Below are 55,483 nucleotides of genomic sequence, written 5' to 3' on the forward strand. Positions count from 1 at the left end.
CCCAGCGCGTCCGCGGCCACCTCCAGGAACGCGCCCCGCACGTTCAGGCTCTCCTGCTGGCCCGCGAGCGGCGGCGGCTTGTCCGGCGTCGGGACGCCTGTTCCTGGACCTCGATGGATCATTTCCTCAGTCGGCCAAACCAAAGAGCCGCCAAGCCGCCCATCGGCCCTGGTTGACAGTCGATGACCAGTTCTGCGGAGCCGCCGCCGATGGCACCATCTGTGGGATGCCCCCTTCCCTTCAGGTCGGTCCGTACACCGTCATCGCGCTCGCCGACGGCGCGGGCCCCTTCTTCTCCCCGAGGTCGGAGGCGTTCCCCGGCGCCACCACCGAGCAGTGGGCGGCGGCCGACCGGCTCGATCCCGGCGCGCTCGACGCCGACGGGCGCTGGTGGCTCCAGTTCCGCGCGTTCGCGATCCGCAGCGACCAGGGCGTGACGCTGGTCGACGCGGGGATCGGTCCGGCCGACAGCCCGGCGGCCTCGTGGGCGCCCGTGCCCGGGGTGCTCCCGGCTTCGCTGGCCGCCGCGGGTATCGAACCGTCCGAAGTGGACACCGTGGTGCTCACGCACCTCCACACCGACCACGTGGGCTGGGCCGTCGTGGGCGGCGAGCAGACGCGGCCGTTCTTCCCGAACGCCGCATACCTGTTGCAGCAGGCCGAACTCGACGCGATCGAGGAGGTCAACCCGCAGCTGCGGTCCGCTGTGATCGACCCGCTCCGCAAGACCGACCAGCTACGGCTGCTCGACGGCGACACCCCGCTGCGCAGCGGCGAGCGCGTGTGCGCCACGCCCGGTCACACGCCCGGGCACCAGAGCGTACTCGTCGCGTCCGGGCGCGAACTGGTCGCCGTCACCGGTGACCTGCTCGTGCACGCGATCCAACTGCTCCACCCCGAACTCGCCTACACCCACGAGATGGACCCTGAACAGGCAAGGGCCTCAAGGGAACAGGTGCTCCTCAGCAGCGCCGCCGACACCCTCTACCTCGCGACCCCGCACCTGAGCGAACCGTTCGTCGCCCGCTGACCCGCCCGGTGGGGCCCGGGCGCTCCGCGAGCGGTTCGGCGTAGAGGGAAGGACGATCGCCTACGGCCTCGGCCTGCACCGTGACGTTTCCGCACGCAGGCGCGCTGGACAGTGCGGACCAGTCTGTGGGACGGCTGTGCCTGAACCACGGCAACGTGATCTGGGGGACGAAGGTGCTACCTCGTGCAGTACGTCATCGACGCTCGCTGAAGCGACGTGCTCCTGCCGGGGTTCCTGTCGCCGCGGCGGCGTGGACGTCGGCACACGACGTACCGGCGCCCGTCCCGTACACGATCAAGTCCGTCACCCGTCCCTGACCGGCTTCCACTGCCCGCTGGGCGGGTTCCCGATCTTCCCTCTCCCCTCCGTGAAGGAGATACATGCGCAAGCGTGCTGCCCGTGCTCTGCTCAGTTCCGTCGCCGCGGCCGCGCTGGCCGGCTTCGCCGTCCCCGGTGCCTACGCGGACGAGGCCCAGGACGACGTCCACATCAGCAACGTCCTCTTCGACGGTGGCAAGGACATCGTGGTGGATGTCTACGCCAAGACGGTCACGGTCTCAGGCACCTTCACCCACCCGTCGGGCATCCAGGACGCGGACTTCGTCCTGTGGCGTGGACCGGATGGTGCGAACCCCTACGAGACCTACGACGACCGCATCGTGTCGAACCAGTACTACTCACACGCGGACTGCGTCGCCTCCAGTGCCACCACCTCCACCTGCTCGCAGACCTTCAGCCTCGAACCGGACTGGAAGTACGGCGGCACAGCGCTCACCAACGCTCACGCCGGCACCTGGAAGGTCAGTGTGCAGGGCGTGGCCAATGACGACAGCTGGACCCACACGGCGAGCTACACGACGACTCGTCTGCAGCGGCACTCCAAACTCACCGTGAACGCGAGCCCGGAGCCGATCGCCAAGGACCGGCCCCTCACCGTCACCGGCAAGCTCAGCCGGGCCAACTGGGACACGCTCGATTACCGGGGTTACACCAACCAGCCGGTCAAGCTCCAGTTCCGCAAGGCCGGGACCACGACCTACACCACCGTCAAGACCGTGTACACCTCCAGCACCGGCATCCTGACGACCACGGTCCCCGCATCCGAAGACGGCTACTGGCGCTGGAACTTCGCCGGTACCTCCACCACCCCCGCCGTCAAGGCGACCGGCGACTTCGTGGACGTGCAGTAACCCGGGCACGCTGTGGGCCTGATCGGGAGGCCCCTCGGGGCGCCGTCACTACGATGAGTACTCCGACGGATGGGGGGATTCGTGGTGGACGCGCGTCTGGGTGAACTGGCCGCCCGGGTACGTGAGTTCGGCGACGGCGGAGATCCGCAGCGTGTGCTCGAAGACGGCGCCGCGGCTGTCGCGGCGGACCTCTTCGCCTCGGTGGGCGGGCGCCCCGAAGAGGCCGACCCCGATGTGCTGCACACCATTGCCGCGTTCTACTGGGCCCGTTCCCTGGCGCACAGGGGCGGGCCCCTCGCTGCCCGGGACCTTGAGACAGCGATCGGTGTATTCGGCCTGCTCTACCTGGTCGATCACCGACGAGTGCCGCGTGAGCTGTGGCCCCGGCTCGCCGAGGAGACCGGATACGACCCGTGGAGCGACCCGCTGGAACATGCGGCAGATCTGGTCGTCGACGCCGAGGAGACAGGTGACGCGGCTGCCCTCGACCAGGCCATCGGTCTGCTCGAGACCGTCGCCGACCGCGATGACAACGCGTACCGGGACACGGTCCACGGCCTCGCGCTCCAGCACCGCGCGGCGCTGCCCGACCGCCCCGTGGCGGAACGGAGCGCCGACGCGGATGCCGCGGTGCACCTGCTGGGCGCTGTGGCCGCTCTCCCGGAGCCGTCCGCCGTACGGCGTGCGAGCCGCGGAACATCCTTCGCCGGTGCCCTCGTACGACGCTTCGAGGTCACAGGGAAGGTCGGGGATCTCGTCCGCGCCGAAGGGGTCTACCGGGACGTTCTCGCGGATGCCCCCACGCACGCGGGTGCGGCGGCCGGCCTGGGTTCGGCTCTGGGCCGTCGCGCTGAAGCAGCGGAAGCCACAGGTGGGGGCGAGGACAGCGTCGTACCCGTGCTGCGGGAAGCGGCCAGGTGGCTGCGCCAGGCGGTCGACCTCACGGACGGCGCCCATCGCGAGGCGCACCTGGCCAACCTGAGCAGGGTCATGAGGCTTCTTCTAGAGCGGACCTCCCGCGCCAGGAGGGCCAGGGCGGTTGCGCAGTCCGACGACGCCGTTGCGGCCGAGGCCGACCGAGCGGACCTCCCGGAAGGTCCTGCGGCCCGTCCGGAGGATCCCGTGGTCCGGCACCAGGTGGAAACCCTGGCCGGTCTTGCCGCGCACCTCTCGGCGCGGGTGGTGACCGAGAGCGAGGCCCTACGCCGAGTGAAGGAGCCGTCCCTCGAACTCTCTGAGGCCGCCGTGGGCTCCGTGGTGCTCGATGCCTTGCGTTTCGTACAGGACGGCACCCCGCGCCATGCGATGCCGGCGCTGACCCTCGCTCTGGAGGCCGCCCGCTCCCGGTGGGGTGCCGGACACGGAACGCCCTGGTGGTGGGCGGCCGACGCCTACGTCGAAGCAGGACGGCTCGCGCTGACAGACATGGCCGACGGGCTGATCTTCCGCCGCGCCTGTGCCGTGGCGGACGAACAGATCGCCGTTCTGCGCGACAGCGGCCGCGCCGAGGACATCGCCGAACTCGCCGAAACACTGTTCGCCGCGGGACTGCTGCGGGTCAGCCCGTATCTGGGGAACATGTCGGGACTGTCCTTCGAGTCGGCGCATGCCCTGTGGCGTGAACGCCAAGCTCGGCACCGCTCGATCCATCCCGACGATTCCGTCGCACCGGACGCCGCTCAGATGCCCCCTCCACTGGTCGCCGCCGAGGAGGCGGTCCGGTATCTGCGCGAGGCCGCCGGCCTGTCGCGCGGGCACGAGCGGGGGCGTGTCCTCAAGGCGTTGGCCGAAGCCCTGTCCATGGTCTCCGGTCTCAAGCGCGAGTCGCGCGAGTCGCGCGGGTCTCGTGAGTCTCGTGAGTCGCCTGAGTCGCCTGAGTCGCCTGAGTCGCCTGAGTCAGGTGACGAGGAGATCCGGGCGGTCGCCCGTGAGGCGTTCGACCTGCTGGACCCGGTCCGGGACCCCCTCACCCAGCTGTACCTGCTGAGAGTCCTGTGCCTGCTGGATGAGCTCTCGCTGCCCGGTGATCTTCAGGACGTGCTGCCCGTGCCGCTTGCCGCTGTCCGAGACGGACACGGGATACGCGAGGCCGCGAGCGTCTTCGCCGAGGCGCTCGCGCTCGCGGAGCAGGCCCGCCGGCCGGACCTGGAGTTCCAGCTGATCCAGGCCGCGGACCGCGAGCTCCCGGACCTGCCCACGGACGCCTGCCGTCGCCGCCGCTGGGCCAGTGAGGTGCACTGTCTGGCGGGCAATCGGCTGGGCTGCTTCGCGGGGCCGATCCGGGTGGAGGACGCGGCGGACCGGCTCCGCGACCGCGCGGACGAAGAGGGCTGGCCCCCCGAGGAGCGTGCGGCGACCCTCATCCACCTCGCCGCACACGCCCGGGGAAACGAGGAGGAGCACCTCGGCCGCGCGCTGACCGCGCAGGCGCGGGAGCTGGCTCCGGAGCTGTGCCGCCGGTGCGGTCCCGCACTGGACTACCTCGACGGCACACTCTCGTACGACATGGGGCTGCGCATGTCGGGGACGGGACAGGAGGCCCTCGCCGCACGTCACTTCGCCGACGCACTCGCCGCCTACGCCCTGTGCGACCAGACCGATATGGCGCTGAACAGCCTCGACGCCGCGCTGCGCGGTGCGCTGGCAGCCGACGAGAGCAGCGCCGGAGCGGCCGTGGCGGCACTGATCCCCGCCGCCGTATGGCTGCGGGGCGGCACCGACGAAGTCATCGGCTGGAAGCTCCGGGACCTGTACCAGCAGCTGATCCTCAAACTGAGCGGACCCACCCTCTCCTATGGCCTGATGCTGGCGATTCACCAAGCTGCCAAGGGAATCGACTTCACGGTCAGCACCGAACGGCCCGGCCCGTTCACACCCTCCGCCAGGCTCTCGCGACTACTGGACCGCGTCCGCGCGGACGAGATGCGGCTGTCCGGACCGCTGAACGAGCCCGAACTGCCGGGCCCCGAAGAGGCCATGCTCTTCTACGTGGGCACCGGTGAGTCCGAACTCGGGAGCGACGCCGAAACGGAGCACCGCAACGCGCAGCGTGCCGCGGACCGGTGGATCAGCGAGGAACTCCTCGCCACGGGCCGCACGGACCACATACCGATGATGTTCCCCGACGAGTTGCAGGCACTCCTGAGCGAGGACACGGTGCTGCTCTCGCTGTATCTCGGCCACGCCCGCCGGGAGGGCACCGAGGCGCCGGTGACCGCTCTGTCCGGCATGGCGGTGACCCGCGAGGACATGCAGCACCACACCGTGCTCCTGACGGATTTCGAAGCCGGGCTCATCCGCTTCACGAAGGCGGAGCTCTCTCTCTCGACCCACCCGGTGGCATTCCACGTCGCCGCCCTACGCCGGGCCGTCGTCGCGGACCCGCTGCACCGGCCCGTCAGCCGTGCGGCGCAGCGGCAGCTCAGGGAGGACAGCTTCTCCCATCTGGCGGGCTTCACCGCTTCACTGGACGGCTGGCGGGCACAGGGGAAGCGGCATCTGTGCATCTGGCCCAACGGCCCACTGCATTACCTCCCTTACCACCTGCTGGAGGTCAACGGCCGTCCCCTTGCCGAGGACTGGACCGTCACTCAGGTACCGAGCCTGGGCTTCCTCCGCGCGCGGGCGCCCGGCCTCCACCGCCCGCCCGGGCGCGGCCTCATCGCCTTCGCGTCCGCGGCCGGGGGCACCGCGCAGGGCCTCCTCGCACAGGACGCCCTGGAAACACACGCGGCCCAGGTCGCCGTGGCGATGGGCGGTCACGTGGTGCTGGGCGCCGCGGCGACACCGCGGCGACTGCTCGGCGAACTCGCCGACGCACGGTACGTCCACGTGGCCGCGCACGGGGCGCACAACGAGTGGGCGTCGTGGTACCAGTGCCTGTTCCTGTCGCCGGACCCGGACAACGACGGTCGCGTTTTCGCCCACGACCTTCTCCAGGCCGACCTGCGGGGAGTCGAACTCGTGACGCTGAGTTCCTGCGAATCAGCCCTGGGCCGGTTCGACGTCAACGACAATCTGCGCGGTCTGCCCGCCGCGTTCCTGTCCGCCGGCGCCTCGGCCGTCATCGGATGCCTGTGGCCGGTCCACCCAGAGGTGGCCACGGATTTCTTCGGAACGCTCTACGAGCGCCTCGCGCACGCACCGGACCGACGGGCCGCCTTCCGCGCCGCGCAGTCGGCCGTCCGCGGCCGCCATCCGGCATTCCGGGACTGGGGCTCGTTCTGCTTCATCGGCGACTGGCGCCATTCTGATTCGAACCACGGAGCTGCCTCGTGACCCATCTGGACCTGCCCCTGACCCCGCTGCACGAGATCGACCTGGTGGAGGTGCCCCGGCTGCAGACACCTTCCCCGCAGCACCGCGTCGAAGGACGGGTCTCGCTGAGCACCGCGGTCGTCCACCCACTGACGGCGGAGGAGGCAGCCGCGGGCGAAGCGGAATGGCTCGGCTTCCTGACCGCGGAGGCGTCGCACAGCGACTATCTCCTCCTGAGCCTCACATGCGCCTTCCGCCCACCGGCGAACGGTGACCCTTTCGCCGACGCCGCCATCGGCGTTCTCCTGGAGTCCCCTGACGAGCCCGCGGACCGCCAGCCGATCGCTTGGTCGATCTCTCCCAGGAAGCGCTCGTACCCGGTGGAACGGGCAGCCACCATCGCGCTCAGCGCGAAGCTCGCCATCGTCGAGTCCACCCTCGAACTCACCCCCGGCCAGGGCCGGGAGGATCTCTTCGTCATCGGAATGGGCGAAAGGGACAGCGACCCGGAGTGGCGCATCCAGGCGACCGGCCGTCACCCTCTGATCGGCGACGAAACCTTCACAGTGATCGTCAAGGCCCCGGCCGGCGCTCCCGTTCAGGCCCACGTGACGGTGGCGGCCACCATCAAGCATCGGCGATTCGGCCTGATTCCCTACCGAGCGGACCTCCCCGCCTCGCTGCGGACCATCGACCTGCGACGCCGGACAGACCGGCAGGACCGGCAGGACCGGCAGGACCGGCGAGACCGGAACACAACTGCTGCCTTGCCCGGGAGCGGCGCCTGAAACCGCTGGGAGTCGTGACTCACCGGCCGGCCCCTCGCGCTCAGCGGTCATCGGTGGACCTGGGCATGGGCCGAGCGGCGGACTCAGGCGGTGGCGTAGTCGGACAGGGCGGGTTCCACCAGGTCGAAGGCTTGGCGGGCTTCGGTGGCGATGGCCTGGGCGATCCGGTCGTTTGGGTGCCCTGCGAGAGTGAGCTCCTGGATGCGGTGGAACAGAACACGGTGGAGGGCGCCCAGCAGTCCGGCGGCGGTCCGAACGGTGATGTCGTCGGGCTGAGCGCCGGTGGCCTCGGCAAGAGCCTGGGCGAGTTGGTGTTCGCGCTGGTCGTGCAGGCCGCGCAGGCAGGCGCTCAGGGTGGGGCTGTCGGCGATCATGCGGGCGAACTCCTGGCCGGAGAACCCGGCGACCGGGTCCTGGGCCGCGACGGCGTCGCTGAATGCCCGGCGCAGTGCGGCCAGCGCTGATTCCCCCTGCTGACGAGCGGCGACCGCGTGGGCCAGGGAGGCGGCGAACTGCTCCTGGTGGTCCAGGGCAAGTTCTTCCTTGCGGGCGAAGTAGTTCGTAACGGTCTTCTTGGCGACGCGTGCGGCGGCGGCGATCTCGGCGATGGTCGTCTGCTCGAAGCCCTGGGCGATGAACAGCCGGGTCGCGTGGTCGGAGATGAGCTGTCGGGTCTCCTGCTTCTTCGCCTCGCGCAGTCCGGTGGCGGGGGCGTTCGTCTGGGTGGCCATGGCGCAATTCTATCCTCGTCGTAATTTTACGTTGACACCCTGCTGTCTCTCGACATAAGTTTACGTCGGTAGCAAGTTTACGGCCGCAGGGCGCCGCACGCTGCGTGGCGCATCCGCAACTTCCCCCGTCCTCGCAGCAGTTGACCCCGCCCACACCGCACCCAGGGAGCCCTCGTGCAGTTCACCACCTCCACCGTCTCGTTGACCGTTGACGACGTCACCGCTTCTCAGGAGTTCTTCACCGCCCATCTCGGCTACACCGTCCGGCAGGCCGCCGACGGCTTCGCATCACTCACGCGCGACGACGCGGTCGACATCGTCCTGCTCGCTCGCGGCATCGAGGTGCTGCCGCCCGAGCAGCGTGACCAGCGCGCCGGCGGCCTCATCCTGGCCTTCACCGTCGCCTCCGGCCTGCAGGAGCAGGAGAAACGGCTGCGCGACGCCGGAGTCCAGATCACCATGCCGCTGCGTAAGGAGCCCTGGGGCGAATGCCTGTTCCAGGTCACCGATCCCAACGGAGTCATCGTCCAGTTCGTCGAGTGGGCTGCTCCCGAGCACGGCTGACACCTCCCCACCCAAAGGACAGCGCTCCCAGCCTGGGAAGCGACGACGCTCGGGCGACCGGGCTGCGCGCAGGTACCGCAGCCGATCAGGGCGAGCCGTCGATGATCAAGAGCCGCGGCTGTATGTCTCTGTCTGCCCGACGTCCCGGAAGGTAGCTTGGTGGAGAAGGCCCCTGAAGGAGGGCGATTCCATGCCGTGGTTCGTATGGCTGCTCGCCGCCGCAGCGCTGGGTGCCGCGGAGTTCTTCACCCTGACACTGTTCTTCGGACTGCTGGCCGGCGCCGCGTTGGTCGCCGCCGTGGTCGCCGGCGTGGGCATCGGCCTTCTCGGCCAGCTCGTGGCCCTCGGAGCGGCAGCGGCGGTCGGCCTGGTCATCGTCCGTCCTGTCGCGCTGCGGCATATGACACAGCAACCCCTCATGCGCGAGGGCAGTGACGCGCTGATCGGCAAGCGGGCCGAGGTCATGCAGGAGGTCACCGCGACCCGCGGCCTGATCAAACTCTCCGGCGAGGAATGGTCCGCCCGCGCCCTCGACGAGAGCCTCGTGATCCCGGTGGGAGCGCTGGTGGATGTCATGGAGATCGAGGGCGCCACGGCCATCGTCTACCCCCGCGAACTCCTCCCATGAACGGCTGAACCCGTAGCAATGGAGGCACTGTGGATCCAGTTGTCATCCTCACTCTCGTGGCGGCCCTTGTCGTCGTCTTCCTCGTGGCCTCCACTGTGCGGATCGTCCCGCAGGCGCGCCGCTACAACATCGAGCGGTTCGGCCGGTATCGCCGGACGCTGCAACCCGGCCTGAACCTGGTGCTGCCGGTGGCGGACCGGATCAACACCAAACTCGACGTGCGCGAGCAGGTCTATTCGTCCGACCCCAGGCCGGTGATCACCGAGGACAACCTCGTGGTGAACATCGACACCGTGCTCTACTACCAGATCACCGACCCGCGGGCGGCTGCCTACGAGGTCGCCGACTACCTCCAGGCGATCGATCAGCTCACCGTGACCACGCTGCGCAACGTCATCGGCAGCATGGACCTGGAGGAGACGCTCACCTCGCGCGAGGAGATCAACTCCCGGCTCCGCGCCGTCCTCGACGACGCCACCGGCAAGTGGGGCATCCGGGTCAACCGCGTCGAGATCAAGGCCATCGATCCACCGCACACCATCAAGGAGGCGATGGAGAAGCAGATGCGGGCCGAGCGTGACAAGCGCGCGGCCATCCTGCACGCCGAAGGGGAGCGGCAAGCCAAGATCCTCACCGCGGAAGGCACGAAGCAGAAGGACATCCTGGAGGCCCAGGGCACGCAACAGGCCATGATCCTGCGGGCGGACGGCGAGGCGAAGGCGGTGGAGCTCGTCTTCCAGGCCGTCCATCGCAACAACGCCGACCCCAAGGTCCTGGCCTACAAGTACCTTGAGACGCTCCCGCACTTGGCGAGCAGCGACAACAACACCTTCTGGGTGATCCCGGGGGAGCTGACCGAGGCGGTGCGGACCGTCACCCGTGCGTTCGGTGACCAGCCGACGGCAGGCCCTCCCACTGTGCAACCTGAGGAGGCAGCCACCGCCGACGCTGACGACACTTCGGACGAAAACCGGATGCCGCAGCTCGGGGCGGGCTCAACGGTTTCCCTCGACGCCGCCGCGGCCGCTGACGAGGCCGAGAAACAGGCCGCCGCCGCGGTGAGCGATGCCAAGGCGGAGGCCGAGGCCGCGAAGTCGTCCCAGGTGCCGCGCCATGAACCCGGAAGGTGATCAGCGCTGCTGGTGATCGCCGGGTGTCTCGGCCATCGGGTTCCGTTCCGTGACGCCCGTGACGCCTGGACCAGGTGGGTGTGGCGAAGGTCTTCTTCAGGCGCAGCCTGGCTCCGGCGGGCGCCTTGCCGGTGATGACCGAGTGCGCCGCCGGGTCGACGGCGTTCTCCAGCGCGATCAGGAACGCCTCACGGTTGCCCTTCGCGGCCGCGTCCGGCGGATCGCCGAGGGGCAGGCCGTCGGGACCGGTGGTGTCGGGCGCGACGCCGTTCGGGCGCAGCACCAGATTGGAGAAGGTGTGGTTGGTGATGAGCAGAAACCGCCGTAGTTGCGGTTGGGGTCGACGCCCGCGCCGAAGCCGCCGGGGCTGCTCGCGAGGGCGCACTCGTTCGCGAGCGGGGCCATGCCGTCGGCCGTACGGCAGTTCTTGCGCTTGTAGGCGTTGCCGGGCGTGGCGAGGATCGAGCCGGTGCCGCCCTCGTCGACGGGGCGCAGATCGACCAACTGCCCGTCGCTGAAGGACGTCTCGAACCCGTCGACGTTGACCACGGGTACGACGATCACCCGTGCCTTCTTCAGCAGGGAGGTGATGCGCTCGTCGCTGCCGTAGCGGCGGCGGCGGGCTTCCGCTCGCAACACTGGCCACCATGGAGCTGGGTGAGCTCGGCGGCGGGCCACGGCGACTCATCCTTGCGCCGACACTTGCCGACGTGCCGGTCAGGATGTGTTCAGGGAGCCGGTGGCACCGTCGGGTCCCATGGCATACGAGATATCCGAGACTCCACGAACCCCCGCCGCCCACGCCCCCGCCTCGGCCCCGGTCGGCCACCGTCTGCGCTGGAACAAGGTGCCCGAAGTCACCGTGTACTTCTGGGTGATCAAGGTGCTCTGCACGACGGTCGGCGAGACGGCGGCCGACATGCTGAACGAGAAGCTGGGCCTGGGCCTGACCGGTGTGTCGTTGCTGATGAGCGTGCTGCTCGCGGCGGCGCTCGTCTGGCAGTTCCGTACGACCGCCTACCGAGCCGGCGTGTACTGGCTGGCCGTGGCGTTGATCAGCGTCGTCGGCACACTGATCAGCGACAACCTCACCGACAACCTCGGTGTGCCGCTGGAGTTGAGTACGACGGTGTTCGCGCTCGTCCTCGCTGTCGTGTTCGTCGTCTGGTACCGGCGTGAGCGGACCTTGTCCATCCACAGCATCGACAGCCTCGGCCGCGAGTCGTTCTACTGGCTCGCGGTGCTGTTCACCTTCGCGCTGGGCACGGCGGCCGGTGACCTGGTCGCCGAGCGCATGGCACTCGGCTACTGGGTGTCGGCGCTCCTGTTCGCCCTCGCGATCGGCGCGGTCGCCGTGGTGCACTTCGCGCTCGGCCTCGACGCCGTGTGGAGCTTCTGGATCGCCTACGTCCTCACCCGGCCGCTCGGCGCCTCGGTGGGCGACTACCTGTCGCAGCCGACCGCGGACGGCGGCCTCGGCCTGGGCGCGGTGGTCACGAGTGTGCTGTTCCTCGCCGTCATCCTCGGCCTTGTCGTTTTCCTGACGGTGACGCGGAAGGACGTCACAGAGCCCGCCGCCGGGGACACCTCCGAGCGGGGGACGGTCATCCGGCGGGCAGGCTGATCACGAACCCCGCCCCGGGTGTGTGGCCGGAGCCGTGGGCCACCTCACCTCCGGCGGTGCGGGCCAGGCGTCGTGCGAGCGGCAGCCCCAGGCCCGCCCCGCCGTGCCCGTCGGAGGGATCGGCACGCCGCCCCGGCTGGAACAGCTGCCCGGCGAACGACGGCGGTACGCCGGGACCGTCGTCGGTGATGTCGATGCGTACGCCGTCCGGCTGCCGGCTCGCCACCACGGTGATGTGCGAGCGCGCGTACCGCAGGGCGTTGTCGAGGACAGGACTGACGATGCGTTCGAGGAGCGCGGGCGGCACGCCGGCTTCCAGACCCGGGGGCGTGACGTCGACGACGACCTTCACGTGTCCGGGGATCCCCAGACGTTCGGTGAGCGGGCGCAGCACGGACAGGACGTCGGCGGTTCCCGGTGCGGTGGAGGCGCTGCTGCCCCGGGCGTCGTCCAGCAGGGTGTCGCAGATCGTGCGCATGGTCTGGGCGGCGTCGGTGATGGCCGCGTGGGTGGCCCGGGTGTCGGCGTCCGAGCGGGGCCGGGACTGCCACCAGTCGAGTTCGGCGATGATCCGGCTGAGCGGGGTGCGCAGTTCGTGGGACAGCTCTGCGGTGAGCTGCTGCTCGTGGCGCAGTACGGCCCGGATGCGGTCCAGGAGGGCGTCCAACGACCCACCGAGGCGGGCGAGTTCGGTGGGCTGCTCGGCGGCGCCGAAGCGTGCGGTGGAGGCGACGGCGCTCCATCGGGTGGCCTGGTCGGTCATCGTGCGAACGGGACGCAGCGCTCGGCCGACCGCCAGGCGCGTCAGCAGGTAGGTGCAGGCGAGCACGACGGCGTCGAGGGTGAGGGACGCGAGGAGCAGGGTGTCCGCCGAGCTGCGGTAGGGGGACAGGTTCAGGGCGGTGACGACGGCTGCGGCGCTGCCGCCTATGGCCTGCGCACACAGTCGGACGGGGTCGCCTGGGCGCTCAAGGGTGGTGCAGTGCTGCCCGTCCCGTGCGGCGAGCCGGGCGGCGGCGCGGGTGACGGGGCCGGCGGGCGGGGCGGAGGGCGGCCGTTCGAGCAGACGGCTGCCCGCGTAGATCCACACGTTCGTGTCGAGGAGTTCGTCGTTCGAGGTCTCCCGGACTCGTACTCCGTTACGGCCGGTGTCGACGGTGGTGGCGACGGCCGCGGCCCGCGTGCGCAGTTCGTCGTCCGCCTGCCGCTGGAGGCGCTCTCGGACCACGGTGTTGAACACGACGGTGAGGATCACCATCAGGAACGCGGCGGTGGTGAGGGCAACCAGGGAGAGTCGGCCGCGCAGCGTGCGGGGGGGCCAGACGGGCGAGCGGCGGGGAGGCCGCCCGGGAGAGGAGTCCGGTCATCGGGAGAGGAGTCCGGTCATGACAGGCGGTGGCCGATTCCGCGGGCGGTGGTGACGGTCAGTTCGCTGCCGCTGTCGCGCAGCTTGCGGCGCAGCCGGGTCAGGTACTGGTCGAGGGTGTTGTCGCTGACGTGCGCGCCCTCGGGCCAGCCCGCCCTGACCAGTTCGCGGCGGCGTACGAGGGCGCCGGACGCGGCCATGAGCGCGGCCAGCAGGCGGAACTCCGTCGGCGTCAGGTCCACTTCGGCGCCACGTACGGTGAGACGGTGCCGGACGGCGTCGAGGACCAGGTCTGCGGTCGCGGCGGTCGGGCGAGGGCCGGCGCGTCTCACGGCGGCCCGCAGCCGGGCGGCCAGTTCGGCGAGGTGGAAGGGTTTGGGCAGGTAGTCGTCGCCGCCTGCGGAGAACCCGCTGAGCCGGTCGGTGATCCGGTGATGGGCGGTCAGGAAAAGGACCGGGGCCACAAATCCGTTCGCCCTCATCGCCTGGCAGACGTCCCGGCCGTCCGCGTCGGGCAGTCCGACGTCGAGTACGGCCGCGGCCAGGTCGGCGGTGGCCAGGCGCAGGGCGGTCGCCCCGTCCGGCGCGGGCACGGTGTCGAAGTCCTCCTCGCGCAGACCGCGCAGCAGGACGTCACGCAGGGCGTGATCGTCCTCGACGACCAGGATCCTGGGGCGCATGCTCGGCCACCTCCTCCGTCGTGTCTGTCCTGTCTGTCGTCCCGTCCACCGTTGTGCCGCCGGAACCGGCGATGACCTGCTCGGGCGCCCACCTGGCCACGGCGGCGAGGCACAGTCCCAGCCAGCCGATGCCGAACAGCCAGCCGCCGAGGACATCGGTGAACCAGTGCACCCCGAGGTAGACGCGGGTCAGCCCGACCAGCGCGCCCCAGCAGCAGGCGGCGAGCGCCAGCATGGCTTTGCCGCGCGGGCCGCGCACGAGCACCGCGACGACGAGCAGCCCGGCGGTGAGCGCGGCGGTGGTCGCATGGCCGGAGGGGAACGCCCAACCCGAGGCGTGCGTCGCCCACTCCGCCCGGGGCGGACGGGGCCGGGCTGCCAGCCACATCACCCCGTACCGGGCCGCCTGCCCGGTCCCGAGGAAGGCGACGCAGAGGCCGACGGCGAGCAGACGACCGCGTACGGCACGTGCGGCCACGAGGCCCGCCAGTACGGCGAGCACGTACGGCACCACACCCGTGCCGGTGGCGGTGAGCCCACGGGCCAGTGCCACCGCCACGGCCGGGCGGTGTGCCAAGGGCCAGGCGTGGAGGTCCTCGTCCGTGAACAGTGCGGCGCCGTCGCCGCCGACCACGACCAGGGCCAGGAGCCCGAACGCCGTCAGGGCGCCCAGCGCTGTGCAGCCGGCGAGGTCGGCGACGTCCCTGCGGTTCACGGCGCCACCAGCAGCGGACGCAGCCACGTCGCGGCCAGCCGTCGCGCCAGTGCGTCGGGGTGACGGCGCACCAGGGCCGTCAGCAGGAACGCGACGAGAGCCCCGACGAGGCCACCGGCCACGACGTCGTGGGGGTAGTGCGCGCCGACCCAGACCCGGGAGGCGGCCATCGCACAGGCGGCCACCGCCGCGACCGTACCGAGCCGACGGGAGACGAAGAGGAGCGCGACGGCGGCCGCGGCGGCGATGGCCGCGTGATTGCTGGGGAACGACCAGTCACCGGGCGCCGGACACGCCTCCAGCGTCACCACCCGCAGGCTCTGGCAGGGACGATCCTCGCGCACCGCCGACTTCAGCGCGTCGTTCACCGCGTACGCCACCACGACGGTCACCGGCGCGGCCAGCGCGATCAGCGCCGCACGGGCGTCGACGTGCCGAGCCCGCCACCAGCCCACGGCCATGAGGACGGCGAACAACGCGAGCCCGTACGTCGACCAGACCGACACGATGCTGTCCAGCCAGGCCGGGGAGCGGTGGGCGAGGTCCACCACGTCGGTGTAGGCGGAGCCGTCGATCACGGCTCCGTCGAAGGCGAGCATCATCCGCGTGCCTCCTTCGCCCTCGCCCGGCGGGAGCGGGAGAGCTCGGCGGCGAGCGGGAGCAGCGACAGGGCGACGATCAGCGCGACCATCGGGAGCAGGTAGTGGTCCACGTTCGGGACGGAGGAGCCGAGGGCGTAGCCGGCGAGGACCAGGCCCGTGCTCCAGACGAGTCCGCCGGCAACCTGCCACACGGTGAACGTTCGTACGGGCACCCTCAGGGCACCCGCGAGTGGATTGAGCACCGTGCGCACCACCGGGACGAAGCGGGCCAGCACGATCGCCTTCGCGTGCCCGTACCGCGCCAGCAACTCCTCCGCGCGCCGGGCTCCCTGGTGCAGGCGGGGCGAGTCGGTGCGGTCGAGCAGTGCTCCGCCCGCCTTGCGCCCGATCAGATAGCCGCACTGGGAGCCGGCCAGCGTCCCCGCGGCGGCGACGAGCAACAGCGGCGTCAGGGACAGGCGCAGGCCGCCGGGCGCTGTCCCGGTACCCAGCAGTCCGGCGGTGAAGAGGAGAGAGTCGCCGGGCAGGAAGAAGCCGATCAACAGCCCTGTCTCGGCGAACAGCACCACGCCGACACCCAGCACGCCGAAGGCGGTGAGCAGGGACGGGGCGCTCAGAAGATTCACCGCCACCTGCGATGCCGCGGGCGCGGCCGTCGTCGCGAGCCCTGCCAGCCCTGCCAGCCCTGCCAGCCCTGTCATACGCGAGCCCTCTCATACTGGACGCACGGGAGCACGTGACACGGCACGGCACGGCACGACACGGCACCCGACTGACTACAATCGTGTAGACGGTCTACTGCACTGTAGACGATGGCGGGGTGAGGATCGTTCCCATGACCGACGCGAAGGACGAACGCCGACCGGCGGGCGAGCTGGAGGCCAGTGTCATGGCCGCCCTGTGGGCCGCCGGGGGCCCACGCACACCGGGGCAGGTGCAGGCCGACCTGGCCGTGGACCTGGCCCGCACCACCGTCACGACGATCCTGACCCGCCTGCACGACAAGGGCGTCGTCGGCCGCGAGCGGCAGGGCCGCGGCTACGCGTACTTCCCCGTCGAGGACGCCCCCGGCCTCACGGCCCGCCGCATGCACAGCGAACTCGACCGGGACGTCGACCGCCAGACGGTCCTGGCCCGCTTCGTCGCCCGGCTCAGCTCCGACGACGAGCAGATCCTGCGGGAACTCCTCGAATCGGGTGAGCAATGACCGTCCTGCTGCTGGCCGTCCCGTTGCTCCTGCCCTTCGCGGTGAGGCCGCTCGCCGGTCGCACGCTCGACCGCCTCGCCCCCGCCACGGCGCTGTGGACGCTGACCTTCACCGCACTCGTGCTGGCCGGCGCGTCCGTCTGCGCGCTCGGCGCCCTGGTCCTGACCGGCCTGCTCAAGCTGCCCCTGTTCGCCGCGCTCGGTGAACTCGTCCACCCCCTGCACACGCCGCCGGACACCCTCGTCCTTCCCGCGGCCGCCGCGGCCACCGGCGTCCTCACCGTCAGTGCGTGGACGTCGCTGCGCTCGGCCCTGAGCCAGATCCGTGCCTTCCGTACGGCCCGGAGGCAGGCCGACCGCAGCGCCACCGCCGGCGACCTGTGCGTCGTCGACTCACCCCACCCGGACGCCTACGCCCTGCCGGGTCGGCCGCACCGCATCGTCGTCACCACCGGGATGCTCCGCAGCCTCGCCCCCGCCGAGCGCCAGGCCCTCTTCGCCCACGAGCGCGCCCACAACAAGGGCGACCACTACCGATTCCTGCTCGCGGCCGAGCTGGCGGCCCACTGCCACCCCGGCCTGCGCCGTGTCCGCGACGCCGTCCGGCTCGCCGCGGAACGGGCGGCCGACGAAGCCGCCGCCACCGCCGTGGGCGACCGGCAGCTCACCGCCCGTGCCATCGCCCGCGCCGCCCTCGCCTCCCACGCCTCGCCCTCCACACGCCCCGGCTTCGCCTCCGCGGCGACCACCGGCCCCGTCCCCCGGCGAGTCGCGGCCCTCCTCTCGCCTCCGTCGCAACGCCCCCGCAGGGCCTCCTGGATCGCCCTGCTCCTCGCCGCCTGCACGGCGGTCTCCGCGTCCGCCGCGGCGACCGGCGTGATCGTGTTCCATCACGATGTGGAGATCGCACAGGGCGAGGCACCGCGCTGACCGGCGTTCGGCATCACGGTTGCGGTGTGTCGTCCGGCTGGGTGTCGGCGAACTCCCACCAGGCGAGCGGCAGCCAGTCTCCGTCGACGAAGCCGTCGACGGATCCACCGGTGCCTCGTATGGTCACCCGGGTCCCCGCCGGATAACTGGTGCCGGACAGCCCTGACACCGGGACGAGCAACACGCCGAGACGTCGTGTCAAGGTTCTTGATCCTCTCCGAACCATAAGGAAACAGGACTTCGAAGTCCTTAGATGCAAATCATCTCATCATGCATCAGTCTGGAATATGAGGAAATGCACAGAAGGCCGATTGGCTGCGTGGATCGAAGCCCGTTTCCGCGATGGACACAGAGGTCTTTGATCGACACAGAGGTCTTTGCTGACTGCCGTTCCCGTACCTGATCGAGCAAGCACACTGTGTGGAGGTGCTCGACGATGAGGGCTGTCGTGTACAAGGGACCGTTCGAGGTAGCGGTCGAGCAAGTGGAAGATCCCCGGATCCAGCACCCGAACGATGTGATCGTACGGGTCACGTCGACCGCCATCTGCGGCTCCGACCTGCACATGTACGAGGGCCGCACCGCCGCCGAGCCGGGGATCGTCTTCGGTCACGAGAACCTGGGGATCGTAGAGGAGACCGGTGAAGGGGTGACGACGCTCAGCCGTGGGGACCGGGTCGTCATGCCGTTCAACGTCGCGTGCGGTTTCTGCAAGAACTGCACGGCGGGTTTCACCGGCTTCTGCGTGACCGTGAACCCGGGCTTCGCCGGCGGCGCCTACGGCTACGTGGCGATGGGTCCCTACGTGGGAGGCCAGGCGGAGTACGTACGGGTGCCCTACGCCGACTTCAACTGTCTGAGGCTCCCCCGGGGCAGCGAGAAGGAGACCGACTTCGTCCTGCTCGCCGACATCTTCCCCACCGGCTACCACGGCAACGAACTGGCCGACGTGCGCCCCGGCGAGAGCGTCGCCGTCTACGGCGGCGGTCCGGTCGGGCTGATGGCCGCCTACTCGGCGATCCTGCGGGGGGCGAGCAAGGTGTTCGTGGTCGACCGAGTCGCCGAGCGGCTGCAGAAGGCCGAGGAGATCGGCGCTGTGCCGGTCGACTTCACCGAGGGCAACCCGGTCGAGCAGATCCGGGAACAGACCGCGGGTGAAGGCACGGACAAGGGCATCGACGCCGTCGGCTACCAGGCACAGGCGCGCGGCGAGGATCGCGAGGAGCCGGCGACCGTGCTGAACTCGCTGGTCGAGACGGTCCGGCCGACGGGTGCGCTGGGTGTGCCGGGCCTGTACGTCCCGCGCGACCCGGGCGGACCGGACGAGCAGGCCAAGCAGGGCATGCTGATGGTCGCCATCGGCCGCCTCTTCGAAAAGGGGCTGCGCGTGGGCACGGGCCAGTGCAATGTCAAGCGCTACAACCGTCAACTGCGTGACCTGATCATCGAGGGCCGCGCACAGCCCAGCTTTGTCGTGTCCCACGAACTGCCCCTGGACCAGGCACCGACGGCATACGAGAAATTCGACAAGCGAGTGGAGGGCTACACCAAGGTCGTTCTCCACCCACACGCCTAAAGGCACCCTTGAGCGCCCGGCCCGTCACGGGCGGCGGGCCTGAGGGAAGAAGGTGGGCGCTCCACGGGCACGAGTGAACCCCCAGGTCTCCGTCCTGGGGGTTTCGCATGGAGCGGGTGACGAGCATCGACCTCGCGCTCTCAGCCCTCCGGACGCGCTGTGATGAGATGGCTCACAGAAAAAGTGCGGCCTCCGTAAGCAACTGTCCGCGTACATGCCATTTGTTCGTACGCTGCGGAGGCATTTCCCGCAGGGGTGCGGGAAACCACCTGTGGCCTTGCTCATGCAGGTCATACGATCGCCGTGGCGTCGCCCCGCGTGAGCACTCCGCGAGCGCGATGCCCCTCGCACTTTTCCGCCGCCCGACCAGGGGTCCATTGTGAAGATTCGCTGTGTTCTCGCGACTGCCGTCGCCGCCGCCGTGACCGCCCCGGTCGTCCTCCTCTCGGCCGCGCCCGCCTTCGCCGACGAGAAGCCGGCCGCGCAGACGCAGAACGCGCAGCCGACCATCGAGGAGCTCGAGCAGGCCGTCGCCCTCGCGCAGAAGGAGTACGACGCCGCTGTCATCGCGGTGAACGACGCCATCGAGTTCCTTGAGGAGGGCATCGAGGCGGAGACGTACCCGACCAAGGCCGCGGTCATCGAGACCAAGAAGGCCGCCGAGGCCGCCGCCAAGACCAAGACCGAGGCCGACCAGGCCGTCGTGGACGCCCAGGCCAAGCTGGACGCCGCCACCACCGACGAGGAGAAGGCCGCGGCGCAGACGGCGCTGGACGAGGCCGAGAAGGCCGCCCAGGAGGCCGCAGAGGCCAAGACGGCCGCCGACACCAAGGCCACCGAGGCGAGGACCGCCCACGACGACGCCCGCGTCGCCCAGGCCCGAAAGATCGGCCTTCTCCAGAAGGCGAGGGACGAGGCCAAGAAGAAGCTGGACGACGCGAAGAAGGCGCTGGCGGATGCCGAGGCCGAGGAGGGCGAGGAGCCGGGTGGCGAGTGCGTCCCCGAGCCCAAGCTCAGCGCCGTCGTCAGCGGCCTGCCGGACAAGGTCGTCGGCGGAACCACGGAGAACTTCACGCTGCGCGTCACCAACGGCACCGACAAGACGATGGACGAGGTGTACCCGTACGCGGCCGTCCACGCCTTCGACGACAAGGGCCTCAAGGAGCTCGACTCCTACCTCGACCTGGAGTTCTCCACGGCCGAGAACCCGAACTGGCGCGACGCCGACCTGCTGGACGGATCGTCCGTCGGCCCCCTCAAGGCGAAGACCTCGGTCGACGTCAAGCTGCGGCTGAAGGTCGACGCGGACATCCCGGCCGGGCAGGGCGCGGCCTTCGCGACGGCCGACTACGTCAACGAGGAGGGGTCGTGCGGTGGTTACCCGGACCTCGACCACTACGAGTTCCAGATCCTGGCCAAGGGCAGCGACCCGGGCGAGGTCGAGGACGCCGAGGGCAAGCCCGGCGGGACCGACAACACCACCGGACAGGGCGGCACATCCACCACTCCGGTGAATGGAACCAGCGGTAGCGGTAGCGGTAGCAGCAGCGGCTCGCTCGCCGAGACCGGTTCGAGCGACGTTCTGCCGAAGGTCGCCCTGGCGGGCGGCGCGGCGCTCGTCCTCGGTGTCGGCGCGGTGGTCGTCGCACGTCGCCGCAACGCGGGAGCAAACGCCTGACCGGCACAGTGAAACGCGACCGGGCCCGTCCCCTGTGGGGGACGGGCCCGGCCCGCCTCCCGGTCCGAGTGCTTGTGCTGCGCATGTGGCGATCGGTCGAAGCAGAGAGTCGGATTCAGGTCGTTGGCGCGGCTTCCACAGGAGGAGAGGACTCGTCATGCCCGGTCTCAGAGGTACGTCGGTGATGGCGCTGATGGGCGGAATCCTGATGTTGACAGGGTGCCAAGGCATGTCAGGCTCCCACACTGCCTCGGACGCCTCGCCTCTTTCTCCCTCTCCCTCTCCCTCCTCCTTCCCGCCTTCACCTTCGTCTTCTCCGGATGCCTCTGCCGCGGCGGACAGGCCGTCGAACGGATCTTCCGGGGGCGCCACCGTGCCCACGCCGTCGCACCCGTCTGCCGTCCCGAGCAGGGCCGACAACCCCACTCCCGTGATGACCGGCAACGCGCCCGAGGACGACCCCGGCTGCCGCAACCTGCCCGTCGGCAACGACGTGAAGGCCGCCGTGACGAGGGCGTACCAGCGCAGCTTCCCCCGCTTCGTCCACGTCCAGCCGGTGCCTGACCAGTTCTTCTACGGCCAGTGCGGCGGCGTCCGCTATGCCGCCACCCGCTTCGAGCCCACCGCCGGTGCCTCGCACGAGGAACTCGTGGGCATGCAGGACGAGGGCGGCGCCACCAAGTACTTCCGCGGCACTTCCGTGGGCGCCTGGGTCTACATCGCCAGCGACGGCTTGCCTCGTGGGCCGCACGGTTGTGGCGACGTCCCTCAGCTTCCCGAGGCCCTGGCGTCGGCCTGGGCGAACTGCTCGGTCGCGCGGTGAGCCTTTGAACGCCGGGCAGTCATCCCCACCGCCTTCGTCGGCAACACCCTCGCCGCCGACACCGGCGCCAAGCTGAAGGACCTCATGTCCGCGCCGGCCAGTCCTCCGACCGGGCGGCCTCGGACTGGATGGAGAGGGAGAAGGCCCGCGGTATCTCCGTCACCTCCGCCGTGCTGCAGTTCGCCCACCGCGACTGCGCCATCGCCTACCCCAGCGTTCCCCGACGCGCGGCTGGATCACCTCATCGCCGCACCCGAACAGGCCGTGGGGTGTCGACGGTGAGCCGGACACAGTGCTCACTCAATCTGCCGTCACGGGAGAGTAGGCGCCTGGTGCCGGGCTGCTGTGCCCCGCGGCTCGAAGTGCGGCCAGGCGGGCTGACCATGCGGTGTACCACCACCCATTTTTTGGCAAAGCCAAGGTAAATAGACTGCTAAAGTGACTGGCAGATAGCCGCACTCACGGCTCCTGCGTGCGCGGGTGGGGGCGTGTGTCGCCGGTGCCTGGGGCTGTCGGTCGCGCCTTGGCCATGGGCTCGCAGCGCCGCTTCGGCGCCCGAGTGTCCTCGGCGATCTCTTCTGTTACGAAAAGGTAGAGTCTTGTCGAACGGCATACCGAACGCTGTCGCGCAGTTCCGTTCCCCAGAGTCGGCCGCGAAGCCGGAGAGCAGCCCAGCATCCGCCGACTGTGGGCGGGACGCGTTCTTCGACAACGCGAAGTACCTGCTGATCGTCCTGGTGGCCGTGGCGCACGCCTGGGAGCTCGTCGAGAGCAGTCGGGCCACGAAGGCGCTGTACGTCCTCGTCTACACGTTCCACATGCCGGCGTTCATCGTCATCTCCGGCTACCTGTCCCGGACTTTCACCGCCCGGCCCCGTCAACTCAGGCGCCTGGTCGGCGGCATCGCGGTCCCGTACGTCGTCTTCGAGACCGCCTACTCCCTGTTCAAGCGATACGCCGACGACGCACACGATCACCCCATCAGCCTGCTCGACCCCTGGCTGCTCACCTGGTTCCTCGCAGCGCTGTTCATCTGGCGGCTCACCACACCGCTGTGGCAGCAGCTGCGCCATCCGCTCGCGGTCGCGCTGACCATCGCGGTGCTCGCCTCCGTCACCCCCGGCATCGGCGGGGACCTCAACCTCCAGCGGGTCCTGCAGTTCCTCCCGTTCTTCGTGCTCGGCCTGTGCCTGAAGCCCGAGCACTTCCGGCTCCTTGACCGCCGCGCGATCAGGCTGGCGGCGATACCCCTCTTCACCGGTGCGCTCGCCTTCGCGTACTGGGCGGCGACGCGTATGCGCACCGAGTGGTTCTTCCGCCGCTCCAGCGCACAGGAGATCGGGGAGCCCTGGTGGACCGGCGTGGTGATGACCTTCGCGCTATTCGCCTGCTCGCTGCTGCTGACGGCGGCCTTCCTGGCGTGGGTCCCGCGTCGTCGTACGTGGTTCACAGCACTCGGCGCCGGGACGATCTGCGGCTACCTGCTCCACGGATTCCTGACCAAGGGCGCCAAGTACTCGGGCCTCGTCGACGCCAACACCTGGCTGCACGACCCCGCCGGAAAGGTCGTCCTCACGGTCGTCGCGGCGGTCGCCGTCACCCTGCTGTGCACCCCTCCCGTGCGCCGCGTCCTTCGCCCGGTGACCGAGCCGGACCTGGCCTGGGCCTTCCGCCGGGACCCGGCCGAGCGGACGGCCAAGGGCTGAGTCGGCTCCCTTCCCTTCTTTCCCCTCCCCTCCCTACGGCAGCTGTGACCCGCTGTGCCCGCCCGGCATGTGGGGCAGGGCTGCCGCGTCCCAGTGGGGCAACCCCCTTTCACGAGAAAGCCAAGTCCTATGAGTGGTAAGCCGGTCGACGTCGTTCCGGACGTCTCGGTCATCATCGGGGCGTACAACGCGATGCCCTACCTGACGCGCTGCGTGACGTCGGTGACGGAGCAGACGATCGGGCACGGACGCATCGAGCTGATCGCCGTGGACGACGGCTCCACGGACGGCACCGGCGCCGAACTGGACCGCTTGGCCGAGGAGTTCCCCGACGTCATGCGCGTCGTGCACCAGACCAACTCCGGCGGGCCTTCGGCGCCGCGCAACACGGGGCTTGAACTGGCGCGCGGCCGGTACGTGTTCTTCCTGGACGCCGACGACCACCTGGGGCCCGAGGCTCTTGAGCGCATGGTCGCCATGGCCGACGCCAACGGCTCCGACGTGGTGCTCGGCAAGATGGTGGGCGTCGGCGGCCGGGCCGCACCCCGCTCGATGTTCCTGCGCAACCAGCCACGCACGGATGTGTTCACCTCACGCGTGTACTGGACGCTCAACCCGCTGAAGCTGTTCCGGCGCGAACTGATCGAGCGGCTCGGGCTGCGCTTCCGTACGGATCTGCGGGTCGGTGAGGACCAGCCGTTCGTCGCCCTGGCCTATCTGCACGCGGCCGCGATCTCCGTCGTGGCCGACTACGACTGCTACTACTGGGTCGAACGCGAGGACGGCAACAACGTCACCCTGACCACGCCGGGAACACAGCCCAGGCTCCGTTTCCTGCGCCTGATGTTCGAGCTGCTGGAGCGGGAAGTGACAGCCGGGCCGAACCGGGACCTGCTGGCCCGGCGTCATCTGGAGGTCGACCTCAACGGCGCCCTCACCCACCTGGTGCGCGAGAGCGAGCCGGACGTGTGCGAGTCAGCCCTTGCCGACATCCGGCGCATGCTCGACTCCTGGTGCACCGACGAGATCGCCGAGCGTCTGCCCGCGATGACCCGACTGCGCTTCCACCTGGCCCGCCGGGCTCAGCTTCAGGAGCTCCGCACCGTCATCGACTTCGACCGCTCCGGCCGCCGGGACAAGGTCGTCGTCGACAAGGGACGTGCCTTCGGCGCGTACCCCTTCTTCAGGGACCCCGCCGTGGGCGCTCCGGACGCCTGCTACGACATCACCGGCCAACTGCCCGTACGCCATCACCTCGACGCTCTGTCACTGAGCGGCACCTGGCTCGAACTGCGGGGCCACGCCTACATCCACCGCGTCGACACCCACGAGGCGGCCACCGAGGTCGTACTGCGGGAGCGCGAGAGCCGGACCGAGTACACGTTCCCGGCGCGGACCACCGACGCCGCAGAAGTGACGACGGCGGAGGGAGAGGGGCTGTACGACTACGACCAGGCCGGGTTCGCCGTACGGATCGACACCGCCACGGCAGCCGACGGCGGCCCGCTGCCCGCCGGGCTGTGGGACCTGTTCCTCCGCGTGCGCAGTCAGGACATCGTCAAGGAGGTCCGACTGGGCAACCGGCGGGCCCCGGACATCGACTCCCGGCCGCGGCCCCACCTGGCGCGGCTCGCCGAGGACCGGACCGAGGTCATCACGCCGTACTTCACCAAGCCGTACGACAACCTCACCCTCGACGTCGGCCAACGCAAGCACACCGTGGGACCGCACTGCACGATGAGCGGCGCCGGCTGGGCGAAGGACACCTCGGGCACTCTCGTCCTCGACGGCCGCATGGACGTCCACGGCCTCACCGCGGACGACCTGGTCGTACGGGCCCGCCGCGACGGCCGTACCGTCGACCTCGACGCCTTCCAGACCGTGACCCTCACCGGCGGCCGCGTCGAACTCCGTGTCGACCTCGCCCGTGCGCTTGCCGCCAAGGCCCTGCACTGGGGCGAATGGCGGCTCTCCGTGGCCATGCGGGGCCCCGGCCTGCCCACGCTGCCCGTCCCGCACGATCCCGCTCTGCGGCCCGTACGCCTCCGCCGCCGAGGGCTGCCCGCGCACGCCGGACCACTTCCCGGCGAGGACTCCCTCACCCTGCGCCTGGCCGCCCTGGACCCGGTCGCCGGCTTGCGACGGCGCCTTCGCCGACTGATCAGAACGAAGAGAACGAAGAGAACGAACAGGATGAAGAGAACGAAGGGATCGTGATCCGGAAGCCTACTCTCACGTGACGGTAGGTTTTGGCGGGCGGGAACCCTGCGGTGAGGAGGGCGGAGGGACATGGCGCGGTGGATGCGCGGCGGCGTGCGCTGCGCCGAGTGCGGCGGCCAGAACATCGTCCATCGCCCGCAGGCCATGACCCGGCATTCGCGCGGCACCCAGCTGTCCACCATCGGCTGGCGCGAACTGCCGCTGTGCCGCGGCTGCGACGTTGAGGTGCTGGAGAAGTCGACCTCCCAGAACACTCCCGTGCCCAGCGACTACGTCGCCGTCCATGGTGCCCACCGTCCGGCAGGCCATCGCCGCGTTCATGGGCGAGTCCTCCGGCCCGGCCGACGCGACCGCGATGCTGCCGCTCGGCACCCCGCCGCTACACCGAACTACGCCGGGTCCGGGAGGACTTGCCACTCACTCCGGTCGGCGCCTGAGGCGGCCGGGAGCCGAATCATGGCGCTGTTCATGCTCCAACTCGCCGTCGGCGAGGACGCCGTGATCGAAGCGGACGCCGCCGGACGGCGGTGGCCGCGGATGGCTTCCCCAGCCGTCGACCGGGACTTGGCGGTGCCACTGATACGGGTCACCCGCGCGTACGGCAGCGATCCGGACTCACCGCTGAACGGCGTCACGGAAGAAGTGCCGGGCGCCGTCGGCGGCTGACCGCCGGAGGAAAGGGGAGGGGTACGGTCCGTCGCGGACCGTACCCCTCGTCCCGTACCGCGGCCGGAGCGCTCAGGCTCCCGAGCGGGCACCCGCCCGCAGCCGTCGCCGCAGCGTGGCGGCGAAGTCCTCGGCCATCTCCAGGCGGGCCCGCAGGGTCTCGCAACGGGCGTCGGCCACCTTGCGGTAGGAGTCCAGCCGCTCGCGCAGGCGCTCCAGTTCCTCGCCGGCCGGCGGGTCGTCGGTGGCGGCGAGCCGGTCGGTGATGTCCAGCAGGTCGCGCATCTCCTCCAGGGAGAAGTCCAGCGGCTTCATCCGGCGGATCACCATCAGACGCTCGACGTCGGACTCCGTGTACAGGCGGAAGCCGCCCTTGCTGCGGGCCGAGGGGATGACGAGGTCGACCTCCTCGTAGTGCCGGATGGTGCGCAGCGACAAACCGGTCCGTTCAGCCACCTCGCCGATCTGCATCTGCCGCTGCCCCTGATCCGTCATCGCCTCATGATCCCCTTCGTTGATTCCTTCGATTTTCGAATTCGTAAAGCGCTACAGCTTACGTGAGATGAATCACAGGGTATTGGTGGGTGTTTACCTGTGTTTCACATGCCGCAAGTCGCACTCTGCCCTCACGTCAGGGTAGAGTTTCTGCGTACTCACCACCGCCGTCGAGACTGACGACAGAAGTGAACCGCCATGGCGGTGGCCCCGACCGGGCCCCGATGGCATCCGAAGGCTTCCGGGCCATGATGCCCGACCGGCAGCCGGACGGCTGTCACACAGACCGGCTGGGCCCCGCTGATGTGGCCGGGCCGCTGAGGGATTCCGCCCTTGCCTGGGCGGAGTCGTGTGTGCCTTACGGCATTACTTCGTAGACGACGTGGACGCGTCCACCCTGTGGTGGTGCTCTGCCCGAACAGAAACGGTTGCATGTCCTCACTGCTGCCCGCAGCGCCGAAGTTCCGCCTGTCCAGGCCCGAGTGGCTGGCCTCCCCGAAGATCTTCCGTACCGAGGTGCTGGCCGGTCTCGTGGTCGCGCTGGCCCTGATCCCGGAGGCGATCTCCTTCTCGATCATCGCCGGGGTCGACCCGGCGGTCGGGCTGTTCGCCTCCTTCACCATGGCCGTCGTCATCTCGGTCGTCGGCGGCCGCAAGGCCATGATCTCCGCCGCGACCGGCGCGGTCGCCCTGGTCATCGCCCCGCTCAACCGGGAGCACGGCCTCGGCTACCTGATCGCGGCCGTCATCCTCGCCGGTGTCTTCCAGGTGATCCTGGGCGCGCTGGGCGTGGCGAAGCTGATGCGGTTCGTGCCGCGCAGCGTCATGGTCGGCTTCGTCAACGCCCTCGCCATCCTGATCTTCATGGCGCAGGTGCCGGAGCTGACAGATGTGCCGTGGATGGTCTACCCGCTGGTCGCGGGCGGCCTGGCCCTGATGGTGTTCTTCCCGAAGGCCACCACGGTGATCCCGGCCCCGCTGGTCTCCATCATCATCCTGACCGTGATCACGGTGGCGGCCGGGATCGCCGTGCCGACCGTCGGCGACAAGGGCGAGCTGCCGTCGTCGCTGCCCGTGCCGGGCCTGCCGGACGTGCCGTTCACGATGGACACGCTGACGACGATCGCGCCGTACGCCTTCGCCATGGCGCTGGTCGGCCTGATGGAGTCGCTGATGACGGCCAAGCTGGTCGACGACATCACCGACACCCACTCGGGCAAGACCCGCGAGTCCATCGGCCAGGGCGTCGCCAACATCGTCACCGGCTTCTTCGGCGGCATGGGCGGCTGCGCGATGATCGGCCAGACGATGATCAACGTACGGGTCTCCGGCGCCCGGACCCGCCTGTCGACGTTCCTGGCCGGATCCTTCCTGATGGTGCTGTGCATCGCCTTCGGCCCGGTCGTCTCCGACATCCCCATGGCCGCCCTGGTCGCGGTCATGATCATGGTGTCGTTCGCGACCTTCGACTGGCACTCCATCGCCCCGAAGACCGTCAAGCGGATGCCGCTCGGCGAGATGACCGTCATGGTCGTCACCGTCGCCTGCGTGGTCGCCACCCACAACCTCGCCATCGGCGTCGTGGTGGGCTGCATCACCGCGATGGTGGTCTTCGCCAAGCGCGTCGCCCACATGGTCAACGTCTCCGGCGTCGTCGACCCCGACGGCAACCAGGTCGTCTACGCGGTCACCGGCGAGCTGTTCTTCGCCTCCTCCAACGACCTCGTCTACCAGTTCAACTACAAGGACGACCCCGACGACGTCGTCATAGACCTCTCCGACGCCCACATCTGGGACGCCTCCTCCGTGGCCGCCCTCGACGCGGTCGAGACCAAGTACGCCCAGCGCGGCAAGAAGGTCACCATCATCGGCTTGAACAAGCCCAGCGCCGACATGCACGAACGCCTCGCCGGCCAGCTCACCGGCAGCCACTGACCGGCCCTCACCCGTGGGTGCCGTTGCCGAGTGACCATCCGCGTGCTGATCCGCGCCCTCCTTGTCGCCGAGCACGGCGTCGGGCCGGCGGCGGTCTGAGCCGGTGTCAAAGGCCGGTGTCGATCAGGATCTGCTGGGCCTGCTTGGGGTTGCCGGTACGGACCGCTTCGGTCATCGCGGCTCGCGCCGCCTCGGGGGGCGTGTCCGGTGGGACCACGAGCAGGGAGAAGTAGTCCTGGTCCCCTCGGGTCACGAGCGCGGTGTCGTCGCCCACGGAGAAGACGTCGATGTGCACCACACGCTCGTCGATGGTCATCCGCGTCGGCATTTCGTCCCAGGCCGCCGAGTCCAGGCCGATCCGTGTGATCGGCCCGAGGCGCTCGGTCAGCGCGCTGATCAGGCCGGGCAGCTCGGCGGTGAGACTCCTGGAACGGGGCCACCACGCACCGTCGAGGATGCCCGCGCGTTCGTGAGTGGTGGTGAGCCGCAGGAGTGCCGTTCCGGGACGCATGGATTCGTGCACACCGTCCGCCAGAAAACCTGCCGGAGGCCGGGAATCGGGATCGGGCATCGTGCTCACCTGCCTGTTCGGGTCCCTCCTCGCGTCCACGCTACTCCTGCCGTGTCAGGCGCGGTCGCTGAGCGCGGCGGTAATGATCGGCTCGGCCGCCTCCTCGGTGGTGCCGGGCGGCACGACCAGCAGGTCCCAGCGGCCGTGGCCGGGGGCGAGCAGGACGACGGTGTCCGGGGCGTGCACGGCGACCGTCTTCCGCAGTCGTACGACCTGGTTGGCGACGAGCATCCGGCCGGGTGCCGCGGACCAGGCCGCTCCGTTCACCGTGACGCCGGCGATGTGTCCCCAGGCGCGCGGCAGTGCGGCGAGCAGCTGCGGAAGCTCTGCCAGGAGGTCGTAGGAGCGTGGCCACCACACGCCGTCGAGACGACGCGGCAGCGCGCTGTGGGGCGCGAGGCGCAGGCGGAGGAGAGGGCGGTTGGGCGGTGAGGGCGGCGGCGCTGCGGTGATCACGGTGTCTCCTTCGACGGGTTGGGGAGCGGTTGGTTCGCGTCAGGCCCGGCGGGCGGCGAGCCGGTCCGACGTGGGCCAGCGCACGTCGTGCACCCAGCCGAGGCGTTCGAGGAGGCGGATGGCGGCGGCCGACGGGTCGATCTGGCCCCGGTCCACGCCGTGCCGGGCGCTGGTGGGGTCGGCGTGGTGGAGGTTGTGCCAGCTCTCGCCGAAGGAGAGCAGGGCCAGCGGCCACAGGTTGGTGGCCCGGTCGTGGCGCCGGGTACGGAAGGGCCGCTTGCCCAGCACATGGCACAGGGAGTTGACGCTCCAGGTCACGTGATGGAGCAGGGCGATGCGGACGAGCCCCGCCCACAGCGCGGCGGTCAGCGCGTGGACCCAGGTGCCCCCGATCGCCCAGCCGATCGCGAACGGCAGTGCGAGCGTGAGCACGCACAGGGCCGGGAAGGCGCGGGCGACAGCGCGTATGTCGCGGTCGGCCAGCAGGTCGGGGGCGTACCGGTCGGCGGGCGTGGGGTCGTTGCGGAACAGCCAGCCGACGTGGGCGTCCAGCAGTCCGCGCAACTGGCCGCGCAGATGGGTGCCGTAGCGGTACGGGGAGTGCGGGTCGCCGGGCCGGTCCGTGAAGGCGTGGTGGCGGCGGTGCGTGGCGACCCAGCTGATCACGTCGCCCTGGAAGCTCATCGACCCGGCCACCGCCAGCGCGATGCGCACCGGCCGCACCGCCCGGTAGCCGCCGTGGGTCAGGCCGCGGTGGAAGCCGACGGTGACGCCGAGGCCCGTGACCGTGTAGAGGACGAGCGCGAGGACGATGTCGGCGGGCCGGATGAGGCTGCCCCACAGCCACCAGCCGGCCGCGCCGAGCGCCAGGAACGGCAGGACGACGATCGCCGCCGTCACCGCCACGTACACGCGCTCGGCGCCACCGCGGGCGGGCGCCGGGCCGTCGGACGGGAAGGGCGCCGTTCCGTCGTACCCCTGAGGCGGGCGGACGGGATCCGGCGGGACCGCCCCCGGTGAGGGAGCGGTCGGGGAAGAATCGAACGGCATGACGGGGCTCCTCGGCCTCGGTGAAGGGGATCCTCCCGCCGACCGAGACGAGAGGCCGAGGAAGGCGCGGCCGGGTGCTCGGCTGCTGTGGTGACGTGGATGGGCGGCCGTCAGGTGAGGCCACGCTCTCCTGCGCCGCTGGGAGTGGGGCGGTGTTCCGGCTGCGTGCTGCGTGCCGGTCGCCTGCGGATGCGCGGTGCCACGACATCCGCGTCGAGGGCGGGCGGCAAAGGCTGCCATGATGCGGAACCCGTCCGGGCGATGAACCGCCCGGTGTCGTGGTGCGCCGGGAGTGAAAGCCGGTCCGTCACCGGTGTACGTCGTGCCCTCGGTCCCTTCAGCGTACCTGGCGGGAAGCGAAAAGGGGGTCACGGACCGTAACAGTTGCGGGAGGGGAGAGCGGGGCCGAGGGGCGCAGTCGGATCATGTGCGGGTCGAAACCGGACGCGAACCACGCGGCCTTCACCGTGTGCCCGGTCACGGGCAGGTCGCAGGGCGCCGCCGGCCAGGTGTCGCGGTGGGACGCCTGCGCCGGCCCTGGGCGGTGGGCCTGTGCCGGTGGGCGGGTTCACGGTCGAGGTTCCTGTCCTCGGGCGGCCGTCGTACGACTGCCGGTGCGGCGGTGGGCCGGAGTCAGCCCGGCTCGTCGGTGTGGGCGCGTCGTGCCTGGGTGTGGCTGGTGGTCAGCCAGGGCGACTCGGCGGAGGGTTCTGCGGCGACGTGCCCGGTGTCGACGGTGAGATGGAGCAAGGTGTCGCGCCCGTCGGGGCCCGCGGGGTAGCTGCGTGGCTCGTCGCAGCGGAAGTTCCGGCGCAGCAGCTGCGCCACCCGTTGGGCGATGTCGGGGCTGGCGGCGATGATGCGGACCTCCGCGAGTCCGCCCACGGGGGGATCACCGTCCGCGGTCTCGTACGCCGGCGGATCTTCGCCTGTGCCGTGTGTGCTGGTGCTGGTGCTGGTGCTGGTGCTGGTGCTGGTGCCGGAGCCGCGGCTGCGGCGGGGCGACGCGTGCATGGATGTGACCTCTGTCCTGTGGGGCATCCTGGCCTCAACGCTCTGTGGCATTCGGCTTGTTGTGCGTGGTCCGGTCCCGGTGGCGGCGCGGTCGGAAGCGTCCCCGGCCGCCGTCGCGATGATCGCGGCGTTCGTGCTCGGCGGCCGGGGCGGGGGGCGGTGGGGGCGGCGCGGTGGTGCCGGCGGCGCGGTCGGCGGCGGCCGGGCGGCCGGGAAGGAAGCGGCTGTAGGAACGCGAGGCGATCCTTTCGGCGTGCGCCGAGTTGAGCCGGTGGATCACGTACGCTCCGACGGCGATGAGCACGAGGAACGCGGCGATGGTGAGAGCGGTGTTCATGGCGGTCACGGCCTGACGGTCGGTCGAACGCGAGAAGCGCTGGGGAGAAGCGGGCCCGCCGTCCCACGGACGCGTGGTGCCGGTGGTGCGGTGGTGCCGGTGGTGAAGAACAGAAGTACGGCCCTGCGCGGGTCGGGCTCTGGCCACGCATCGGCGGCGGGGAACGTGTCGAAGGCCGAGGTCATCGTGCTGACCTGTCTCCGGAAACCGCTGCCCTGCGCGGGTTCCGGCGAAGTGTCTCGCCGAGGACGAGACCGGCGCGGGAGCCGGTGTGCGACATGCCCTCGGTACGTCCACCGTACTCCCGTGCGCCCTCTCCGATGGGGAGCGGACGGAACCCGCCGTACCCGCCTCGGCGTTCTCGGCCACCTTCGGTCCACAAGGGCGGCGCGGCCCCGGGAGTACGGTTGAAGACACCGAGGGCATGTCGCGCACCGGTTCCGGCACCGGTGCCGCTCTCGGCGACCGACGACGCCGGGCCGGATCCGCCCGTGCCCGGGGCAGGGCTCGCCTCATGACCGTGAACGTGCCGGTTCCGCCGACCACCACAGAGTTCCTCGGGCGATCCGCCGACCCGGACCGGCGCGGTACGCGGACACCCGGCCCGTCGAGGCCGGAACGAGGCTCCTCGCCCCGAGAGGGACAACGCGTCCGTCCGTTGACCCGGCGACAGATAGAGGACCATCTGCAGGAACTGGGCGATCTGTACGCGGAGACGTCCGGCGGCGGCCCCTGGGCGTGGAACCAGGCCCGCGGCGCCTTCCTGCGGCGGCTGGCGGCCGACGTACGGCGACCGGGATTCGAGTTGCTGATCGCGGAGAGCACCGCGCTGACCGGATGCGCCTACGGTTTCCCCGTACGCGGCGACGGCCCCTGGTGGGAGGGCTTCGACGGGTACCTGCCGGGGCGGCTGCTGCGTCTCGCCGCCTCCGGACGCCTCTTCGTGATCTCCGGGATCCACGTTCCGTCCCGCGTACGCAGGCAGAACCAGGACCGTGCCTGGAACCTCGCCCGGCGCCTGCAGAAGCGGCTGCTCACCGACCACGGTGCCGCCGTCGCCGTCACACTGGTGAACCGCTCCGACCACAGGACCGTCGAGGCGCTGCGGTCCTGGGGGTGGCGGTACATCGAAGGCGACACACCTCGGACGGCCCCGCTGGGCCCGTTCCGCGTCCTGGTCCTTGAGAACTGAGCACCTCACGGTGACGGCAGGCGCAGGGCGAGGAGGGCCACGTCGTCGGTGCTGCCGGGTGGCATGCGGGCGGGCAGTTGGTCGCACAGCGTGTCCAGTGGTTCGTGGGCGAGAGCGAGGGCGTGGCGGCGCAGACGGGCGAGGCCGGTGTCGAGGTCGCTGCCGGGGACCTCGATCAGGCCGTCGGTGTAGAGCAGCAGGGTGGAACCCGGCGGCAGGGGCTCCGTGGCGTTCGGCCGGCTGCCGCCGCCAGTGCCCGGAGGGGTGCCGAGGAGGAGGCCCTGCCCGGCTTCGAGGTACCGCGCCTGTCCGTCCTGGGTCAGCAGGAGGGGCGGCGGATGCCCCGCGCTGGTCCACCGCAGCGTCCACGGGCCGGTGTGCGGGCTGCCTTCGAGCAGGGCGAGGACGAGGGTGGCCATGGGGACGGTGGTGATGGCGGGCATGGCGTCGTCGAGGCGGTCGACGACGGCGCCGGGCGGTCCGGTGTGGTCCCAGGCCAGTGAGCGCAGGATGCCGTGCAGTTGCGCCATGCCGGCCGCCGCGGTCAGGTCGTGGCCCACGACGTCGCCGATGACCAGCGCGAGCGTGCCGTCCTTCCGCTCGAACGCGTCGTACCAGTCGCCGCCGACCTGGGAGCCGGCCGGGGCGGGCTGGTAGCGGGCGGCGAGCCGCAGGCGGCCCGGCTGGGGCAGTGGGGCGAGCAGGTTGCGCTGCATGGCCTCGGCGACGGCGCGCTGGCGGCCGAAGCGGCGGGCGTTGTCGATGACCAGGCCGACCCGGCGGCCGATGTCGCTCACGACTTTCAGGTCACTGGTGTCGAAGGGATGCGCCGGGTCGGTGCGCACCAGCGTCAGGGCGCCGGTGATCTGCCGCCGGGAGCCCAGCGGCACCGTGACGGCGGACGTCGCGCCGGCGGCCCGCAGGAAGCCGCTGTGGACGGCGGCCAGGGCAGAGGCGGTCGGTGCGGCCATGTCCGCCTCGCGCTGCAGGACGGGATCACCGCCGTTCAGCACTTGGACCAGAGGGGAGCGGGCCTCCTCCCCGGCCTCGGGAAGGCGCTCGCGCCAGTCCTCCTGTGCGGCGTCCCTGCCCTCGGGACCCGTCACCGCCACACGGTGGACCTGTCCGGAACCGACCTGGAGGTCCACCGCCGCCCAGTCGGCGAGGCGGGGAACCAGCAGGCGGCCCAGCCGGGCGAGGGCCTCATCCGTCTCCAGCGTCTGACCTAGCACGTCGGTGATCTCCGCGACCAGCGTCAGCCGCTCGGTGAGGTCTTCCAGAGCACGCGTATAGGCCGCACGCTCCCGACGCGCGCTGCGGTCGCCGGCGGCGTCGGTGACCAGCACGGCCATACCCGTGAAGGCGCCGTCGTCCGTCAGGGGAGAAGCGGTCCAGGAGATCGCGATCAGGCGACCGTCACCGCGCAGACAGATGTCGCCCTCCCCCCGCGCCTCGGCCCTCTCGGCCACGGCCCGCAGCAGCGGGCACTGCTCCCGGGGGATCCTGCCGCCGTCCGCATCCCGGTGCAGCAGGTCGTGTGCGTCCTCCCCGCGCATCGCCTCGGCGGCGCGGCCCAGCAGCCGCTCGGCGGCCGGGTTGACCGCGAGAATCCGTCCGGCGGGGGCCACCACGATCAGGGCCGTGCCCAACTGCCCGACGACCCGCCGCCAGAACCCCGGCTCGGCCGCCGACCACCACCGCCCCTGATCTCCCTCTCCCACACCCTCCACCACGCCGCCCCCTCCAACTCCAGTCATGGAAACCCTCGCCGAAGACCGCGGGCGCATCGGCAGACCGACACACCGGTCGATCGAGGTTCCCCGACTTGGCATCGATCAACTCGGCGACCTCGCCTCCTGCCCATGGTGTACGACGGGTGCGGGTAGTGGTCGGCGCCGAGCCGGTCGGCGCCGTACGGCCGCCTTCGGCGTACGCCTGCCTTCGGCGTACGACCTGCTCCGGCGTGGGCGGGGTGCCGGTCCGGACGGAAGCCACGCCCATGCGGGGCCGGGTGGGGAGCTCACCGCTGCCTCCGTGCGGGAAGTTCGAGGTCACCCTGAAGGAGGAGGCCGACGATCAAACCCGCCGCGCCCAGGATCAGAACGAGCAGGAACGCCCAGAAGCCGCCGAAGTAACCGGCGAAACCCAGGGCCATGCCGGCCGCGAGGCCCGTAGTCGCTGTGTTCATCACTCAGTCACCCGTCTCGCGAACGCCATCCAGGTGATCACCCGCTCACGCCGGGACGCGGCGCTTGACCACGGCCGGATCACCTCACACGGCCCTCATCCGGTTCGGACTCTTCGGACGACGACTCCTCCTCATCAGGGAGGTGGACGTCATCGACGGCGATGTTCACCTCGACGACCTCCAGGCCCGTCATCCGCTCGACAGCGCCGATCACGTTGGTGCGCACGTCACCGGCGACATCGACGATGGAGACGCCGTACTCGACGACGACGTCCAGGTCCACGGCGGCCTGGCGCTCCCCGACCTCGACCTTCACGCCTCGCGTGACGCCGCCGCCTCCGCCCGGGACGCGCTCCCGCACGGCGCCGATGGCGCGGGCCATCCCCGCTCCGAGGTTGTGGACGCCCGGTACCTCGCGGGCGGCCATGCCCGCGATCTTGGCCACCACGCCGTCCGCGATGGTGGTCTTCCCCCGTGTCTCCGCCGGAGCCCCGGCCCCGGTACGGCCCTTCAGCGCGCTCGTGTCTCCGTCGGGCCGGCTGCCCCTGCCGACGCTGGTGCTGTTGTCCGTCATGGCGGTCGCCTCGATCGGTCGGTCGGTCGGGCACCGGTGTGATGCCCGTCAGAAGGTTGGACATATGGGACGTCCGGCCTCTCACACGCAATGAACGTGATGCGCGTCACACTCGTAGAGGTGGGGTACACGTCCGTCACCGAGCCGTGAGCAGGAGCGGCATGATCGAGCGGACCGGCTTCCCACCTCTGGGATGCGACCTGCCGGACGGACTGCTGGCCGTGCGGGCGGCCGAAGGAGACGAGGACTCCTTCGCTGTTCTCGTGCAGCGGCACAGCCGGCCCCTCCTGGCCCTGGCCCGTTGCATGCTCGGCAACGCCCAGGACGCCGAGGACGCTGTGCAGGACGCCTTCGTCAGCGCCTGGCGGCGACTGCCGGAGTACCGCCACGGTGCGCAGTTCCGCACCTGGATGTACCGGATCACCGTCAACCGTTGCCTGACCATGCGACGCCGCCGACTTGCGCCCCTCCCCTTGGACGCCGTGGCCGAACCCGCGACGGGCGACCAGTGGAGCTCGCCCGCCCGGGCCGCGGAGCAGAACGCGGCCACGGCCGCCCTGGCCCGCGCGCTCGGCGAGCTGGACGCCGGACAGCGTGTCTGCTGGATCCTGCGGGAACTGCAGGGCCTGCCCTACAAGGAGATCGCCCACGTGACCCAGACCAGTGAGCAGACCGTGCGCGGCAGACTGTTCAGGGCACGCCGGTCCCTGAAGGAGGCGATGGCCCCATGGCGCTAGACGACCCGCACGCGCGGCCGTCCGAACCGCCCGGAACCGACGGGCCTCGCAACGCCCCGGCCGTGGACGGCGCGGTCCCGTTCGCAGGTGACGAGGTACTGCCGTGCGGCCGCCTGCTCAGCCGGGTGTGGGAACAGGCGCAGGACGCGGCGCCGGCCGCGGATCCGCACACCAGGTCATGTCCCCACTGCCGCGAGGCCGCCGAGGGACTCGCCACGGTGAACGTGGCCACGCGGGCGATGCGCGCCAAGGACCCGCCCGGCCTGCAGGCACTCGCCGACCGGGTCATGGGCGTCGTCAGGGCCGAGGTCCGCCTCGGACGGCTGCTGCCCCTGGCCGACACGGATCTGGATCTGCGGATCGCCGAGAGCGCCGCGGCGAAAGTGCTGCGGCAGGCCGCGGACACGGTGCCCGGTGCGCGGGCCGCGACCTGCCGGCTCGTGCCCGCGGGTGAGGGCACCGGCGTGCGGGTGACCATGACCCTGGCCGCCGCCCTCGACCGCCCGCTGCCCGAGAGGGTCGATCAGGTACGCCGATCGGTCATCAACGCCGCTGGCCAAGATCTGGGGCTGGCCGTGACGGCTGTCGACATCATCGTGGTCGACGTGCTTGAGCCGTTCCCGCCCCTCGGCCCCGCGGGCTCCGGGCACCTCACAGGCGGTGGTACGTGATGGCTGCCACCGACGCGACCCCTCTCCTGCGCGTCGCGGCCGAGGCGGCCCTCGCGGTTCCCGGCGTGGTCGGCCTGCAGCCACGCCTCGCTCACCGCCTCGCGGCGGCCGCCTCGTCCACATGGCCGGAGACGACAGCTGAACGCGTCCCGTCCGAGGCGAGCGTCCGCATCGACCGGGCGCCGGACGGCCCGGGATGGCACGTCGAGGTGCGCTGCGTCCTGGCCGAGGGCCCCAGGGCGTTGGACACCGCCCGGACCGTCCACCACCAGGTGCGGGCCGCTGTCATCTCCCACCTCGCCGCGCACGGCGCCCCGGCGGCAGCCACCGTCACCGTCACGGTCACCCGCATCGTCGCCCCGCACCACTCAACATGAGCGCCACACGCGACGGCCACACGACGAGGCCCCGACTGCTGCGTGCCCTCGGCGCGTCGGCGAACCGTCGGTGCGGGGTGTGTTCCGGGATCGCCATGCGCCACGCCGACAGCCACCCCACCGGCACGTACCGCCCCGCCGCGCGATGCCCCGACCAGCCGCTCCCCGACCACACGACAAGCGTCGTCGCGTCCGCCGTCTCCACCCGGACCACCTCCACGGGAGTGCTGATCCGGCGGATCAGGGCGCTTCCGGCTCAGTGCGGCCGGGCCGCGGTCATGGCGAGAATCCCTGCCATGGCGAGGATCGCTGCCATGGTGAGCCGTCTCCGTGAGCCTCGGCTTCCTCGGTCCGTGGGCAAGGGCCGTCGTGCTCCGTGGGGAAGTGCGGCCGTGGTGCCGGGCCCTGCCGCCCGTCTCCCACGCGTTCCTCAGCGCTGCGGGCGTCGATGACGTCGCCGGTCGCCTCCTCGTCGGACATCAGCCGGTCGGCCGTTCGCGGGTCGCCGACGGGTCGCCGACGGTCGCCGCACGCCGGTGGCGGTGTACGCCTACGGTCACCGGGTGTGGCCGTCTCCTGCGGCGGGCTGTCGGGCCTCAGCCGTCACCGGCGGCGCCGGGCGCGGCTCGGGCTCGTGCCGCGCTGGTAGATGTCGGGGATGCCGTCGGCGTCCTCGTCGAGGTGCTCCGCCTCCCACAGCCTGCGGTAGATGCTGTTACGCCGTTTGACCAGCAGCGCGGCCATGCCGGCGGCGAGCAGTGAGCCGACCAGTACAGCGGCCTTGATCCGCTCGGTGTCAGCCGGGTCGGCGAACGCCACCTCGCCGATGAGCAGGGCGACGGTGAACCCGATTCCGGCGAGAACCGCGAGGGCGAAGACGTCGGCCCAGGCCAGGTCGGGGTTGAGCCGGGCCCGGGTGTACCGGGCGGCGAGGTAGGTTCCCGCGAAGATCCCCACGGCCTTGCCGACCACCAGGCCAAGCACCACGCCCAGCGGCTCGGGACGGGTGAACACCTGGCCCAGCACGGGAACGGAGATGCTCACCCCGGCGGCGAACAGGGCGAACAGGGGGACGGCGACACCGGCTGACACCGGACGCAGCAGGTGCTCGGTGCGCTCCCCGGGCGAGGCGTCCTCGCCCGTCCCCTGGTCGCGGGCACAGCGAAGGATCAGTCCCATCGCCACCCCGGCCACGGTGGCGTGCACCCCGCCGTTGTACATCAGCGCCCAGATGACCACGGCCAGGGGCACGTACCACCACCATCCGCGCACCCTGAACCGTTGCAGCAGGTAGAAGACGACCAGCCCGCCGACGGCCCCTCCGAGGGCTACCGGGTTCAGGCGGCCGCTGAAGAACAACGCGATGACCAGGATCGCGCCCAGGTCGTCGACGACCGCCAGGGTGAGCAGGAAGGCCCGCAACGCGGTCGGCATGTGGGTGCTGAGCACGGCGAGGACCGCGAGTGCGAAGGCGATGTCGGTCGCCATCGGCACCGCCCAGCCGCCGGCACGGCCGCCACCGGCAGCGGCCGTGGCCAGGTAGATCCCCGCGGGAACCACCATGCCGCACGCCGCGGCGACCACGGGCAGGACCGCGGTCGCCGGGGTGCGCAGCCGGCCGGCCACGAGTTCGCGTTTGAGCTCGATCCCCGCGACCAGGAAGAAGACGGTGAGCAGCCCGTCGGCGGTCCAGTGCTGCACCGACAGATCCAGCCCGAGTGCCGCCACTCCGAAGTGGACGTCGCGCAGCGCCTCGTAGCTCCCGCGCCACGGGGTGTTCGCCCACACCAGCGCCACCAGGGCGGCGATCAGCAGCACCAGGCCGCCGACCGTCTCCGTTCGCAGGGCCCGGGCCACCTGTATGCGTTCCGGCCAGGGCAGCAGTCCGAGGAAGACCGAAGGCTCGCGCGGGGCAGCAGGCATCGGGAGGACCTCCGGCCGCGGGCAACGGGCTGCGCACGAGCCCTCCGGCCTATGGCTCATTCATCACATCTCCTCCACCGTAGCCCGCCCACAGCCAGCCGCCCGTGGTGCGGGACCGCCCGGGGACTGACGCGAGGCGGCACCGCCACGTCCCGTCTTCGAACGGTCGCGCCCGACCCGCGACGTTCACGCCATCGGGATCGCCGTCAGGTGGCCAACGGCAGCCCAGGTCCCTGACCCGAGGTCGCCAACCGCCCGCGCGCTCAGTCGATGTGCCGGACCGGCTCTGCTCCGGTCGCGACCAGGAAGTCGGTGAGCGCTTCGGCCAGTTGTTCAGGCTGATCCTCGGGGACGAGGGTGGAAGAGTCGGCGATCTCGATCAGTTGGCCCTTCGGGTACAACTCTGCCAGTCGGGGGCCGTGTTCACGGGGCATCAGTCGGTCTTCGGCCGCCCAGACGACCAGCACAGGGCGGTCGAAATCACGCAGCTGCTCGCTCCACGCCAGCAAGGCCTCACGCTTGGGCGCCGAGGTGGCGAACTTGGCGAAGTCCCGGCGAATGGCCCTGCTCCGGGTCGCGGGAGCGAACCAGTCGTCCATGATCTCGTCCGGAACCCCTCGCAGGCTCATCCCGCCGTATCCGTTGCGGTTGTTCCGGAACGAAGGGACACGCATCAACCGCGTCAGAAGCCAGACGCCGCCGGGAACCCTGCACACGGTCGCCAATGCCTTGGCCGGTCCCGGGGGAAAGTTGTCGAACGCCTCGCAGGCCACCAGCACCAGCCGCGCGACCTTCCGGCCCTGATCTTCCGACACCAGGAACTGGCCACCGCCCCAGTCGTTGAGGACGAGGGTCACTTCGTCCAGTCCCAGCCGTGCGATGAACTCACCCAGCAGTCGCGCGACACCACGGTGGGAGAGGTCGGCGTCCGGGTTCATCGGCTGGCGATGACCGCCCAGGGGCAGCGTGGGCAGGATGCAGCGATACCCGTCCAGCAGGGGTACCACCTTGCGCCACTGCGTCTCGTTCATCGGCAGACCATGGCCGAACACCAGCACCGGCCCTTCGCCGCCGGTGTCCTGATAGTCGATCGGTCCGGACGACAGCTCGATCCGCAGCATCGCACCCCCATTTGATAGATCGTTCTACTGTAATCTAGTAGGGCCGATCGGGCATGCCAAGACCGTGGCGCGGAAGGGGCGAAGAGTCATGGCACAGCGACCGCCGGACACGCGGACCAGGATCCAGGGTGCTGCCACGGAGCTGTTCCGGCGTCACGGGTACTCGGGCACCGGTCTGAAGCGGATAGCGACGGAAGCGGAGGCGCCTTTCGGGTCGATCTACCACTTCTTCCCCGGCGGTAAGCAGCAACTGGCCGAGGAAACGATCCGCACGTCCGGAGCCGCATACGGCCGGATGGTGATGGCAGTGCTGACCGGTGTTCCGGACCCGGTCGAGTCCGTCCTGCACGTCTTCGAGGCGGCCGCGGACGACCTTGCCGCGACCGATTACGCCGACGCGTGCCCGATCGCGACGGTGGCGTTGGAGGTCGCCAGCACCAATGAGGTCCTACGGGTCGCGACGGCGGAGGTTTTCGCCGAGTGGGTCAACGCCGGTGAACAGTGGTTCGGCCGCTGGGTGCCCGACGAGAGCGCGGCGCGATCACTCGCGTACTCGATGATCATGATCCTGGAGGGGGCGTTCGTACTCTCCCGGGCCGCCCGCGATCCGGAGCCCCTGCGGGTGGCCGGCCGATCCATGGCCGAGCTGCTGCGCACAGCCATCGAGCAGACCCGCGAGAGCTGAATTCAATTGCTGTCCGCGTGGGACCGCCCCCCCGTGCGAGTGGTTCATCCGTAGTCCGCGCAGTTACTGTCCGGTCTCGCTCAATCCGAGGTGTCGCACCGAGTGCCCGAGGTCGTCTGCGGAGGGGCAGCGGCGACCAGCAGTGCCGCGAACAGGAGGGGGGCGACTGTCTGGTAGCCCATCCAGACTTCACCCCCGGCGGTGCTGCCCTGCCACGCCATCAGGAGGCCGGTCAGGGTCGCCAACACCCAGCCACCGTCGTAGGCAATCATGAGCTGCGTGTAGGTGCGCATCGACCGGCTGCGCGTGTATCTGATCTCGATGCCGCCGCCGATCAGCAGGGCCGCGCCTGAGACGACCATCAGCCAGGCCGGTGCGCCGAGTAACCGGCCGAGCGGGGCGGCGCCGGCGATGGAGACCGCGGCAAGCAACACCTTGAAGGCGCCATCGGCGATGGCACCCACCGTCTGACGGGTCACCCGCGATGCCACGACCTGGGCCATGAGCATCCTCCTCCATGCTTGTCCCGACCGATTTTCCGTAACAAGATTACGGTAATAATCAAGTTATGAGAATGACGAGAGCTGAGGCCAAGGAACGCAACCGCCGCGCCTTGCTGGACGCCGCGTTCCAGGTCGTGTCCCGGGACGGGTACCGGGCCAGGCTTGAGGAGATCGCCGAACGCGCCGACCTGACCACGGGCGCCATCTACTCACTGTTCGGGAGCAAGAACGGCCTGATGGTCGCCCTGGTCGCCGACCACCTGCGGCCGCACTACGAGGGGATCGAGCAGGCGGTTCCCGCTGGACTTGATCTACTGGAAGCGGTCGACGCCTTTGCCCGGTACTACCGGCGCAGTTGTGACGCCCCGGACGCGCTGTCCCGCCTGTCCCTCCAGATCACCTTGCTGGACATGGCCCTGCATGACCCGGAGCTGGGGTCCCAACTCGCCACGTCCATCCGGTCGCAGGAGGAGCATCTGATTACGCTGTTCACCGGAAGGTCGCACAACGGAAGCGTCGTGACGTCGCGACAGGCTCAACGCCTGACCACCGCGCTCAGGGCGCTGTTCGTCGGCCTCAGCCAGGGCGTCCCCCTCGGTCTTGCCCCTGGTGCCGACGAGCAGTACTTCGCCGACGCTGCCCTCGCTCTGGCGTCCGGGATGCCCTTCGTCGATCACGACGCGGATGCTTCGTGACGCCCAGTCAAGACGGGGCGTCTTCGGGTTCAGCGCGGTGCATCAGATCCACGACGACTTCCACCGAGCCGAAAAGTCCGTTGCGGAGCAACGGGAGCGTGATGCTCGGGGACGGTGGTCCAGGCGGAAGGCTTGCTCAACTCCGCGACGGGTGAGGGCGGACGAGGCAGCGCACAGGACTACAAGGCCGGGCACGGGGTCGAGTGCGGCATCAGTCGCCTCAGGACAAGCGCGCGTGTGAACTGCTGCAGGTCTCCCGAGCCGCCTTCTACGCCCGCCGCACTGGCAGGCCCGTTCCGCGGGCCATCCGCGATGCCGAGCTGACCGAGAAGATCACCGAAGTCCACGACCGGTCCCGCGGAACCTACGGGGCCCCGCGGGTTCACGCCGTCCTGCAACGACAGGGCGAGGACTGCGGACGGCGCCGCATCGCCAGATTGATGCGCAATGCCGGACCGCAGGGCCGGCACCGCAGGCGACCGCGGTTGACGACGGTCCCCGGACCCGCGGGCCTCCGCCCGGCCCGACCTCATCGGCCGTGACTTCGCTCCCGATCCGGACGGCCTCGACGCCAAGCCTCGCACTCCTGGAGAAGGGCGGTCGACGCGGGCCATGGCCGACCTGCGGGGAGGGGGAGAGAGAAGCGCAGCAGCGTATCTGCCCGGTGCCCACGAGACCGTCCGTCTCCCAGCCACCCCGCAGGTGCGGATCTTCCGCGGCGCGCGCGAGGCGTCACCCGCCAGGAGGCGCTCCACCCGTACCGTCATCCCCAATCCGGCCTCTGCGGGGATGACGAGGCGGCCGGTGGGGATGCGCTCGGCACCCATCCGCGTCATCCTCGCGAGCCTCCGCGCGTCCTCACACCACAGCGCCTGAATCCCGCGCCCGCCCGCGTCGCTCCAGCGGACCGCGCGCCCCGCTGTCCTCGCTGCGCCCGGGGCGCACCGGCGGCGCCGGGTGGCTGCCTTCGAGCTGCACGGCGATCGGCACGGCGGTGAACACCGTCGACGCCATACCGATCACCACGCCGGCGATCAGCGCCACCGAGAAGTCCGCGAGCGAGTCACCGCCGAGCACGGCCAGGGCCGCCAGGATGAACAGCGCGCCCATACCGGTGTTCACCGTGCGCGGCAGCGTCTGGATGACGGCCTTGTTCGCGGTGGTCTCCAGGTCCGCCGCCGGGTCGCGGCGGCGTGCCTCGCGCACCCGGTCGAAGACGACGACGGTGTCATTGACGGAGTACCCGATGACCGTGAGCAGGGCCGCCAGGAAGACGCTGTCGACGGGCTTGCCGAGCCAGGCGAACAGGCCCACCACAAGCAGCACGTCGTGCACCATGGCCGAGACCGCCGCGGCGGCGAACGTCCACCGGAACCGCACGCTGAGGTAGATCAGCTGGGCCGCGACGGCGATGCCGAGCGCGATGAGCGCGTGCCGGCGCAGTTCGTCGCCGAGGCTCGGGCCGATCAGCTCGTCCCGCTCGACGGTGACCTCGCCGCCCTCCTTCGCCAGCGCCGTCTTGATCGTGTGCTGCTGGTCGTTGCTCAGCTCACCGGTGCGTACCGAGATGTCCCCGTCCCCCGACTCCTGCACCACCGCGCGCGGGAACCCGGCGTCCGTGACCGCCGTCCGCGCCGCGTCCACGTCCACGGGCCTGCTGGTGCTGTACTCCACCAGGCGCCCACCGGTGAACTCCACCCCGAAGTCCAGGCCGCGCAGGCCGATTCCGGCGACGGCGACCACGATCAGCAGCGCGCTGAAGCCGAGCCAGCGGCGCCGGTGGTGCACCAGGCGGGGTTTGCGGTGCGCGAGCCAGGCACGCACCCGGCCGGTGGAGGTGATCCCGGTCAGGCCGGGCCGGCCCCGCACGTAGCGGCGCCGGATCGCGAAGTCGGCGAGGACCCGGGTGATCACCAGGGCCGAGATCATCGAGACGAGGACACCGATGGAGAGCGTGACGCCGAAGCCCTTGACGGGTCCGGTGGCGAAGAAGAAGAGCAGCCCGGCCGCGAGCAGCGTGGTCACATTCGAGTCGACCACCGCGCTGAAGGTCTTGCCGAAGCCGGTGCGCAGCGGCTTGTCCAGGTGCGCCGCTGCCGCCGGTGCCGACTTCAGGGCGCGGACTCCCAGATACTCCTCGCGGGCACGCTCGAAGACCAGCACGTTCGCGTCCACCGCCATGCCGATCGCCAGGACGAAACCGGCGAGTCCGGGCAGGGTCAGGGTCGCGCCCAGAGCGACCAGTGCGGCGTAGGAGATCAGCCCGTACAGCGCGAGCGCGAGGGTGGCCAGGGCGCCGAGCAGCCGGTAGACGACGAGGATGAACAGCCCCGTCAGGGCGAGCCCGATGATCGCGGCCTGGGTGCTGGCGGCGATGGCGTCGGCACCGAGCGTGGGGCCGACGGTGCGCTGTTCCACGACCTCCACGGGCACCGGCAGCGCACCGCCCTTGACGAGCGCGGCCAGCTCGCGGGCCTCTTCCCGGCCGAAGCCGCCGGTGATCTGCGTGGAGCCGCCGGAGATGCCGACCTCGCACGCCACGTCCGCGTTGACGCCGGGCGCCGAGAGGACCTTGCCGTCCAGGACGATGGCGACGCGCCGCTCGGGGGCGCCCTGCGGGGCGCAGGCCGCCGCCCCGGTGATCCGTGCCCAGTCCTCGCCTGCCTGGCCGCGGAAGGTGAGGTTGACCATCCAGCCCGACATCCTCTGCTGGTCGAGCACCGCCTCGGCGTCCTTGACGCCCTCGCCGGTCAGGGCGGTGGGCCCGAGTTTGAGGAACGCTCCCTTCAGGTCGGGATCGGCCAGGGTGCGCGAGCCGTCCTCGGCCGGCTTCCCCTTCTTCTCCTCCTGCTTGTCCGTCACGCCCTGCACCGGGTGGACGGTCAACTGAGCGGTGCGGCCGATGACTTCGGCGGCCTCGCGCGGGTCCTGAACGCCGGGCAGCTCGACGAAGATCCGCTGCTGTCCGGACCGGTACAGGCTCGGCTCGGACACGCCGAGCGCGTCGATCCGCTGGCGGAGCACCTCCAGGGCCCGCTGGGTCGATTCGGCATCGGCCTTGACGACGGGTGAGTCCTTGGTCTCCAGGACGATCTGGGTGCCGCCGCGCAGGTCGAGGCCGAGGCGGGCGGACTGGGTGAGAGCGAAGAAGAGCGAGGCGGCGATCACACCTAGGGCGACGATCGCCCGCCACATGGGCGCGCGAGACATGGGTTCTCCACGATGGGCAGGCAGACGGAACCGACGTCTGCCCCGGGCGCGGAGGCGAACGGTCAGGCGTCGATGCGGACTTCAGTGCTCCATCGCGACGGCGGCCCGCGCGGCCGACACACGTGCCCGCCCCGGCTCGCTCCCGCGGCCGCGACCACCACGGCCACGGCGGGACCGCCGACAGCGCGGTGCGGGGCTGCCTCCCCGGCGCCAGGGCCCAGGAAGCCGTGGATCGGGTACGGCACGGCGGGGGCGTGCGCGAGCGCGGGGTGCGCCACGGTGACGGGTCGCTGCGCGTCGGCGGTCGCGGACGCCTGCGCGGTCGCTGCCGCGGCCGTGCCCGTCGAGGACAGGCGGGACGCCGACTTGGCCGACACCGGCAGGAGGAAGGTCAGGACCGCGAGCAGCGCGGAGAGCACGACGGCGGCCGGACGCGTGGGGTGTGCGCGGTGCTGCTGCACGCCTCTTGCCCCCGGTCAAGTCGTCGTACGCGATCAGCGGTTGGGCACTGCGAGCCGACACCCGGCTCGTCCGGCCATCAGTGACAGGAACGCCGTCGGGCGCCCGGAGGTTCCCGACTCCCCGCAGGAATATCGCTGTTGGCGGGATGCGCTGGTGCGCCGGTGCGGCGGCACGGAAGTGCACCTCGGCAGCCGGAGTCGGCTACGCCCCTTCTTTCACGGATATCGGCGATGCGCTCCTGGCCAGGAAGGTGGATGAGCTCTCGACCACCACTGCGCGTCCGTCGAAGCGCCGCCGTCATCGCGGCGAGTACGTCCTCGGCGACACCCGCGTCGACCGCGACCGTCGCGATCTCCTCACCAGTGGCCAGCGCGGGGCAGCACCGGTTCGACCATGGCCGCATCCCGGGTCGGCAGGCCCAGCAAAAACAAATCCCAGGCCACGCGACGGCGCTGCCGGGCCCACCTTACTGCTGACCTGCGGGGACGCGTCGTGCTGACGCCGTTGCGCGGGCGGGATCTGGGCCTCGCCACCGCTGTTGCCCGTGGTCGTCCGCTCTTACGGGCACCCTGTGGACACGGGGAGCGACCAGCAGCCGGGTCATGTGTGCGGGCGACGTTTCGCCGACCGGACCGCATCGCGTCTCGGCCTGATCTGGAGTGTGCGTCGCGACTGCACACGTCGGGATCCGGCACCCGGACGTGCGCTATGTTGGTAACGTATTCTGCTATGTACATCGCCAACACTATGTGGGAGGTGACGCATGTCCGTGACCCAGATCGACATCGATGACGACGCCCTGGCACGCACCATGGCTCTGTCCAAGGTCAGGACCAAGAAGGAGGCAGTCAACCTCGCTCTGCACTTCTACGCCGAACAGCAAGAGCGCGCGGCGCGCATCAGCCGTCACTTCGAACGTGCGCGTGAGTGGGGTGCCGTAGAGGCTGCAGAGCGTTTGCACCAAGCGGAGAAGCGCAGCCGGTGATCTACTTGCTCGACACGTCCGGCCTGGTCCGGCTGCTCCGCGATCCAAAGCTGCAATCGGCCTGGTACGACGCGATCGACGCCGGGGCCATCGCATCCTGCTACGTGCAACGCGTCGAGTTTCTCCACAGCGCCCGGAACGGACGCGAGTACGACGAGATCACGGAGATGTTCACTGATCTCTACCCGGACGTGTCGGTGCCGAAGAACGCGGGGCGCTGGATCGGCGCGGTGCAACACCGTATGGCCCGGGCAGGGGAACACCGCGGCGCCTCGGCGGTGGACCTCGTCATCGCCGCCACCGCGGCCCACCACGGTCTTGCTGTCCTCCACGACGATGCCGACTACCGCGCCATTGCCCGGCACGCATCCGACCTGATCGAGCACAACGTCCACGACGTCGCCTGAGGCGCTCCGGCCTTTCCGTCAGGTTGCGGGAAGGCGCCGACCAGGTCCGCGTCCCGCACACCCCGCACCGCTGCTGTCTGCTCGGAACGAAACCCGCCCGCACTCTCCTCGTCCCATCGGGTCCGACGAGTGGCCCGCGCGCAGTCTGCTGGGGGTGCTGTCGCCCCCGGCGCGGCGGGACCTGCTCGGCCTGGGTACCGAGGTCCGGTTCGACGTCAGCACCGCCTCGGGGCGCACGAGTGACCACGCATCCCACCCATTCCGTGAAACCACGTCGAACCACGTAGAAGTACGGGGTCCTCACCGGCATCCCGGATGTACGACTGCATGACCGGCGCCCGCAACGGGGAAGCGGGCGCCGGTCTGTTGTGCAGCAACACCGTTGATTTGTTGGCGGGTTGAGTGAAGTGACGGAACTTCTCCCCGAAGTGCGTGTACCGACTGGTCCTGGAGCCCGGAACCGACACCACCCGCGTCGCGACCGCCGCGCGACACGTCGTCGGCGGCGACGGCACCGTCCTGACCGGTGCCTCACGTGACGCGCTCGCCCCGAAGCAGGAGGAGATGACCCGCTGGATCGGCGGCCAGGTGCCTCACTGCCATGGCACTGCTCTCCGCCTTCGTCACGGTCTTCATCGTGTCCTCCATGCTCGCGTTCGCCGTCGCGCTGCGGCGCCGGGAGTTCGGCCTGCTGCGCACGATCGGCGCCACACCGCGACAGCTGAGGCGACTGGTGTACGGGGAGGCTCTGACAGTGGGTGCCGCCGGCGCGGCGGCGGGGGCACTGCTGGGCCTCGTACTCGCCCCCCGCCATGACCGGGTTGCTGATCGACGCGGGCTTCCAGCCGGCGGACTTCGAGGTGCGCATCCAGTGGTGGACACCGGCCGCGGCCTGGGCTCTGGGGGTGCTGGTCGCACTCCTCGGAGCGGAAACCGCGTCGCGACACGCAGCCCGGGTAAGGCCGCTGAAGGCCATGCGGGAGGCGGCGGTGGACGGTCGGCCGATGACGCGCCGGCGCTGGATCGCCGGGCTGGCGGCGACGGGCGTGGGCGCGGTCTGCTCGGTGGGGGCATGCCCTTCTCAGGGGCCGACGGCATGGTACTGCCGGCCCTCAGCACCGCGATGAGCCTGACGGCCGGCCTGACCCTCCTCGTACCGGCGCTGGTCGGGCCCGTGATCGGGGCGCTGACCCGGCCGCTCGCCCGGCGCCCCGGTGCGACGGCCCTGCTCGTACGCGAGAACATGATCACCGCCGTGCGCCGAACGTCCGCCACTGTCGATCTCGGTGGAGGCGTACGCGGCCTTGGACGACGCCGAGGAGGACCGGCTGGTTAGGTTTTTCACCCTGATCCTCGTCGCCGTGTCGGCGGGCTATACGGCGCTCGCCCTCGCTGCCACCCTGCTGACGGCCACCGCCGGCCGGGTGCGTGACTTCCGCGTCCTGCGCCTGTCCGGTGCGACACCGGCCCTGTTCGGCACGGTGCACGGCCTGCGCGAACGGCTCGGCATGCCAGTGGAGTTGTCGGTGGCCTGGCCCTGGGTCATCGGCGCGGTGGCCGGCTGCCTGATCTTCGCAACGACGGCCACCGTCCTCCCAGCGCGCACTGCTCTGCGGCGTATGCGGCGGGTCTGAGCAGGAGAGAAGCCTCCGCGCACTCTGGTGTTGCGCTAGTGGTGCACCACCGCCCCCGGGGCCGGACAACACGAAACCCCCGGGTCTTTGCCCTGGGGGTTTTCCTCAGAGCGGGTGACGAGAATCGAACTTGCGCTCTCAGCTCGGGAAGCGACGGCGCTTACGGGGGCACCCTCCTGACCTGCGCGGTTACCTCTTCCCTGGCTCGTCGTCGGGGGCGGATCGCACGGTTGTTGACCGCGGTTGTCCGCTCCTCTGGGCACGCCATGGGCAGGGTGCCCCGAGGGGGAGATCACGGCGCCTGTCCGGCCCCAGCGGCGGAGAGTGGCTCCGCTCCGCGTGGCGGCAAAGTGCGGCGGTCGCGACTGCACACCTGGGTACACCGTGTCTGATCTCCTGGCCGCTGCGCACCACGTGGCGTGGGCACTGCCCGCAGTTCGGAGTCGTGGTACCCGGGCGATGCGGTGGAGGCACCCGGGAGCGGGGAGGCTGTCCGCCGATCTCATCGCACTGCGCGCCGCGGGATGAGGCAACTTGCCGGGCAGTGTGAGCCGTTGGCCCAGTGACGGGCGGCCGTCCAGCACAGGGACGAATGACGTCACGGTCGGTCGGTGGCCGGCACGTCCGCAAGCTCCTGCGGATCCTGCCCGCCGCAATTGGCGGGTCCATCGTCCGCGGGTGTCCGCGCAGCAGGCGGCGCAGGCCTTCCTGGTCGACCTGCCGAGAGTGGCCACCGACTGCATCGCCAGCCTGCCGCTGTGTTGACCCGGCTGCCCGGCCCTGGCCGCCCGTTCCTCGACGACCACCCGTGGCCTCGCGTTGCCAAGCCGCGACCACCTTGCTTGTGAGCACCCAGCTATGGCAACCGGTTGTTTCGAAAACCCGCAGGATCTCTTGACGCAGATTTCACTCATGCCGCAGATTTCGGCATGGCGGATCAGCCCGTCGCCCCCACGCCCCGACTGTGGCCGCAGATGGCCGTCACCCGCGTTCATCAAGGAGTTCCATGAGCTCGTTCCTTTCCCGGCGCACCGCTCTCCAGACCGTCGGCGTCCTCGCCGCCGGCGGCTTGGCCACTGGCGTCGCGGGCACCGCACAGGCTGCCACCGCCTCGTCGGGAGCAACCGGTTCCACAGTAGACATCGTTGTCGTCCACCCAACGCTTCCGCAGGTTCCGGTCAACAACTCCTTCACCGTCAAGGTCCGGCCGCTCGGCGGCACCTGGCAGAGACTCGACGTCTATCTGGCCAAGCTCGCGCTGATCGACGCCACCACCGGCAGCAACAGAGCTCAGAACTCCTCCGTGGCCATGTTCGACTTCTCCGGCACCGTGGAGGTCGAGGTCACCTACAACTCGGGCGGCTTCGAGAAGGTCCGCATCCGTCCGGATTCGTACGGCATCAAGCCTGAGGTGCTCGGGAGCACCGCGCGCTTCACATTGGACCGGCCCCGCAACATCGTCGTCCAGGTCGACGACAAGATCTTCGACTGCCTGCACCTGCTCGCCAACCCCCTCGAGCAGAACCCACCCGCCGAGGGCGACAAGAACGTCATGTACTTCGGCCCCGGCCTGCACACCACCCCCGACCGGACGCTGAAGGTGCCCAGCAACACCACGGTCTACCTGGCCCCCGGTGCCGTCCTCACCTCCCAGGTGATCTTCGAGAACGTGGAGAACTCCCGGCTGATCGGTCGCGGCGTGCTCTACAACTCCCCCAACGGCGCGATATTCATCCGCAAGGTCGAGAACGTCACGGTCGACGGCATCACGATCCTGAACCCCCGGTACGAGAACATCCGAGTCGCCGAGTCGCAGAACCTCAAGATCAAGAACCTGCGCGCCTTCAGCCAACAGGGCTGGGGCGACGGCATCCAGCTCTACTGCTCCGAGAACGTCACGATCGACGGCTGCTTCCTTCGCACGTCCGACGACTCCGTCGCCCTCTACACCCACCGCTGGGACTTCTACGGCGACACCCGCAACATCACCGTCAAGAACTGCACCCTCTGGGCCGACGTCGCCCACCCGATCAACATCGGCGTGCACGGCAACTCCGAGAACCCCGAGATGCTGGAGAACCTGAACTTCGAGAACATCGACATCCTCGACCACCGCGAGCCGCAGGTGCTCTACCAGGGCGCCATCGCCTTCATGGTCGGCGACAGCAACCTCGTCCGGGACGTCAAGTTCGACAATATCCGCGTGGAGGACTTCCGCTGGGGCCAGCTCTTCCACATGCACATCACGAACAACCCGAAGTGGAACACCTCGGGCGGTCGTGGCATCGAGTCCGTCTACGTCAAGGACCTCAGCTACAACGGCAAGAACGCCAACCTCTCGCTGATAGCCGGCCTCGACGCGGAGCACGCCGTCAAGGACGTCACCTTCGAGAACCTCCGCGTCAACGGCAGGGTGATCGCCGACAGCGGGGGCAAGCCGGCGTGGTATCTGGCTGCGGACGGCGTGCCCATGTTCGTCAACGAGCACGTGAAGAACCTCCGTTTCCTCACCACTGAGGAAGCCGCGGCCCTGTAACCGCCGGGGGTCTGCCCCGGTGTCTTCTGCAGGGGCGCCGGGGGACTCGCGTGCACCGCCGTGTCGGCGAGCACCGACACCGTCATGCGCATGGACGCACTTCACCGAACTCGCGCAGGGCCGCTGGGACGTCCGCCTGAACCGCAAACTGCTGCGCGCCGCAAGGATCGGAGACAAGCTGCTCCTCGACCTCGAAAGCCCCAACGGCGCGGAGACCGTCATCGCGGTCGCCCAAGCCGTCCTGCCCCGCATGCGCGAGCGCCGCGCCGGGCACATCCTGTTAGTGACCTCCATGGGCGGTCTGCGCGCGTTCCCCGGCCCGGCCGCCTATCACGGCTCCAAGTTCGCCGTCGAGGGCATACGCGGCCGAGGAACGGTAGTCGGTGATCGCGGCGGGCCGCCACCTTGGCCGAGATCCGGGGCCCCTGCCCCTCGGGGAACCTCAGGACGGGCCGCGCGTAGACCTGGACGGGGGCTGACGGTGCCGGCACCCGTGACGGAGCGTCACGGCGCACGGCAGCACACCCCGGCATCACGGAAATCTTGTCAGGGCCGGAGAAGGCCGTACGCCGACACCCGTGCGTGCAGGAGCGCCCAGCTGCGCGCGCCCGGCCATGTCGCGCGCGCACTCATTGACCTCTTCACGGCGTAGAGGCTGAGTGGCGGTATATGAGCTGCCGTCGTCGTTTCGGTCACCACGGATCGGATTCGGCGTCAGGCGTGCCGGCTGCGCGACGACTCTCGGCCTCGGGAGCGATTGAGCTGGGGGTGTTCATGAACACTTGGCGCCGGCCTGAGATCCTTTTCTCATGAGCACACCACCGGACGGGTTGCCCGTCTACCGAGTCTTGACCGGCCCGGACGACGCCACGTTCTGCCACCGGGTGAGCGAGATGATCGGCCTTGGCTACGAACTGCACGAAGGCCCCGCTATCACCTTCAACGGTGAGAACGTCATCGTCGCCCAGGCGCTGATCTGGCCGGCACAGTCGTAGAAACCTTCACTCAGTTGTTTGAAGGTGGCTTGCTGCGGCCCCACTTCGCCTCGATCACCCAGCTCGGAGCCGGCGTCACGTCCGACCGCCTCAAGGGGACCCTGGATCCGCGGAACGCCCCCGACGCACAACCGGTCATACGGTAACCAACCAACGGACATCAGTCTGACCGTGCGTCGCCCAGCACATCCTCTGTCGTCTCCCTTCGGCTCACGCCCACTGAACAGGCCCGGCCCGCGGGCGTCGGACCAGCTCCGCACGTCGCCCTCCGGAGCCGCCTCGTCTGCCCGGGGCGGGTTCGCACCGGGGACGGAGCAGGTCAGCGCGGCCACGCGGGCGGCGAAGGAGGAGGCGTCGGTGATGTCGTCGAGACTCAGCCCGCCGAATCGGCCCCCGAGGTGGCCGAGGGCGGCGAGGCGATGCGGCAGGCCCGTCGTGAAGGAGTCCCCTGCGCCGACGGTGTCCACGACGTCGACGGCCGGGGCCGGGACGGTAACCCGTACTCAGTCGAGGGAAGCAACGGCGCCACGCCCGCCGAGGGTGATGACGACGAGGCGCACTCCGGCGGCGACTGGGGTCGGGGCCATGCTGACGTCTGCCTCTCTCAGGAACTGTGTGGGGTGTGGGGCCGCTCTGCCCCGCGCATGAGGCCCGATCCGGTGGCCGGATGCAGTCCATGCCGTAGGTATTGACATGCCGCTCAAGACGGACGTAACTTCCGTGCAACACAGAACTAACGCGCGTTACTAAAGCGCGAAACTGGAGGTGATGTCGCGCCTCCGCCCGGCCGAAAGGGACTGGAAGTGGCCACGAACAAGCCGAGTCGCGTCACCATGAGCGACGTGGCACGCCGCGCAGGCGTCTCGCGGACCACGGTCTCCTTCGTCCTCAACGACAAGCCCGGTGCCGTCATCCCGGACGAGACCCGTCGGCGGATCCTGGCGGCGATCGACGAGCTCGGCTACCGGCCCAACGCCGGGGCGCGGGCGCTGGCCGCGAACCGCAGCGGGTGGTTCGGGCTGATCACCGAGATCGTGACCGGCCCCTTCGCCGCCGAGGTGATCACGGGCGCGCAGAGCCGCGCCTGGGGTGACCGGAGGTTCCTGCTGATCGCCGCGAGTGAGGGCGACCCCGCGCAGGAGTCCGCCGCGCTCGACCAGATGCTGGAGCACCGCGTGGAAGGACTGCTGTACGCCACGACCTGGCACCGGGCCGTCACGCTGCCCAAGGCCGTCCGCGAGGTGCCGACGGTGCTCGTGAACTGCTACGACGCCGAAGGGGAGCTGCCGTGCATCCTCCCCGACGAGGAGTCGGGCGGATACCGGGCGACCCGTCGGCTGCTGGACGCCGGGCACACCCGCATCGGGTTCATCAACCTCGACCCGGCGATCCCGGCCGCCGTCGGCAGGCGCGAGGGGTACGAACGTGCCCTGCGCGAGGCCGGGATCACCCCCGAGCCCTCCCTCGTCGTCCCCGGCTGGGCCACCGCCGACGGTGCCTACGACGCCGCCTGCGAACTGCTGGACCGCCCCGTCGCCGACCGGCCGACCGCGCTGTTCTGCGGCAACGACCGGATGGCGATGGGCGCGTACGACGCGATCAAGGAACGTGGGCTGCGCATCCCGCACGACGTGGCCGTGGTGGGGTTCGACAACCAGGAACTCATCGCCGCCTATCTGCGGCCGAAGCTGACGACGCTCGCCCTGCCCTTCGAGGCCATGGGCACCCAGGGCGTGGACATGCTCGCCGCTCTCGCAGCGGGGCAGCCGCTCGACACCCACCGGGTGACGATCGACTGCCCGCTGCTCGAACGCTCGTCGGTCTGACCGCTAATCAGTCCGCCGAGGAATCCCATCCCGTCTTCGCCCTGTGTGTTGAAGAGAGGAAAAGAGTCCCCATTATGGCACCCTCCCGCATACCTTCACGGCGGCCACGGGCCGTCCTGAGAGCGGTCACCGTGACCGCCGCCGCTGCCCTGGTCCTGTCCGCCTGCACGGGTGGCGCGGGCACTGCCGGCGCCGGTGACACCTCCGGCAACCAGCTGCTCACCATCCCGCGCGAGGACCTGGCGACGTTCACGCGCAACTTCAACCCGCTCTCCCCGCAGGCCGCCCCCATGACCAAGGAGGCCGTCTACGAGCCGCTGGTCGTGCACAGCATGGCGGACGCCAAGGACACGCCGTGGCTGGCCACCAAGTGGGAGAAGGCGAAGGACGGCAAGTCCCTCACCTTCACGCTGCGCGAGGGCGTCAAGTGGTCGGACGGCAAGCCGCTTGTCGCCGACGACGTCGTCTACACCTTCGAGCTGCGCAAGAAGGTGCTCGGCGGCCTGGAGTACCTCGACAAGGTCACCGCCGTCGACGAGCACACGGTGAAGTTCGCCTTCAACAAGCCGTTCTCGCCCGGCTTCTTCGAGATCGCCGGCCAGCAGATCATGCCGAAGCACATCTGGTCCAAGGTCGAGGACCCGGCGAAGTTCACCAACCCGAACCCGGTCGGCACCGGCCCGTACACCAAGATCGAGAATTTCCAGGCCCAGTCGTACGAGCTGCGCAAGAACCCCGACTACTGGCAGCCCGCCAAGCAGCGGATCGCCGGCATCCGGATGCTCGCCTTCTCC

The 55,483-nt window shown here is 70.3% G+C and carries 54 protein-coding genes and 3 pseudogenes (1 of these 57 cut by a window edge); 34 read left to right on the top strand and 23 right to left on the bottom strand.

All coding sequences use genetic code 11. The features are described from left to right. Positions 1–226 precede the first annotated feature (226 nt). The 4 genes from ABZ078_RS21365 (at position 227) to ABZ078_RS21380 (ending at position 7,265) form a co-directional block, all read left to right on the top strand. Positions 227–1,030, top strand: coding sequence for an MBL fold metallo-hydrolase (locus tag ABZ078_RS21365; RefSeq protein WP_356577373.1), 804 nt, complete (start codon positions 227–229; stop codon positions 1,028–1,030). Positions 1,031–1,410: 380 nt separating this feature from the next. Next, positions 1,411–2,220, top strand: a complete 810-nt coding sequence (locus ABZ078_RS21370) for a calcium-binding protein (protein WP_356577375.1) — start codon at positions 1,411–1,413, stop codon at positions 2,218–2,220. A gap of 81 nt (positions 2,221–2,301) precedes the next feature. Next, a complete protein-coding gene (locus ABZ078_RS21375) occupies positions 2,302–6,498 on the top strand; it encodes a CHAT domain-containing protein (protein WP_356577377.1) in 4,197 nt (1,398 codons plus the stop codon). Continuing rightward, positions 6,495–7,265 (top strand): hypothetical protein, encoded by a 771-nt coding sequence (locus ABZ078_RS21380; protein ID WP_356577379.1) that lies wholly within the window; start codon positions 6,495–6,497, stop codon positions 7,263–7,265. The genes ABZ078_RS21375 and ABZ078_RS21380 overlap by 4 nt, the downstream gene beginning before the upstream one ends. 83 nt (positions 7,266–7,348) lie before the next feature. Here the strand turns inward: ABZ078_RS21380 and ABZ078_RS21385 are convergent, their stop codons facing one another. After that, on the bottom strand, positions 7,349–7,996 hold the full coding sequence (locus ABZ078_RS21385; RefSeq protein WP_356577381.1) for a TetR family transcriptional regulator: 648 nt from the start codon (positions 7,994–7,996) through the stop codon (positions 7,349–7,351). A gap of 174 nt (positions 7,997–8,170) precedes the next feature. Here ABZ078_RS21385 and ABZ078_RS21390 point away from each other — a divergent pair, with 174 nt between their 5' ends. From ABZ078_RS21390 to ABZ078_RS21400, 3 genes are all read left to right on the top strand, one after another. Continuing rightward, positions 8,171–8,560 (top strand): VOC family protein, encoded by a 390-nt coding sequence (locus ABZ078_RS21390; protein ID WP_356577383.1) that lies wholly within the window; start codon positions 8,171–8,173, stop codon positions 8,558–8,560. Between the two features lie 190 nt (positions 8,561–8,750). Continuing rightward, positions 8,751–9,188: an NfeD family protein gene (locus tag ABZ078_RS21395; protein WP_356577385.1), complete on the top strand. Its 438-nt coding sequence runs from the start codon at positions 8,751–8,753 to the stop codon at positions 9,186–9,188. Positions 9,189–9,217: 29 nt separating this feature from the next. Further along, on the top strand, positions 9,218–10,318 hold the full coding sequence (locus ABZ078_RS21400) for an SPFH domain-containing protein (protein WP_356577386.1): 1,101 nt from the start codon (positions 9,218–9,220) through the stop codon (positions 10,316–10,318). 177 nt (positions 10,319–10,495) lie between these two features. Here the strand turns inward: ABZ078_RS21400 and ABZ078_RS21405 are convergent, their stop codons facing one another. Further along, the gene (locus ABZ078_RS21405; protein ID WP_356577387.1) at positions 10,496–10,954 is read right to left on the bottom strand and encodes a M14 family zinc carboxypeptidase; all 459 of its coding nucleotides are present in this window, start codon (positions 10,952–10,954) and stop codon (positions 10,496–10,498) included. A gap of 121 nt (positions 10,955–11,075) precedes the next feature. Between ABZ078_RS21405 and ABZ078_RS21410 the strand changes: the two genes are divergently transcribed. Further along, positions 11,076–11,942 (top strand): hypothetical protein, encoded by an 867-nt coding sequence (locus tag ABZ078_RS21410; protein ID WP_356577389.1) that lies wholly within the window; start codon positions 11,076–11,078, stop codon positions 11,940–11,942. Here the strand turns inward: ABZ078_RS21410 and ABZ078_RS21415 are convergent. The 5 genes from ABZ078_RS21415 to ABZ078_RS21435 form a co-directional block, all read right to left on the bottom strand. Next, positions 11,923–13,200: a HAMP domain-containing sensor histidine kinase gene (locus tag ABZ078_RS21415; protein ID WP_356577391.1), complete on the bottom strand. Its 1,278-nt coding sequence runs from the start codon at positions 13,198–13,200 to the stop codon at positions 11,923–11,925. The genes ABZ078_RS21410 and ABZ078_RS21415 overlap by 20 nt on opposite strands. 125 nt (positions 13,201–13,325) lie before the next feature. Next, positions 13,326–13,988: a response regulator transcription factor gene (locus ABZ078_RS21420; RefSeq protein WP_356577392.1), complete on the bottom strand. Its 663-nt coding sequence runs from the start codon at positions 13,986–13,988 to the stop codon at positions 13,326–13,328. Further along, positions 13,942–14,703, bottom strand: a complete 762-nt coding sequence (locus ABZ078_RS21425; protein ID WP_356577394.1) for a phosphatase PAP2 family protein — start codon at positions 14,701–14,703, stop codon at positions 13,942–13,944. The genes ABZ078_RS21420 and ABZ078_RS21425 overlap by 47 nt, the downstream gene beginning before the upstream one ends. Further along, positions 14,700–15,305: a phosphatase PAP2 family protein gene (locus ABZ078_RS21430; protein ID WP_356577396.1), complete on the bottom strand. Its 606-nt coding sequence runs from the start codon at positions 15,303–15,305 to the stop codon at positions 14,700–14,702. The genes ABZ078_RS21425 and ABZ078_RS21430 overlap by 4 nt, the downstream gene beginning before the upstream one ends. Further along, the gene (locus ABZ078_RS21435; RefSeq protein WP_356577398.1) at positions 15,302–16,006 is read right to left on the bottom strand and encodes a DedA family protein; all 705 of its coding nucleotides are present in this window, start codon (positions 16,004–16,006) and stop codon (positions 15,302–15,304) included. Before ABZ078_RS21435 ends, ABZ078_RS21430 begins: the two co-directional genes overlap by 4 nt. Positions 16,007–16,140: 134 nt before the next feature. Here ABZ078_RS21435 and ABZ078_RS21440 point away from each other — a divergent pair, with 134 nt between their 5' ends. Beyond that, the gene (locus tag ABZ078_RS21440) at positions 16,141–16,512 is read left to right on the top strand and encodes a BlaI/MecI/CopY family transcriptional regulator (RefSeq protein ID WP_356577400.1); all 372 of its coding nucleotides are present in this window, start codon (positions 16,141–16,143) and stop codon (positions 16,510–16,512) included. Beyond that, positions 16,509–17,441, top strand: a complete 933-nt coding sequence (locus ABZ078_RS21445) for a M48 family metalloprotease (protein ID WP_356577402.1) — start codon at positions 16,509–16,511, stop codon at positions 17,439–17,441. Before ABZ078_RS21440 ends, ABZ078_RS21445 begins: the two co-directional genes overlap by 4 nt. Before the next feature lie 13 nt (positions 17,442–17,454). Here the strand turns inward: ABZ078_RS21445 and ABZ078_RS21450 are convergent, their stop codons facing one another. Continuing rightward, positions 17,455–17,643 carry a hypothetical protein gene (locus tag ABZ078_RS21450; RefSeq protein ID WP_356577403.1) on the bottom strand — a complete coding sequence of 63 codons (189 nt, stop codon included), beginning with the start codon at positions 17,641–17,643 and terminating at the stop codon, positions 17,455–17,457. A 234-nt stretch (positions 17,644–17,877) separates the two neighbouring features. Here ABZ078_RS21450 and ABZ078_RS21455 point away from each other — a divergent pair, with 234 nt between their 5' ends. The 6 genes from ABZ078_RS21455 to ABZ078_RS21480 all read left to right on the top strand — a co-directional run bounded on the left by ABZ078_RS21455 (position 17,878) and on the right by ABZ078_RS21480 (position 26,110). After that, positions 17,878–19,017, top strand: coding sequence for a glutathione-independent formaldehyde dehydrogenase (locus tag ABZ078_RS21455; protein WP_356577405.1), 1,140 nt, complete (start codon positions 17,878–17,880; stop codon positions 19,015–19,017). Positions 19,018–19,396: 379 nt separating this feature from the next. Continuing rightward, positions 19,397–20,695 carry a peptidase gene (locus tag ABZ078_RS21460; protein WP_356577406.1) on the top strand — a complete coding sequence of 433 codons (1,299 nt, stop codon included), beginning with the start codon at positions 19,397–19,399 and terminating at the stop codon, positions 20,693–20,695. A 433-nt stretch (positions 20,696–21,128) separates the two neighbouring features. Next, a complete protein-coding gene (locus ABZ078_RS21465) occupies positions 21,129–21,518 on the top strand; it encodes a hypothetical protein (protein ID WP_356577408.1) in 390 nt (129 codons plus the stop codon). 599 nt (positions 21,519–22,117) lie between these two features. Further along, positions 22,118–23,224, top strand: coding sequence for an acyltransferase family protein (locus ABZ078_RS21470; RefSeq protein WP_356577410.1), 1,107 nt, complete (start codon positions 22,118–22,120; stop codon positions 23,222–23,224). A 129-nt stretch (positions 23,225–23,353) separates the two neighbouring features. Continuing rightward, positions 23,354–25,441, top strand: coding sequence for a glycosyltransferase (locus ABZ078_RS21475; RefSeq protein ID WP_356577412.1), 2,088 nt, complete (start codon positions 23,354–23,356; stop codon positions 25,439–25,441). 72 nt (positions 25,442–25,513) lie between these two features. Next, on the top strand, positions 25,514–26,110 hold the full coding sequence (locus ABZ078_RS21480; RefSeq protein WP_356577414.1) for a hypothetical protein: 597 nt from the start codon (positions 25,514–25,516) through the stop codon (positions 26,108–26,110). A 72-nt stretch (positions 26,111–26,182) separates the two neighbouring features. Here the strand turns inward: ABZ078_RS21480 and ABZ078_RS21485 are convergent, their stop codons facing one another. After that, complete coding sequence (locus tag ABZ078_RS21485; protein ID WP_356577416.1) at positions 26,183–26,605, bottom strand: MerR family transcriptional regulator; 423 nt, start codon at positions 26,603–26,605, stop codon at positions 26,183–26,185. A 432-nt stretch (positions 26,606–27,037) separates the two neighbouring features. On the opposite strand from ABZ078_RS21485, the gene ABZ078_RS21490 reads away from it, so the two are divergent. Further along, positions 27,038–28,540, top strand: a complete 1,503-nt coding sequence (locus ABZ078_RS21490; RefSeq protein ID WP_356577418.1) for a SulP family inorganic anion transporter — start codon at positions 27,038–27,040, stop codon at positions 28,538–28,540. 106 nt (positions 28,541–28,646) lie between these two features. Here the strand turns inward: ABZ078_RS21490 and ABZ078_RS21495 are convergent, their stop codons facing one another. The 5 genes from ABZ078_RS21495 to ABZ078_RS21515 all read right to left on the bottom strand — a co-directional run bounded on the left by ABZ078_RS21495 (position 28,647) and on the right by ABZ078_RS21515 (position 31,968). Continuing rightward, a complete protein-coding gene (locus tag ABZ078_RS21495; RefSeq protein ID WP_356577420.1) occupies positions 28,647–29,051 on the bottom strand; it encodes a DUF5994 family protein in 405 nt (134 codons plus the stop codon). A gap of 114 nt (positions 29,052–29,165) precedes the next feature. Then, entirely contained in the window at positions 29,166–29,567 is a 402-nt protein-coding gene (locus ABZ078_RS21500; protein WP_356577422.1) for a DUF5994 family protein, read from the bottom strand. A 39-nt stretch (positions 29,568–29,606) separates the two neighbouring features. Continuing rightward, positions 29,607–30,617: an acyl-CoA desaturase gene (locus tag ABZ078_RS21505; protein WP_356577423.1), complete on the bottom strand. Its 1,011-nt coding sequence runs from the start codon at positions 30,615–30,617 to the stop codon at positions 29,607–29,609. Positions 30,618–31,250: 633 nt separating this feature from the next. Further along, complete coding sequence (locus ABZ078_RS21510) at positions 31,251–31,631, bottom strand: hypothetical protein (protein WP_356577425.1); 381 nt, start codon at positions 31,629–31,631, stop codon at positions 31,251–31,253. A 34-nt stretch (positions 31,632–31,665) separates the two neighbouring features. Next, positions 31,666–31,968, bottom strand: coding sequence for a hypothetical protein (locus ABZ078_RS21515; RefSeq protein ID WP_356577531.1), 303 nt, complete (start codon positions 31,966–31,968; stop codon positions 31,666–31,668). A gap of 658 nt (positions 31,969–32,626) precedes the next feature. Between ABZ078_RS21515 and ABZ078_RS21520 the strand changes: the two genes are divergently transcribed. Beyond that, a complete protein-coding gene (locus tag ABZ078_RS21520; RefSeq protein WP_356577427.1) occupies positions 32,627–33,160 on the top strand; it encodes a hypothetical protein in 534 nt (177 codons plus the stop codon). 5 nt (positions 33,161–33,165) lie between these two features. Here ABZ078_RS21520 and ABZ078_RS21525 read toward each other — a convergent pair whose 3' ends face one another. From ABZ078_RS21525 to ABZ078_RS21535, 3 genes are all read right to left on the bottom strand, one after another. After that, positions 33,166–34,881 (bottom strand): SpoIIE family protein phosphatase, encoded by a 1,716-nt coding sequence (locus ABZ078_RS21525; protein WP_356577429.1) that lies wholly within the window; start codon positions 34,879–34,881, stop codon positions 33,166–33,168. A 299-nt stretch (positions 34,882–35,180) separates the two neighbouring features. Continuing rightward, positions 35,181–35,348, bottom strand: coding sequence for a hypothetical protein (locus tag ABZ078_RS21530; protein WP_356577431.1), 168 nt, complete (start codon positions 35,346–35,348; stop codon positions 35,181–35,183). A gap of 79 nt (positions 35,349–35,427) precedes the next feature. Continuing rightward, positions 35,428–35,922 (bottom strand): Asp23/Gls24 family envelope stress response protein, encoded by a 495-nt coding sequence (locus ABZ078_RS21535; protein WP_356577433.1) that lies wholly within the window; start codon positions 35,920–35,922, stop codon positions 35,428–35,430. 161 nt (positions 35,923–36,083) lie between these two features. Here ABZ078_RS21535 and ABZ078_RS21540 point away from each other — a divergent pair, with 161 nt between their 5' ends. The 3 genes from ABZ078_RS21540 to ABZ078_RS21550 are packed head-to-tail and all read left to right on the top strand — an operon-like array spanning position 36,084 to position 37,707. Next, entirely contained in the window at positions 36,084–36,659 is a 576-nt protein-coding gene (locus ABZ078_RS21540; RefSeq protein ID WP_356577435.1) for an RNA polymerase sigma factor, read from the top strand. Next, positions 36,650–37,330, top strand: a complete 681-nt coding sequence (locus tag ABZ078_RS21545) for a hypothetical protein (RefSeq protein ID WP_356577437.1) — start codon at positions 36,650–36,652, stop codon at positions 37,328–37,330. Before ABZ078_RS21540 ends, ABZ078_RS21545 begins: the two co-directional genes overlap by 10 nt. Further along, positions 37,330–37,707 carry a hypothetical protein gene (locus tag ABZ078_RS21550; protein WP_356577438.1) on the top strand — a complete coding sequence of 126 codons (378 nt, stop codon included), beginning with the start codon at positions 37,330–37,332 and terminating at the stop codon, positions 37,705–37,707. The genes ABZ078_RS21545 and ABZ078_RS21550 overlap by 1 nt, the downstream gene beginning before the upstream one ends. A 603-nt stretch (positions 37,708–38,310) precedes the next feature. On the opposite strand, the gene nhaA is transcribed toward ABZ078_RS21550, so the two are convergent. Both nhaA and ABZ078_RS21560 read right to left on the bottom strand, forming a co-directional pair. Beyond that, positions 38,311–39,630 carry a Na+/H+ antiporter NhaA gene (gene nhaA, locus ABZ078_RS21555; protein WP_356577440.1) on the bottom strand — a complete coding sequence of 440 codons (1,320 nt, stop codon included), beginning with the start codon at positions 39,628–39,630 and terminating at the stop codon, positions 38,311–38,313. Positions 39,631–39,893: 263 nt separating this feature from the next. Beyond that, positions 39,894–40,751, bottom strand: a complete 858-nt coding sequence (locus tag ABZ078_RS21560; RefSeq protein WP_356577442.1) for an alpha/beta hydrolase — start codon at positions 40,749–40,751, stop codon at positions 39,894–39,896. An 88-nt stretch (positions 40,752–40,839) separates the two neighbouring features. Between ABZ078_RS21560 and ABZ078_RS21565 the strand changes: the two genes are divergently transcribed. Then, positions 40,840–41,436 (top strand): TetR/AcrR family transcriptional regulator, encoded by a 597-nt coding sequence (locus ABZ078_RS21565; protein WP_356577444.1) that lies wholly within the window; start codon positions 40,840–40,842, stop codon positions 41,434–41,436. An 80-nt stretch (positions 41,437–41,516) separates the two neighbouring features. Here the strand turns inward: ABZ078_RS21565 and ABZ078_RS21570 are convergent, their stop codons facing one another. Next, positions 41,517–41,939, bottom strand: a complete 423-nt coding sequence (locus ABZ078_RS21570) for a hypothetical protein (RefSeq protein ID WP_356577446.1) — start codon at positions 41,937–41,939, stop codon at positions 41,517–41,519. Positions 41,940–42,010: 71 nt separating this feature from the next. On the opposite strand from ABZ078_RS21570, the gene ABZ078_RS21575 reads away from it, so the two are divergent. Further along, entirely contained in the window at positions 42,011–42,634 is a 624-nt protein-coding gene (locus tag ABZ078_RS21575) for a TetR/AcrR family transcriptional regulator (RefSeq protein WP_356577447.1), read from the top strand. Between the two features lie 203 nt (positions 42,635–42,837). Beyond that, on the top strand, positions 42,838–43,176 hold the full coding sequence (locus ABZ078_RS21580) for an IS3 family transposase (protein ID WP_356577449.1): 339 nt from the start codon (positions 42,838–42,840) through the stop codon (positions 43,174–43,176). A 316-nt stretch (positions 43,177–43,492) separates the two neighbouring features. Here the strand turns inward: ABZ078_RS21580 and secD are convergent, their stop codons facing one another. Together secD and ABZ078_RS21590 are read right to left on the bottom strand one after the other, a co-directional pair. After that, positions 43,493–45,844 carry a protein translocase subunit SecD gene (secD, locus tag ABZ078_RS21585; protein WP_356577450.1) on the bottom strand — a complete coding sequence of 784 codons (2,352 nt, stop codon included), beginning with the start codon at positions 45,842–45,844 and terminating at the stop codon, positions 43,493–43,495. Positions 45,845–45,906: 62 nt separating this feature from the next. After that, a complete protein-coding gene (locus tag ABZ078_RS21590; RefSeq protein ID WP_356577452.1) occupies positions 45,907–46,305 on the bottom strand; it encodes a hypothetical protein in 399 nt (132 codons plus the stop codon). 764 nt (positions 46,306–47,069) lie between these two features. On the opposite strand from ABZ078_RS21590, the gene ABZ078_RS21595 reads away from it, so the two are divergent. The 8 genes and pseudogenes from ABZ078_RS21595 (at position 47,070) to ABZ078_RS21630 (ending at position 52,863) form a co-directional block, all read left to right on the top strand. Next, a complete protein-coding gene (locus ABZ078_RS21595; RefSeq protein ID WP_356577453.1) occupies positions 47,070–47,291 on the top strand; it encodes a type II toxin-antitoxin system VapB family antitoxin in 222 nt (73 codons plus the stop codon). Next, complete coding sequence (locus tag ABZ078_RS21600; RefSeq protein WP_356577455.1) at positions 47,288–47,698, top strand: PIN domain-containing protein; 411 nt, start codon at positions 47,288–47,290, stop codon at positions 47,696–47,698. Before ABZ078_RS21595 ends, ABZ078_RS21600 begins: the two co-directional genes overlap by 4 nt. A 646-nt stretch (positions 47,699–48,344) precedes the next feature. Beyond that, positions 48,345–48,446 (top strand): annotated as a pseudogene (locus tag ABZ078_RS21605) (FtsX-like permease family protein); the annotation flags it as partial. A 324-nt stretch (positions 48,447–48,770) separates the two neighbouring features. Continuing rightward, positions 48,771–49,034 (top strand): hypothetical protein, encoded by a 264-nt coding sequence (locus ABZ078_RS21610; protein WP_356577536.1) that lies wholly within the window; start codon positions 48,771–48,773, stop codon positions 49,032–49,034. Then, positions 49,003–49,332: a hypothetical protein gene (locus tag ABZ078_RS21615; protein WP_356577457.1), complete on the top strand. Its 330-nt coding sequence runs from the start codon at positions 49,003–49,005 to the stop codon at positions 49,330–49,332. The genes ABZ078_RS21610 and ABZ078_RS21615 overlap by 32 nt, the downstream gene beginning before the upstream one ends. A gap of 1,006 nt (positions 49,333–50,338) precedes the next feature. Beyond that, the gene (locus ABZ078_RS21620; protein ID WP_356577459.1) at positions 50,339–51,868 is read left to right on the top strand and encodes a glycosyl hydrolase family 28 protein; all 1,530 of its coding nucleotides are present in this window, start codon (positions 50,339–50,341) and stop codon (positions 51,866–51,868) included. A 220-nt stretch (positions 51,869–52,088) separates the two neighbouring features. Next, positions 52,089–52,229, top strand: a pseudogene (locus tag ABZ078_RS21625) (SDR family NAD(P)-dependent oxidoreductase); the annotation flags it as partial. Positions 52,230–52,677: 448 nt separating this feature from the next. Continuing rightward, complete coding sequence (locus ABZ078_RS21630; RefSeq protein ID WP_356577460.1) at positions 52,678–52,863, top strand: DUF1737 domain-containing protein; 186 nt, start codon at positions 52,678–52,680, stop codon at positions 52,861–52,863. A 272-nt stretch (positions 52,864–53,135) separates the two neighbouring features. Here the strand turns inward: ABZ078_RS21630 and ABZ078_RS21635 are convergent. Continuing rightward, positions 53,136–53,432, bottom strand: a pseudogene (locus ABZ078_RS21635) (PfkB family carbohydrate kinase); the annotation flags it as partial. A 264-nt stretch (positions 53,433–53,696) separates the two neighbouring features. Between ABZ078_RS21635 and ABZ078_RS21640 the strand changes: the two are divergent. Together ABZ078_RS21640 and ABZ078_RS21645 are read left to right on the top strand one after the other, a co-directional pair. Then, positions 53,697–54,689, top strand: coding sequence for a LacI family DNA-binding transcriptional regulator (locus ABZ078_RS21640; protein ID WP_356577533.1), 993 nt, complete (start codon positions 53,697–53,699; stop codon positions 54,687–54,689). Between the two features lie 131 nt (positions 54,690–54,820). Next, positions 54,821–55,483, top strand: partial view of an ABC transporter substrate-binding protein gene (locus ABZ078_RS21645; RefSeq protein ID WP_356577462.1) — the 5' portion only. The gene runs 963 nt beyond the window's last position; only the first 663 of its 1,626 coding nucleotides appear in the window; its start codon is at positions 54,821–54,823; its stop codon lies beyond the right edge, outside the window.

The organism is Streptomyces sp. NPDC006385 (assembly GCF_040612485.1).
GTDB lineage: Bacteria > Actinomycetota > Actinomycetes > Streptomycetales > Streptomycetaceae > Streptomyces.

What these genes read in the sequence shown, in the direction of transcription:
- ABZ078_RS21365 (WP_356577373.1), top strand. Translation starts at nt 227, where the DNA reads ATGCCCCCTTCCCTTCAGGTCGGTCCGTACACCGTCATCGCGCTCGCC.
- ABZ078_RS21370 (WP_356577375.1), top strand. Translation starts at nt 1,411, where the DNA reads ATGCGCAAGCGTGCTGCCCGTGCTCTGCTCAGTTCCGTCGCCGCGGCC.
- ABZ078_RS21385 (WP_356577381.1), bottom strand. Translation starts at nt 7,996, where the DNA reads ATGGCCACCCAGACGAACGCCCCCGCCACCGGACTGCGCGAGGCGAAG.
- ABZ078_RS21395 (WP_356577385.1), top strand. Translation starts at nt 8,751, where the DNA reads ATGCCGTGGTTCGTATGGCTGCTCGCCGCCGCAGCGCTGGGTGCCGCG.
- ABZ078_RS21410 (WP_356577389.1), top strand. Translation starts at nt 11,076, where the DNA reads ATGGCATACGAGATATCCGAGACTCCACGAACCCCCGCCGCCCACGCC.
- ABZ078_RS21415 (WP_356577391.1), bottom strand. Translation starts at nt 13,200, where the DNA reads ATGGTGATCCTCACCGTCGTGTTCAACACCGTGGTCCGAGAGCGCCTC.
- ABZ078_RS21420 (WP_356577392.1), bottom strand. Translation starts at nt 13,988, where the DNA reads ATGCGCCCCAGGATCCTGGTCGTCGAGGACGATCACGCCCTGCGTGAC.
- ABZ078_RS21430 (WP_356577396.1), bottom strand. Translation starts at nt 15,305, where the DNA reads ATGATGCTCGCCTTCGACGGAGCCGTGATCGACGGCTCCGCCTACACC.
- ABZ078_RS21435 (WP_356577398.1), bottom strand. Translation starts at nt 16,006, where the DNA reads ATGACAGGGCTGGCAGGGCTGGCAGGGCTGGCAGGGCTCGCGACGACG.
- ABZ078_RS21440 (WP_356577400.1), top strand. Translation starts at nt 16,141, where the DNA reads ATGACCGACGCGAAGGACGAACGCCGACCGGCGGGCGAGCTGGAGGCC.
- ABZ078_RS21445 (WP_356577402.1), top strand. Translation starts at nt 16,509, where the DNA reads ATGACCGTCCTGCTGCTGGCCGTCCCGTTGCTCCTGCCCTTCGCGGTG.
- ABZ078_RS21455 (WP_356577405.1), top strand. Translation starts at nt 17,878, where the DNA reads ATGAGGGCTGTCGTGTACAAGGGACCGTTCGAGGTAGCGGTCGAGCAA.
- ABZ078_RS21465 (WP_356577408.1), top strand. Translation starts at nt 21,129, where the DNA reads ATGACCGGCAACGCGCCCGAGGACGACCCCGGCTGCCGCAACCTGCCC.
- ABZ078_RS21475 (WP_356577412.1), top strand. Translation starts at nt 23,354, where the DNA reads ATGAGTGGTAAGCCGGTCGACGTCGTTCCGGACGTCTCGGTCATCATC.
- ABZ078_RS21480 (WP_356577414.1), top strand. Translation starts at nt 25,514, where the DNA reads ATGGCGCGGTGGATGCGCGGCGGCGTGCGCTGCGCCGAGTGCGGCGGC.
- ABZ078_RS21485 (WP_356577416.1), bottom strand. Translation starts at nt 26,605, where the DNA reads ATGACGGATCAGGGGCAGCGGCAGATGCAGATCGGCGAGGTGGCTGAA.
- ABZ078_RS21490 (WP_356577418.1), top strand. Translation starts at nt 27,038, where the DNA reads ATGTCCTCACTGCTGCCCGCAGCGCCGAAGTTCCGCCTGTCCAGGCCC.
- ABZ078_RS21495 (WP_356577420.1), bottom strand. Translation starts at nt 29,051, where the DNA reads ATGCGTCCCGGAACGGCACTCCTGCGGCTCACCACCACTCACGAACGC.
- ABZ078_RS21505 (WP_356577423.1), bottom strand. Translation starts at nt 30,617, where the DNA reads ATGCCGTTCGATTCTTCCCCGACCGCTCCCTCACCGGGGGCGGTCCCG.
- ABZ078_RS21510 (WP_356577425.1), bottom strand. Translation starts at nt 31,631, where the DNA reads ATGCACGCGTCGCCCCGCCGCAGCCGCGGCTCCGGCACCAGCACCAGC.
- ABZ078_RS21515 (WP_356577531.1), bottom strand. Translation starts at nt 31,968, where the DNA reads ATGAACACCGCTCTCACCATCGCCGCGTTCCTCGTGCTCATCGCCGTC.
- ABZ078_RS21530 (WP_356577431.1), bottom strand. Translation starts at nt 35,348, where the DNA reads ATGAACACAGCGACTACGGGCCTCGCGGCCGGCATGGCCCTGGGTTTC.
- ABZ078_RS21535 (WP_356577433.1), bottom strand. Translation starts at nt 35,922, where the DNA reads ATGACGGACAACAGCACCAGCGTCGGCAGGGGCAGCCGGCCCGACGGA.
- ABZ078_RS21540 (WP_356577435.1), top strand. Translation starts at nt 36,084, where the DNA reads ATGATCGAGCGGACCGGCTTCCCACCTCTGGGATGCGACCTGCCGGAC.
- ABZ078_RS21545 (WP_356577437.1), top strand. Translation starts at nt 36,650, where the DNA reads ATGGCGCTAGACGACCCGCACGCGCGGCCGTCCGAACCGCCCGGAACC.
- ABZ078_RS21550 (WP_356577438.1), top strand. Translation starts at nt 37,330, where the DNA reads ATGGCTGCCACCGACGCGACCCCTCTCCTGCGCGTCGCGGCCGAGGCG.
- nhaA (WP_356577440.1), bottom strand. Translation starts at nt 39,630, where the DNA reads ATGCCTGCTGCCCCGCGCGAGCCTTCGGTCTTCCTCGGACTGCTGCCC.
- ABZ078_RS21560 (WP_356577442.1), bottom strand. Translation starts at nt 40,751, where the DNA reads ATGCTGCGGATCGAGCTGTCGTCCGGACCGATCGACTATCAGGACACC.
- ABZ078_RS21565 (WP_356577444.1), top strand. Translation starts at nt 40,840, where the DNA reads ATGGCACAGCGACCGCCGGACACGCGGACCAGGATCCAGGGTGCTGCC.
- ABZ078_RS21570 (WP_356577446.1), bottom strand. Translation starts at nt 41,939, where the DNA reads ATGGCCCAGGTCGTGGCATCGCGGGTGACCCGTCAGACGGTGGGTGCC.
- ABZ078_RS21575 (WP_356577447.1), top strand. Translation starts at nt 42,011, where the DNA reads ATGACGAGAGCTGAGGCCAAGGAACGCAACCGCCGCGCCTTGCTGGAC.
- secD (WP_356577450.1), bottom strand. Translation starts at nt 45,844, where the DNA reads ATGTCTCGCGCGCCCATGTGGCGGGCGATCGTCGCCCTAGGTGTGATC.
- ABZ078_RS21595 (WP_356577453.1), top strand. Translation starts at nt 47,070, where the DNA reads ATGTCCGTGACCCAGATCGACATCGATGACGACGCCCTGGCACGCACC.
- ABZ078_RS21610 (WP_356577536.1), top strand. Translation starts at nt 48,771, where the DNA reads ATGCCCTTCTCAGGGGCCGACGGCATGGTACTGCCGGCCCTCAGCACC.
- ABZ078_RS21620 (WP_356577459.1), top strand. Translation starts at nt 50,339, where the DNA reads ATGAGCTCGTTCCTTTCCCGGCGCACCGCTCTCCAGACCGTCGGCGTC.
- ABZ078_RS21630 (WP_356577460.1), top strand. Translation starts at nt 52,678, where the DNA reads ATGAGCACACCACCGGACGGGTTGCCCGTCTACCGAGTCTTGACCGGC.
- ABZ078_RS21640 (WP_356577533.1), top strand. Translation starts at nt 53,697, where the DNA reads ATGAGCGACGTGGCACGCCGCGCAGGCGTCTCGCGGACCACGGTCTCC.